Annotated in this window: 54 protein-coding genes (2 of these 54 cut by a window edge); 24 read left to right on the top strand and 30 right to left on the bottom strand. The window is 62.4% G+C overall.

The features are described from left to right. Together AC1D2N_RS17660 and AC1D2N_RS17655 are read right to left on the bottom strand one after the other, a co-directional pair. On the bottom strand, positions 1-611 hold the 5' portion of the coding sequence (locus tag AC1D2N_RS17660) for a lysophospholipid acyltransferase family protein (RefSeq protein WP_018246952.1). 10 nt of this gene lie to the left of the window's left edge; 611 of the gene's 621 nt are visible here — the first part of the coding sequence; its start codon is at positions 609-611; its stop codon lies off the left edge, out of view. Beyond that, positions 608-1,237 (bottom strand): CDP-alcohol phosphatidyltransferase family protein, encoded by a 630-nt coding sequence (locus AC1D2N_RS17655; protein ID WP_018448995.1) that lies wholly within the window; start codon positions 1,235-1,237, stop codon positions 608-610. Before AC1D2N_RS17655 ends, AC1D2N_RS17660 begins: the two co-directional genes overlap by 4 nt. Positions 1,238-1,445: 208 nt before the next feature. On the opposite strand from AC1D2N_RS17655, the gene AC1D2N_RS17650 reads away from it, so the two are divergent. The 6 genes from AC1D2N_RS17650 to AC1D2N_RS17625 are packed head-to-tail and all read left to right on the top strand — an operon-like array spanning position 1,446 to position 8,677. Further along, a complete protein-coding gene (locus AC1D2N_RS17650; protein WP_018448994.1) occupies positions 1,446-2,432 on the top strand; it encodes a BMP family protein in 987 nt (328 codons plus the stop codon). 8 nt (positions 2,433-2,440) lie between these two features. Next, complete coding sequence (locus AC1D2N_RS17645) at positions 2,441-3,853, top strand: amidase (protein ID WP_130654189.1); 1,413 nt, start codon at positions 2,441-2,443, stop codon at positions 3,851-3,853. Then, positions 3,850-5,382 carry an ABC transporter ATP-binding protein gene (locus tag AC1D2N_RS17640; protein WP_130654188.1) on the top strand — a complete coding sequence of 511 codons (1,533 nt, stop codon included), beginning with the start codon at positions 3,850-3,852 and terminating at the stop codon, positions 5,380-5,382. The genes AC1D2N_RS17645 and AC1D2N_RS17640 overlap by 4 nt, the downstream gene beginning before the upstream one ends. Then, the gene (locus AC1D2N_RS17635) at positions 5,372-6,421 is read left to right on the top strand and encodes an ABC transporter permease (RefSeq protein ID WP_130654187.1); all 1,050 of its coding nucleotides are present in this window, start codon (positions 5,372-5,374) and stop codon (positions 6,419-6,421) included. Before AC1D2N_RS17640 ends, AC1D2N_RS17635 begins: the two co-directional genes overlap by 11 nt. Continuing rightward, entirely contained in the window at positions 6,418-7,362 is a 945-nt protein-coding gene (locus AC1D2N_RS17630) for an ABC transporter permease (protein ID WP_028732446.1), read from the top strand. Before AC1D2N_RS17635 ends, AC1D2N_RS17630 begins: the two co-directional genes overlap by 4 nt. Before the next feature lie 25 nt (positions 7,363-7,387). Beyond that, on the top strand, positions 7,388-8,677 hold the full coding sequence (locus AC1D2N_RS17625; protein WP_130654186.1) for an amidohydrolase family protein: 1,290 nt from the start codon (positions 7,388-7,390) through the stop codon (positions 8,675-8,677). A gap of 63 nt (positions 8,678-8,740) precedes the next feature. Here the strand turns inward: AC1D2N_RS17625 and AC1D2N_RS17620 are convergent, their stop codons facing one another. Then, a complete protein-coding gene (locus AC1D2N_RS17620) occupies positions 8,741-9,439 on the bottom strand; it encodes a ribonuclease activity regulator RraA (protein WP_130654185.1) in 699 nt (232 codons plus the stop codon). A 27-nt stretch (positions 9,440-9,466) separates the two neighbouring features. Further along, complete coding sequence (locus tag AC1D2N_RS17615) at positions 9,467-10,252, bottom strand: SDR family oxidoreductase (protein ID WP_130654184.1); 786 nt, start codon at positions 10,250-10,252, stop codon at positions 9,467-9,469. Between the two features lie 93 nt (positions 10,253-10,345). Here AC1D2N_RS17615 and AC1D2N_RS17610 point away from each other — a divergent pair, with 93 nt between their 5' ends. After that, complete coding sequence (locus AC1D2N_RS17610) at positions 10,346-11,218, top strand: LysR family transcriptional regulator (RefSeq protein ID WP_130654183.1); 873 nt, start codon at positions 10,346-10,348, stop codon at positions 11,216-11,218. On the opposite strand, the gene msrA is transcribed toward AC1D2N_RS17610, so the two are convergent. After that, positions 11,219-11,734, bottom strand: coding sequence for a peptide-methionine (S)-S-oxide reductase MsrA (gene msrA / locus AC1D2N_RS17605; protein ID WP_477981686.1), 516 nt, complete (start codon positions 11,732-11,734; stop codon positions 11,219-11,221). 185 nt (positions 11,735-11,919) lie between these two features. On the opposite strand from msrA, the gene AC1D2N_RS17600 reads away from it, so the two are divergent. The 4 genes from AC1D2N_RS17600 to AC1D2N_RS17585 are packed head-to-tail and all read left to right on the top strand — an operon-like array spanning position 11,920 to position 15,893. After that, positions 11,920-13,065 carry an extracellular solute-binding protein gene (locus AC1D2N_RS17600; protein ID WP_130654182.1) on the top strand — a complete coding sequence of 382 codons (1,146 nt, stop codon included), beginning with the start codon at positions 11,920-11,922 and terminating at the stop codon, positions 13,063-13,065. After that, on the top strand, positions 13,065-13,955 hold the full coding sequence (locus tag AC1D2N_RS17595; protein ID WP_130654181.1) for an ABC transporter permease: 891 nt from the start codon (positions 13,065-13,067) through the stop codon (positions 13,953-13,955). The genes AC1D2N_RS17600 and AC1D2N_RS17595 overlap by 1 nt, the downstream gene beginning before the upstream one ends. Then, positions 13,952-14,779 carry an ABC transporter permease gene (locus AC1D2N_RS17590; protein WP_047622145.1) on the top strand — a complete coding sequence of 276 codons (828 nt, stop codon included), beginning with the start codon at positions 13,952-13,954 and terminating at the stop codon, positions 14,777-14,779. Before AC1D2N_RS17595 ends, AC1D2N_RS17590 begins: the two co-directional genes overlap by 4 nt. A 34-nt stretch (positions 14,780-14,813) precedes the next feature. Further along, positions 14,814-15,893 (top strand): ABC transporter ATP-binding protein, encoded by a 1,080-nt coding sequence (locus AC1D2N_RS17585; RefSeq protein WP_130654180.1) that lies wholly within the window; start codon positions 14,814-14,816, stop codon positions 15,891-15,893. 19 nt (positions 15,894-15,912) lie between these two features. Here the strand turns inward: AC1D2N_RS17585 and AC1D2N_RS17580 are convergent, their stop codons facing one another. The 16 genes from AC1D2N_RS17580 to AC1D2N_RS17505 all read right to left on the bottom strand — a co-directional run bounded on the left by AC1D2N_RS17580 (position 15,913) and on the right by AC1D2N_RS17505 (position 31,588). Beyond that, positions 15,913-16,746: an inositol monophosphatase family protein gene (locus AC1D2N_RS17580; RefSeq protein WP_018246967.1), complete on the bottom strand. Its 834-nt coding sequence runs from the start codon at positions 16,744-16,746 to the stop codon at positions 15,913-15,915. A 96-nt stretch (positions 16,747-16,842) separates the two neighbouring features. Continuing rightward, positions 16,843-17,736: a ribokinase gene (locus tag AC1D2N_RS17575; protein WP_130654179.1), complete on the bottom strand. Its 894-nt coding sequence runs from the start codon at positions 17,734-17,736 to the stop codon at positions 16,843-16,845. A 24-nt stretch (positions 17,737-17,760) separates the two neighbouring features. Further along, positions 17,761-18,408: a TenA family protein gene (locus AC1D2N_RS17570; protein WP_018246969.1), complete on the bottom strand. Its 648-nt coding sequence runs from the start codon at positions 18,406-18,408 to the stop codon at positions 17,761-17,763. A gap of 2 nt (positions 18,409-18,410) precedes the next feature. Then, positions 18,411-19,253: a BtpA/SgcQ family protein gene (locus AC1D2N_RS17565; protein ID WP_018448981.1), complete on the bottom strand. Its 843-nt coding sequence runs from the start codon at positions 19,251-19,253 to the stop codon at positions 18,411-18,413. A 35-nt stretch (positions 19,254-19,288) separates the two neighbouring features. Further along, positions 19,289-20,062, bottom strand: coding sequence for a glutamine amidotransferase (locus AC1D2N_RS17560; protein ID WP_018246971.1), 774 nt, complete (start codon positions 20,060-20,062; stop codon positions 19,289-19,291). 36 nt (positions 20,063-20,098) lie between these two features. Beyond that, complete coding sequence (locus AC1D2N_RS17555; protein ID WP_130654178.1) at positions 20,099-21,178, bottom strand: phosphotriesterase family protein; 1,080 nt, start codon at positions 21,176-21,178, stop codon at positions 20,099-20,101. Between the two features lie 4 nt (positions 21,179-21,182). Further along, positions 21,183-22,187, bottom strand: a complete 1,005-nt coding sequence (locus AC1D2N_RS17550) for an ABC transporter permease (RefSeq protein WP_130654177.1) — start codon at positions 22,185-22,187, stop codon at positions 21,183-21,185. After that, complete coding sequence (locus tag AC1D2N_RS17545) at positions 22,184-23,005, bottom strand: ATP-binding cassette domain-containing protein (RefSeq protein WP_018246974.1); 822 nt, start codon at positions 23,003-23,005, stop codon at positions 22,184-22,186. Before AC1D2N_RS17545 ends, AC1D2N_RS17550 begins: the two co-directional genes overlap by 4 nt. After that, the gene (locus AC1D2N_RS17540; protein WP_130654176.1) at positions 23,002-23,955 is read right to left on the bottom strand and encodes an ABC transporter substrate-binding protein; all 954 of its coding nucleotides are present in this window, start codon (positions 23,953-23,955) and stop codon (positions 23,002-23,004) included. The genes AC1D2N_RS17545 and AC1D2N_RS17540 overlap by 4 nt, the downstream gene beginning before the upstream one ends. A gap of 38 nt (positions 23,956-23,993) precedes the next feature. Beyond that, on the bottom strand, positions 23,994-25,016 hold the full coding sequence (locus tag AC1D2N_RS17535) for a LacI family DNA-binding transcriptional regulator (protein WP_130654175.1): 1,023 nt from the start codon (positions 25,014-25,016) through the stop codon (positions 23,994-23,996). A 255-nt stretch (positions 25,017-25,271) separates the two neighbouring features. Continuing rightward, a complete protein-coding gene (locus tag AC1D2N_RS17530; RefSeq protein WP_130654174.1) occupies positions 25,272-26,348 on the bottom strand; it encodes an ABC transporter ATP-binding protein in 1,077 nt (358 codons plus the stop codon). Positions 26,349-26,409: 61 nt separating this feature from the next. Beyond that, positions 26,410-27,297, bottom strand: a complete 888-nt coding sequence (locus AC1D2N_RS17525; protein WP_130654173.1) for a carbohydrate ABC transporter permease — start codon at positions 27,295-27,297, stop codon at positions 26,410-26,412. Positions 27,298-27,300: 3 nt separating this feature from the next. After that, the gene (locus AC1D2N_RS17520) at positions 27,301-28,209 is read right to left on the bottom strand and encodes a carbohydrate ABC transporter permease (RefSeq protein WP_130654172.1); all 909 of its coding nucleotides are present in this window, start codon (positions 28,207-28,209) and stop codon (positions 27,301-27,303) included. 66 nt (positions 28,210-28,275) lie between these two features. Beyond that, the gene (locus tag AC1D2N_RS17515) at positions 28,276-29,538 is read right to left on the bottom strand and encodes an ABC transporter substrate-binding protein (RefSeq protein ID WP_130654171.1); all 1,263 of its coding nucleotides are present in this window, start codon (positions 29,536-29,538) and stop codon (positions 28,276-28,278) included. Between the two features lie 104 nt (positions 29,539-29,642). Further along, the gene (locus AC1D2N_RS17510) at positions 29,643-30,542 is read right to left on the bottom strand and encodes a sugar phosphate isomerase/epimerase family protein (RefSeq protein WP_130654170.1); all 900 of its coding nucleotides are present in this window, start codon (positions 30,540-30,542) and stop codon (positions 29,643-29,645) included. An 11-nt stretch (positions 30,543-30,553) separates the two neighbouring features. Then, a complete protein-coding gene (locus AC1D2N_RS17505; protein ID WP_130654169.1) occupies positions 30,554-31,588 on the bottom strand; it encodes a Gfo/Idh/MocA family protein in 1,035 nt (344 codons plus the stop codon). Positions 31,589-31,722: 134 nt separating this feature from the next. Here AC1D2N_RS17505 and AC1D2N_RS17500 point away from each other — a divergent pair, with 134 nt between their 5' ends. Further along, a complete protein-coding gene (locus AC1D2N_RS17500; RefSeq protein ID WP_130654168.1) occupies positions 31,723-32,766 on the top strand; it encodes a substrate-binding domain-containing protein in 1,044 nt (347 codons plus the stop codon). A 41-nt stretch (positions 32,767-32,807) separates the two neighbouring features. Here the strand turns inward: AC1D2N_RS17500 and AC1D2N_RS17495 are convergent, their stop codons facing one another. Next, positions 32,808-34,145 carry an LLM class flavin-dependent oxidoreductase gene (locus AC1D2N_RS17495; protein ID WP_130654167.1) on the bottom strand — a complete coding sequence of 446 codons (1,338 nt, stop codon included), beginning with the start codon at positions 34,143-34,145 and terminating at the stop codon, positions 32,808-32,810. Between the two features lie 319 nt (positions 34,146-34,464). Between AC1D2N_RS17495 and AC1D2N_RS17490 the strand changes: the two genes are divergently transcribed. Then, a complete protein-coding gene (locus AC1D2N_RS17490; RefSeq protein ID WP_130654166.1) occupies positions 34,465-35,682 on the top strand; it encodes an SfnB family sulfur acquisition oxidoreductase in 1,218 nt (405 codons plus the stop codon). A gap of 77 nt (positions 35,683-35,759) precedes the next feature. Here the strand turns inward: AC1D2N_RS17490 and AC1D2N_RS17485 are convergent, their stop codons facing one another. Then, positions 35,760-36,968, bottom strand: a complete 1,209-nt coding sequence (locus AC1D2N_RS17485; protein WP_130654165.1) for an acyl-CoA dehydrogenase family protein — start codon at positions 36,966-36,968, stop codon at positions 35,760-35,762. A 78-nt stretch (positions 36,969-37,046) separates the two neighbouring features. After that, positions 37,047-38,093, bottom strand: coding sequence for a substrate-binding domain-containing protein (locus AC1D2N_RS17480; protein ID WP_130654164.1), 1,047 nt, complete (start codon positions 38,091-38,093; stop codon positions 37,047-37,049). Positions 38,094-38,328: 235 nt separating this feature from the next. Between AC1D2N_RS17480 and AC1D2N_RS17475 the strand changes: the two genes are divergently transcribed. The 11 genes from AC1D2N_RS17475 (at position 38,329) to AC1D2N_RS17425 (ending at position 51,393) form a co-directional block, all read left to right on the top strand. Beyond that, positions 38,329-39,813, top strand: a complete 1,485-nt coding sequence (locus AC1D2N_RS17475) for a sugar ABC transporter ATP-binding protein (protein ID WP_130654163.1) — start codon at positions 38,329-38,331, stop codon at positions 39,811-39,813. After that, positions 39,810-40,871 (top strand): ABC transporter permease, encoded by a 1,062-nt coding sequence (locus tag AC1D2N_RS17470; RefSeq protein ID WP_130654162.1) that lies wholly within the window; start codon positions 39,810-39,812, stop codon positions 40,869-40,871. Before AC1D2N_RS17475 ends, AC1D2N_RS17470 begins: the two co-directional genes overlap by 4 nt. Before the next feature lie 17 nt (positions 40,872-40,888). Beyond that, on the top strand, positions 40,889-42,286 hold the full coding sequence (locus AC1D2N_RS17465) for an LLM class flavin-dependent oxidoreductase (protein WP_130654161.1): 1,398 nt from the start codon (positions 40,889-40,891) through the stop codon (positions 42,284-42,286). Between the two features lie 238 nt (positions 42,287-42,524). Beyond that, complete coding sequence (locus AC1D2N_RS17460; RefSeq protein WP_130654160.1) at positions 42,525-44,135, top strand: ABC transporter substrate-binding protein; 1,611 nt, start codon at positions 42,525-42,527, stop codon at positions 44,133-44,135. Between the two features lie 40 nt (positions 44,136-44,175). Continuing rightward, positions 44,176-45,165, top strand: coding sequence for an ABC transporter permease (locus tag AC1D2N_RS17455; RefSeq protein ID WP_130654159.1), 990 nt, complete (start codon positions 44,176-44,178; stop codon positions 45,163-45,165). Continuing rightward, on the top strand, positions 45,162-45,995 hold the full coding sequence (locus tag AC1D2N_RS17450; RefSeq protein WP_130654158.1) for an ABC transporter permease: 834 nt from the start codon (positions 45,162-45,164) through the stop codon (positions 45,993-45,995). The genes AC1D2N_RS17455 and AC1D2N_RS17450 overlap by 4 nt, the downstream gene beginning before the upstream one ends. Then, entirely contained in the window at positions 45,992-46,786 is a 795-nt protein-coding gene (locus AC1D2N_RS17445; protein ID WP_130654157.1) for an ABC transporter ATP-binding protein, read from the top strand. The genes AC1D2N_RS17450 and AC1D2N_RS17445 overlap by 4 nt, the downstream gene beginning before the upstream one ends. Further along, positions 46,783-47,565, top strand: a complete 783-nt coding sequence (locus AC1D2N_RS17440) for an ABC transporter ATP-binding protein (RefSeq protein WP_130654156.1) — start codon at positions 46,783-46,785, stop codon at positions 47,563-47,565. The genes AC1D2N_RS17445 and AC1D2N_RS17440 overlap by 4 nt, the downstream gene beginning before the upstream one ends. Positions 47,566-47,576: 11 nt before the next feature. Then, a complete protein-coding gene (locus tag AC1D2N_RS17435) occupies positions 47,577-48,671 on the top strand; it encodes a pyridoxal-phosphate-dependent aminotransferase family protein (RefSeq protein WP_130654155.1) in 1,095 nt (364 codons plus the stop codon). Positions 48,672-48,742: 71 nt separating this feature from the next. Next, the gene (locus AC1D2N_RS17430) at positions 48,743-49,606 is read left to right on the top strand and encodes a glycerophosphodiester phosphodiesterase (RefSeq protein ID WP_197728294.1); all 864 of its coding nucleotides are present in this window, start codon (positions 48,743-48,745) and stop codon (positions 49,604-49,606) included. A gap of 128 nt (positions 49,607-49,734) precedes the next feature. Then, the gene (locus AC1D2N_RS17425; RefSeq protein ID WP_130654153.1) at positions 49,735-51,393 is read left to right on the top strand and encodes a tetratricopeptide repeat-containing diguanylate cyclase; all 1,659 of its coding nucleotides are present in this window, start codon (positions 49,735-49,737) and stop codon (positions 51,391-51,393) included. 75 nt (positions 51,394-51,468) lie between these two features. On the opposite strand, the gene AC1D2N_RS17420 is transcribed toward AC1D2N_RS17425, so the two are convergent. The 6 genes in view from AC1D2N_RS17420 to AC1D2N_RS17395 are tightly spaced (at most 2 nt apart) and all read right to left on the bottom strand, a layout consistent with a single transcriptional unit that may run on beyond the window. Continuing rightward, positions 51,469-52,278, bottom strand: coding sequence for an inositol monophosphatase family protein (locus AC1D2N_RS17420; protein WP_130654152.1), 810 nt, complete (start codon positions 52,276-52,278; stop codon positions 51,469-51,471). Further along, positions 52,278-53,282: a LacI family DNA-binding transcriptional regulator gene (locus AC1D2N_RS17415; protein WP_130654151.1), complete on the bottom strand. Its 1,005-nt coding sequence runs from the start codon at positions 53,280-53,282 to the stop codon at positions 52,278-52,280. The genes AC1D2N_RS17420 and AC1D2N_RS17415 overlap by 1 nt, the downstream gene beginning before the upstream one ends. Continuing rightward, entirely contained in the window at positions 53,266-54,045 is a 780-nt protein-coding gene (locus AC1D2N_RS17410; RefSeq protein ID WP_130654150.1) for a glycerophosphodiester phosphodiesterase, read from the bottom strand. Before AC1D2N_RS17410 ends, AC1D2N_RS17415 begins: the two co-directional genes overlap by 17 nt. Continuing rightward, the gene (locus tag AC1D2N_RS17405; RefSeq protein WP_130654149.1) at positions 54,045-55,100 is read right to left on the bottom strand and encodes an ABC transporter ATP-binding protein; all 1,056 of its coding nucleotides are present in this window, start codon (positions 55,098-55,100) and stop codon (positions 54,045-54,047) included. The genes AC1D2N_RS17410 and AC1D2N_RS17405 overlap by 1 nt, the downstream gene beginning before the upstream one ends. After that, positions 55,100-55,942, bottom strand: coding sequence for a carbohydrate ABC transporter permease (locus AC1D2N_RS17400; RefSeq protein ID WP_018448958.1), 843 nt, complete (start codon positions 55,940-55,942; stop codon positions 55,100-55,102). Before AC1D2N_RS17400 ends, AC1D2N_RS17405 begins: the two co-directional genes overlap by 1 nt. Before the next feature lie 2 nt (positions 55,943-55,944). Beyond that, positions 55,945-56,215, bottom strand: the end of a protein-coding gene (locus AC1D2N_RS17395) for a carbohydrate ABC transporter permease (protein WP_026231071.1). 1,031 nt of this gene lie beyond the right edge of the window; only the last 271 of its 1,302 coding nucleotides appear in the window; the start codon falls outside the window, past its right edge; it ends in the stop codon at positions 55,945-55,947.

Raw genomic sequence — 56,215 nt, 5'->3', positions numbered from 1 at the left:
CGCCCCCCGTCCGCGAGCTCAATGACCGCGGCACGGGCGCGGGCCAGGAATTCGGTCTTTTCCTCGCCCGGTTCGACGCGGAGCGGCTTGCCGAAGCGCGCCGTGCAGGTGATCGGGACGATCAGCATGCTTCCCTTCGGCAGGATGCGCTGAAGATTATCGAGATGGATCGGCACGAGATCGACATCCGGAAAACGGCAGGCGAGGCGATAGATGCCGCTGCGGAACGGGGCGACCTCATCGGTGGCGCTTCTCGTTCCCTCAGGAAAAATCAGGATCGAACGGCCTTCCTCGAGCAGGCGCTCGAGAGGTTCCAGCGGATTGCTGTCGGGCAGAGGTTTGCGGTCTATCAGGACGGCGCGCAGGCACTTCTCCGCTATGAACCGGCGAAAGGCATTGGTTCCCCAATAATCTCGTGCGGCGACCGGATGGGTCAGCCGGCGCACAGGCCACGGCAGGGCAGCCATGACGGCGACGGTATCGACATGGCTGTTGTGATTGGCGAAATAGATGCGGCGGCGGGGATCGGGCGTGCAGCCTCGCCATTCGCTTCGGGCGCCGACCAGAATACGGACGAACAGCACGAGAAGGCGACGGACGAGCGCGATCATGGTCTCTCCAGCGAACGGGCAAGCGTTATCGTGCGTGTGATGCAGGTGATGAGGCTTCCGGCCGCGATGATCGCCGACGCGAGGATCAGCGACCAATTGCTGGCGGATATCAGCGTCTCGATACTCTGGGCAACGAGGCCCGCGGTCAGTACCGCCATGCGGCGCTGTTTGGCCATGATGCCGCTGAAGTCTTGGGGAAGACCGACCGCTCCTCCGAAGACCCTGATATAGGCGGTGAGTGCAGCAAGCAGCGCAGCTAACCAGCCGAGCCAGGCAAAGCCGCAGGCATAGCCGGCCGCGACAAGAAGCAGACTGTCGGCGATCCGATCGGGAAATTCATTATAGAGCGGTCCGCTCTTGGTTTTCTTGCCGCCTTCGATCGCGACCATCCCGTCCAGCAGATTACAGACGAGCCGCAGTTGCACCGAGATCGCCGCACAGACCATCGCAATCGGATGTGATGTAAGCAGGATAAGCGCTGCGCCGATACCGGCAAATAGGGTCGACAGTAGCGAAATGCCGTTCGGCGTGACGCCGGTGCGCGCCAGCCATGCGCTGGTGCCGATCGCCCAGGACGACGATCGGCTCGCGATCGGTCGCCGCGAAGCGTCCTCATCTTCCCCCATTTTCATTTTCCCCAACCCCTATCCTCCTTGCATATCCTGCCAATGTCGTCGCGCCAAGCCGCGACGACACACAGGTTCGGAAAAATTGGCTGCAAAACACAAGGCGCAACAGATTGAACAGCCTGATTTTTAAGCCCATTCGCTGCTTGACACATTTTTAGGCGCTACTATGATTTTTGAACCAAATGGTAAAAAAGGGGAACAATCAATGACCAAAGATATCCTGATTTCACGCCGGGCAGTGATCGCGTCCGGCATTGCGCTTGGGGTCAGCGGCTTTGCCCCGCTGGCAAGAGCCGCCGCGCCGCTGAAGGTTGCCGGCATTCATGCGTCGCCGGTTGAAAATGCCTGGAACTCCTGTCTGCACAAGGCGCTGCAGGACGCGGCCAAGGAAGGCGTCATCGAATATGTCTTCTCCGAAGGCGTCTCCGGCACCGATTATCCCCGCGCCATGCGTGAATATGCAGAACAGGGCAACAAGCTGATTATCGGCGAGGCCTATGCGGTGGAGAAAGAGGCCCGGCAGGTCGCGGCCGACTACCCCGATACCGCTTTTGTCCTGGGTTCGAGCGGCGAGCAGGCCGGCGACAATTTCGGCGTCTTCGGTACCTGGAACCATGACGGCGCCTATCTTGCCGGCATGCTGGCGGGCAAGATGACCAAGTCGAATGTCGTCGGTTCGGTCGGCGCCATTCCGATCCCCGAGGTCAACATGCTGATCAATGCCTTCGCGGCCGGCGTCAAGGCGGTCAATCCGGACGCGAAGCACCTCGTCTCGTTCATCGGCACCTTCTTCGATCCGCCGAAGGCTCGCGAAGCCGGTCTTGCCCAGATCGACGCCGGCGCCGACATCCTGTTCGGCGAGCGCATCGGCACCGCCGATGCCGCCAAGGAGCGCGGCATCAAGTCGGTCGGCTCGCTGATCGACTATACGCCACGTTATCCGGATACGGTGTTTGCCAACGCCATGTGGTATTTCCGGCCGATCCTGGACGCTGCGATCGCCGATGTCGCTGCCGGAAAGCCGGTCGGCAGGAACTACACGTCCTATGGCCTGATGAAGGAAGGCGGCAGCGATATCGTCTTCGTCAAGGGCGTGGCACCCGCCGATGCGGAGGCTGCGATGGAAGCCAAGCGGGCTGAGATCAAGGCCGGCACCTTCGAAGTTCCGAAGATGATGGACGAGCCGAAGTAATTCGGCTCATGAAGGACGATGCGACGGATCTGGCGGCAGCGATCAGAAATGGCAATCTGAGCGCTGCAGAGGCGATGCAGGCTTCTCTTGCCGCAGCTCAGCGGCAGGAGCCGCTCGGCGCCATCGCCTATCTCGATGCCGCCATGGGTCTCGCCTGGGCCGACGGCCGCGACCGGGAAAATCGGAGCGAGCCCGAACGCTTTTCCAACAGGCCGTTTGCCGGCGTGCCGATCTTGGCGAAGGATCTTGGCGGCCCCTTCGCCGGGCTGCCGGTCACGGCCGGCTCCCGTCTCTTCGAAAGAAAAGGCGGCGAAGCGGACTCCGATCTGGCTGCCCGTTTCCGCGAGGCCGGCTTCTGCCTGTTCGGCCTGACGACCAGCCCGGAATTCGGCCTTTCGCTTGCCAGCGAACCGGCAATCGGGCCGATCTGCCGCAATCCACTTGATCCGGCCCGGACCGCGGGTGGTTCCTCCGGCGGTGCGGCGGCAGCGGTTGCCGCCGGGATCGTCGCGATTGCGCATGCCACCGATGCCGGCGGTTCGATCCGTGTGCCGGCTGCCTGCTGCGGCCTTGTTGGAATGAAGCCGACGCGCGGCGCCATCCCCGGCGGACCATCTTTCGGCAATCACCTCGCCGGCATTGCGAGCGAACTCGCGGTTTGCCGTTCGGTGCGAGATACGGCGCTGATTTTCGACGAACTGAGCGGCAATTCACGAGGCCCCTTTGCTGATCCCTCCCCTGTCGATATCGTTAATGGCCGTCTACGGATCGGCCTGTTGATCGATACCGGAGCGGCCTATCCGACCGAGGGTGATCGGCTCGCAGCCGTCGAGGATGCGGCTCGTGCCCTCGAGAGTGACGGGCACATTATCGTCCCGCTAAGCTGGGCCGAGTTCGAATCGAGCGTCGCCGCCAGCGGCCGCGCCTTCGCCGATATTGTCTCCGTCAACCTTGCGGCGCTCATGAAGGCTGCGGCGCTTGATGAAAGCCGGGCCGAGCCTCTGACGCAGGCTTTCGCGGCGCGCGGACGGGCGCTTTCGGTCACATCGCTCTGGAACACGCTGAACGAGGCCGTCCTGGTGAGCCATAAGCTCTGGGCGCTATTCGACAGGATCGATTGTATCCTCATGCCGATGCTTTCGTCTGCGCCTCTTGTGATCGGCTCCTTTCCGTCCGATCATGCCGATACGGATCTGCATCTCGAGCGGATGACGGCATTTGCGCCGCTTGCCTGCCTCGCCAATATTTCGGGTTTTCCTGCTTTGACTTTGCCTTTCGGACAGGATGAGCATGCCATGCCGCTGCCGGTGCAGATCATGGCGCCGATGGGTCACGAGCCGAGGCTCCTGTCGCTTGCCGCACGCCTGGAGGCCGAGGGGCGGTGGCAGCACCGTTTTCCCGTTGCAGGACTGACGTCATGACTGGGCCGGTGCTGGAGATTATCGGCGTCAGCAAGCGCTTCGGCGCCAATCTCGCCAATGACGATATTTCCATGACGCTTGCCGGGGGTGAGGTCGTCGCCCTGCTCGGCGAGAACGGCGCGGGCAAGACCACGCTGATGAGCATCCTTTTCGGTCATTACATGCCGGATGCCGGCCGAATCCTGATCGAGGGCACGGAGGTGCCGCCGGGCAAGCCGCGCGCAGCGATCCGTGCTGGCGTCGGCATGGTCCATCAGCATTTTTCGCTTGCGCCCAATCTGAGCGTTCTCGAAAATGTCATGACCGGCACGGAAAGACTCTGGTCCTGGCGCTCGGGGACGCCAGCGGCGCGGACAAAGCTACTGGCAATTTCCGAGCGCTTCGGCCTCAAGGTCGATCCGGATGCCCGCCTTGGCGACCTATCGGTCGGCGAGCAGCAGAGAGTCGAGATCCTCAAAGCGCTTTACAACGACGCCCGTATCCTGATCCTCGACGAGCCGACAGCAGTGCTGACCAACATCGAAGCCGAGCGGCTGTTCACAACGCTGAAGGAAATGGCCCGCCAGGGCCTGTCGCTGATCTTCATCTCGCACAAGCTCGACGAGGTCATGGCAGCGGCCGACCGCATCGTGGTCTTACGCGGCGGCAAGATGGTCGCCGAACGCAAGGCGTCGGAAACCAGCAAGGCGGAACTCGCCGAACTGATGGTCGGGCGCCGTGTGACGCGGCCCGTGCGCGAGCCGTCGACACCCGGCGCCGTTGCCCTCGAAGCGGTCGATGTGACGGTGCGCACCGGCGGCATCGATCGGCTGAAGTCGATCAGCTTCCGGCTGCACCAGGGCGAGATCCTCGGCATCATCGGCGTTTCGGGCAATGGCCAGGCGACATTGGCGCATCTTCTCTCCGGTATGCTGGCGCGCAGCGCTGGCGACCTGCTGCTGTTTGGCGAAGCCATCGGCAATCTTGGTGTTACAGATGTCGTCGACGCCGGCATCGGCCGCATTCCCGAGGACCGCAACGAGGAGGGCGTGATCGGCGAAATGGCGATCTGGGAAAACACCGTGCTTGAGCGCATCGCATCACCGGCCTTTTCTCGCCGTGGTTTCGTCAACCGCAAGGCGGGCATGGCCTTTGCCAGGGAGATTATCGACGGGTTCGATGTTCGAGGCGGCGGCCCGGCCATCCGCACCCGGCTGCTCTCGGGCGGCAATATGCAAAAGCTCATTCTCGGCCGCAACCTGCATCAGCGGCCGCGCATCCTGATTGCCGCGCAGCCGGCGCGCGGTCTCGATGAAGGGGCCGTGGCGGCTGTCCACGCGCGCCTGCTCGAAGCCCGCCGGCAAGGTACCGCCGTGCTGTTGATCTCGGAAGATCTCGACGAGGTGATCGCGCTTGCCGATCGCATACAGGCAATCGTCGGCGGCCGCCTGTCTCCGCCCGTCGAGGCCGAAAGCGCCGACGCCCGTAAGCTGGGGCTGATGATGGCCGGCGAATGGCAGGAAAGCCCAGAGGCCGGCCATGCGATTTGAGCGCCGCGAACATCGTCCGCTTTACCTGCTGATCGTCACCCCTGTGATCGCGGTCATCGCGGCACTGGCGCTGGCCGGCATCCTGATATCAATTGCCGGCGCGCCTGTTATCGATGCCTATTGGCGAATCCTGACCGGTGCCTTCGGCTCGCGGCTGTCGGCGACCGAAACGCTGACGCGGGCAACGCCGCTGATGCTGACGGGGCTTGCCGCCGCCGTCGCTTTCCGGGCGCGGCTCTGGAATATCGGTGCCGAGGGGCAATTCTATCTCGGCGCTGTCGCCGTTGCCGCGGCGAGCTCGAAGCTGCTCGGCAATCTTCCCGCACCCATCCTCATTCCGCTGCTGCTGCTGGTCGGCGCCATTGCCGGCATGGTGTTGATCCTGATCCCCCTCTGGCTCAGGTTGCGCTTCTCGGTCGATGAAGTCGTCACCAGCCTGCTCTTGAACTTCATCGCTGTGCTCTTCGTCTCGATGCTGATCGACGGCATCCTCAAGGACCCGCTCGCCTTCGGCTGGCCGCAATCGCAATCCGTCAGCGATCACGCCATGCTGCCGAAGCTGATCGCCCGCTCGCGCCTGCATATCGGCTTTGTGATCGCGATCGCCCTGGCGGTCGTCGTCCATTTCATCCAGTCGCGCACCGTGTTCGGCATGCAGTCGCGCGCCGCAGGTCTCAATCCCGGCGGCGCGGTCTTCGCCGGCGTCCCGCTCGGCAGAACGCTGGTGAAGGTCGCCTGTCTCTCCGGCGGGCTTGCAGGGTTGGCGGGAGCGATCGAGGTCATGGGCGTCAAGGGTTATGTGACGACCGATCTGTCGCCGGGTTTCGGCTATGCCGGTATTGTTGTCGCGATGCTCGCCAACCTCAATCCTCTCGGCGTCGTCTTCGCGGCCATTTTCACCGCCACCATGTTCGTGGGCGCGGATGGCATGAGCCGAGGCCTCGGCATACCCACATATATCGCCGATGTCACGGTGGCGCTGTCGCTGCTGACGATGCTGATTGCCTTGTTCTTCACCCAATACAGGATCCGGCGATGATGCAGCTGTTCGACATCATCGCTTCATCAGGGCTCTGGGCGGCAATCCTGCGGATCGCCACGCCGCTGATTTTCGGCACGCTCGGCGCACTGCTCTGCGAACGGGCGGGTGTGCTCAATCTCGGCATCGAAGGCATCATGACCTTCGGTGCGATGATCGGTTGGCTTTCTGTCTATCACGGCGCCGATCTCTGGACCGGCCTGCTGATTGCTGGCGTGGCCGGTGGGGTCTTCGGCCTGCTGCATGCCGGGCTGACGGTGACGCTCGGCCTCTCCCAGCATGTCTCCGGTCTCGGGGTGACGCTGTTTGCCTCGAGCTTCAGCTATTATGTCTTCCGGCTGATCGTGCCGCTTGCCAATACGCCGCCCACCATCGTGCCGTTCCAGCCGATCGCTATTCCCGGCTTGTCGACGCTGCCTTTCATCGGGCCGGCCTTCTTCACGCAGACGGCGCCGACCTATCTTGCGATCGTAATCGCCCTGCTGATGGCCTACATCATCTTCCGCACGCCCGTCGGCCTTGCGATCCGCATGACCGGCGAGAACCCGCATGCGGCGGAAGCTCAAGGCGTCAATCCGATGAAGGTGCGTTACGGCGCGGTGATTGCCGGAAGCGCGCTGATGGGAATGGGCGGGGCTTTCCTGACTTTGTCGGCGTTCAACAGCTTCTTTCCGACCATGGTTCAGGGGCGCGGCTGGATCTGCATCGCGCTCGTCGTCTTCGCCTCCTGGCGGCCCGGCCGAGCGCTGTTCGGCGCGCTGCTCTTTGCCTTCTTCGACGCCTTTCAGCTTCGGCTGCAAACCGCACTCAGCGGGCTCGTGCCCTATCAGCTCTTTCTGATGACGCCCTATATCCTTTCCATTGCCGCCCTTGCCGTCATGGCCCGCCGCGCCCGCGTTCCGCAGGCGCTGATGCAGCCCTATCGGCGCGGCGAACGCTGAATCACTTCTGTCCAATGAGGCTCCGATGTTCGATCTGATCGTCAGAAATGCAAATCTCCCCGATGGCCGAAAGGGGATCGATATCGGTATCCAGGGCGGCAAGATCATCGCTGTCGAGCCTAATCTCCAGGCGCAGGCAGGAGAAGAGATCGACGCGACCGGCCGGCTCGCCACCCCGCCCTTCGTCGATCCGCATTTCCATATGGACGCTACGCTGTCGCTCGGCCTGCCGCGTATGAACGTGTCCGGCACGCTGCTCGAGGGCATCGCGCTCTGGGGGGAATTGCGGCCGATCGTGACGAAGGAGGAACTGGTCGATCGCGCGCTGCGTTATTGCGATCTGGCGGTCACGCAGGGCCTGCTCTTCATCCGCAGCCATGTCGATACCAGTGATCCCAGACTGGTGACCGTCGAGGCGATGATCGAGGTTCGCGAGAAGGTCGCGCCCTATATCGATCTGCAGCTGGTCGCCTTCCCCCAGGATGGTTATTACCGCTCGCCGGGCGCGATCGACGCGCTCAACCGCGCTCTCGACATGGGCGTCGATATCGTCGGCGGCATTCCGCATTTCGAACGGACGATGGGTGAAGGTACGGCGTCGGTCGAGGCGCTCTGCCGCATCGCCGCCGATCGGGGCCTGCCGGTCGATATCCATTGCGACGAAACCGACGATCCGCTCTCGCGCCATATCGAGACGCTGGCTGCGGAAACCATCCGCTTCGGCCTGCAGGGGCGCGTCGCCGGCTCGCATCTGACCTCGATGCATTCGATGGACAATTATTACGTCTCCAAGCTCATTCCGCTGATGGCGGAGGCCGAGATCAACGTCATCCCCAATCCACTGATCAACATCATGCTGCAGGGCCGGCACGACACCTATCCGAAACGCCGCGGCATGACTCGCGTGCGGGAGCTGATGGATGCTGGGCTCAATGTTTCCTTCGGGCACGACTGCGTCATGGACCCCTGGTATTCGATGGGGTCGGGCGACATGCTGGAGGTCGGCCATATGGCAATCCATGTCGCTCAGATGGCCGGCATCGACGACAAGAAGAAGATCTTCGACGCGCTGACCGTCAATTCGGCGAAGACGATGGGGATTGCAGATTACGGCCTGGAAAAGGGATGCAACGCCGACCTTGTCATCCTTCAGGCCAGCGACACGCTGGAAGCGCTGCGGCTGAAGCCGAACCGGCTGGCGGTGATCCACCGTGGCAAGGTCATCGCCCGCTCGGCGCCACGCATCGGTGAGCTTTTTCTGGACGGGCGCCCGGCCCGGATCGACGGCGGCCTGGATTACGTACCTCGCTATTGAGATAGGGCGAAAGCAAAAAGGGCCGAGAAGCCGCGGCCCTCCTCAATCCGGCTGGCCTGGAGCCTATTTCTTCGAGGCCTCGTAGAGCGCCTTTGTTTCGGCGTTCATCGGGTAGAGGCCGGGCAGCGGTACTCCCTCATCGATCCTGGTCATGATCCAGGCTTCCATGCGCTCCTGTTCCAGCGCTTCATCAAGCACCGCCTCCAGCAGATCGGCCGGAATCAGCACAGCGCCGTCCTGGTCGACGACGATAATATCGTCAGGGAAGACAGCCACGCCGCCGCAGCCGATCGGTTGCTGCCAAGCGACGAAGGTGAGGCCGGCGACCGATGGGGGTGCTGCGACGCCGCGGCACCAGACCGGCAGGTTGGCATCGAGCACACCGGCAAGGTCGCGCACGACGCCGTCGGTGACGAGTGCGGCAACGCCTCGCTTCTGCATGCGGGCGCAGAGGATATCGCCGAAGATGCCGGCATCGGTGACGCCCATCGCATCGACGACGGCGACACAGCCCTCCGGCATCGCCTCGATCGCGGCGCGGGTCGAGATCGGCGAGGCCCAGGATGCCGGCGTCGCCAGATCTTCACGAGCCGGAACGAAGCGCAGGGTGAAGGCCGGGCCGACGATGCGCGGCTGGTCGGGCTTCAGCGGAACGGCGCCGCGGATCCAGACGTTGCGCAGGCCCTTCTTCAGAAGAACGGTCGTCAGGGTCGCCGTCGAGACGGTCTTGAGGGTTGCTATCGCTTCAGCGCTGAGGGCCATCGGGTATCGGTTCCAATTCGGTTTCTGTCAGATGCTCTGGATCATGCCGCCATCGACGCGGATCACCGATCCGGTAAGATAGGAGGCAGGCTCGCTCGCCAGGAAGGTGACGACATTGCCATATTCTTCCGGCCGGCCATAGCGGCCGAGCGGAATGCTGCCGGTGCTTTCTGCGACGACGTCATCGACGGAGCGGTTTTCGCGTTTGGCCTTCTGCTCGTCGAGGAAGGTGATGCGGCCGGTGGCGATCCGGCCCGGCAGGACGATGTTGACGGTAATGCCGTCGCGCCCGACCTCACGCGCCAGCGTTTTCGACCAGCCGACCAATGACAGGCGCAACGCATTCGAGATGCCGAGATTGGGGATCGGCGCGACCACGCCCGACGAGGTCGAGGTGACGATGCGACCCCATTTGCGCGCTCGCATCTCAGGCAGCACGCGATCGGTAATGGCGATGACGGAGAGCACCATGCTCTGGAAATACTGGTTCCAAAGCATCGGATCCTGGCCGGAGACGGTGGTCGGCGGTGGGCCGCCGGTATTGTTGACGAGGATATCGACCGGTCCGAACTGCTGTTCGATTGCAGCGACATGCGCATCGATCGAACCGAGATCGGAAAGGTCCCATTGCAGAGCCAGTGCCTTGCCGCCTTCGGATTCGATCGCCGCCGTGGTCTTCTCAGCGGCGGCGAGATCGATATCCGCCGCGGCAATTCTGGCGCCTTCGCGCGCAAGCTTGACGGCAATCGCGCTGCCCAATCCGCCGCCGGCACCAAGCACCAGGGCCGTCTTGTCCTTCAGGCCGAAATCCATTTCATCTCCTCATATGGTCGGGCCATCTTTCGGAGCAATGGATCGTAAATAAAATATGGCTTCTGCTTCGTTCAAGAGATAGAAAAACTATCGATGGACACACGTTTTCTCGAAACCTTCATTGTCGTTGCCGAGCGGCACTCGCTGGCGGAGGCCGCCCAGCGGCTGAACCTCACGCCTGCGGCCGTCGCCCAGCGCATCCGCGCATTGGAGGCCGAGCTCGGGGTGCGGCTGCTGGTGCGTTCCGGCCGCGTCATGCGGCCGACGGAGGCGGGTTTTGCCATTCTCGACCGTTGCAGGGATCTGGTGCGCGATACACGCGACCTGAAGGCGATGGCCGGTTCCGCGACGATTTCGGGCGAGATGCGGATCGGGGCGATCAATACGGCGCTGACCGGCCTCGTTCCCGACATTCTCCACCGTCTCGCCCAGGACTATCCGCTGATCGAGATCTTCCTCAAGCCGGGCGCGTCGATGGACCTCTATGCCGAGGTTTTGAACGGCGCGCTGGATGCGGCCTTCATCATCGAACCGCGATTTCCGATGCAGAAGACACTGACCTTCAACAAGCTGCGCCAGGAACCCCTGGTGCTGATCGCTCCGCGGGACTGTGAGGGGGCGGATCCGCTCGAACTGTTGAAGGCCCTGCCCTTCATTCGCTACGACCGCAACCAGTGGGGTGGTCACATCGCCGATGAATATCTGCGCGAGATCGGCATCCATCCGGTCGAGCGCTATGAGCTCGATGCGCTGGAGGCGATCGCGGTGATGGTAGACCGCGGTCTCGGAATCTCGATCGTGCCGGATTGGGCGCCGCCCTGGCCGGCTGGCCTTGATATTCTCAAGCTGCCCCTGCCCCGCTCGTCCGCCGTTCGCACCGTCGGCATCGTGGTGACGCGATCCTCGCCGAGGACAAATCTCGTCGCCGCGCTTCTAGAAACCAGCCGCGCGGCGATGGGAATCTGATCAATTTCGAGCGATCTTCTGGCGGACCGGCAGTTTCCAGCCGGGCCGAACGAAATGGCAGGTATAGCCGTTCGGAATCCGCTCCAGATAATCCTGGTGCTCGGGTTCTGCCTCCCAGAAATCGCTAACCGGCACGACTTCGGTGACGACCTTGCCGGGCCACAGGCCTGATGCGTCGACATCGGCGATCGTATCCTTGGCGACACGCTCCTGCTCAGGGGTGACGTAGAAGATCGCCGAGCGGTAGCTCAAGCCAACATCATTACCCTGGCGGTTGCGCGTGCTCGGGTCGTGGATCTGGAAGAAGAATTCGAGGATTTCCCGAAAGCTGATCCTTGTGGGGTCGAAGATGATCTCGATCGCCTCGGCATGGGTTCCGTGGTTGCGGTAGGTGGCATTCGGCACATCGCCGCCGGTATAGCCGACGCGGGTCGAAATCACGCCCTTGTATCGGCGGATGAGGTCCTGCATGCCCCAGAAGCAACCGCCGGCGAGGACTGCACGTTCTTCGGTCATTGGATATCTCCTTTTCCGCAACAGATAGTATCTCCTGTCGCCGATTTCCACACGGTGCAAAGAGCACAGCTGTGCAATTTCCCTCAGATACGCCCGATCTGTCATGTCGATGTTACGCGCCGGCGCTAGCAAGGCCTCGGACAATCCTGCGGAGGCCGAGCCTCGACACCTGATGGAGACGGGTTATGAATAGACGCGAATTTCTGATCACATCGTCAGCTACAGCCGGTCTGCTGGCTCTTCCGCGTTTCGCATCGGCCGCAGCCGGCACGATCGATCTCTACAGCGGTTCGGATGCCAATATCGTCGACCTCTGGAACAACGTCATCCGCCCGGCCTTCGAAAAGGCGCATCCCGGCGTTGCCCTGAAGGTGACCGATGCCGGCGACAATAACGGCTTGGGCGCCATCGCCGACCGTGCGCTTGCCGCGCTGAAGACGAAGACCGATCCGCAAGCCGACCTCTTCGAGCAATTCGATCCGCGTCTGCCATCCGGCGGCATCGATGCCGGCCTCTGGGTGAAGTTCTCCGCCGAGAACATCGAGGGCTACGACCATATCAACCCGCTTGCCTTCGATACCCCCTACTCCCTTCCCTATCGCGGTTCGCAGGTCCTTCTCGCCTATGACACGACCAAGCTCGATCCGAAGGATGCGCCGAAGAGCTGGGATCAGCTCACCGCCTGGATCAAGGCCAATCCGGGCCAGTTCATCTACAACCGTCCCGACAAGGGCGGTTCGGGCGGAAACTTCGTCCGCCGCGCCATCCATGAGGCCAATGGCCGCGATCCGAAGAAGTTCAAGGTCGACAATTTCACCGCCGACTTCGCCACTGAGACGCTGACACCGGCCTGGAAGATCCTCAACGACCTCGCCCCGGCGCTTTACGACAAGGGCGCCTATACGGCCGGCAACACCCAGTCGATCCAGTTGCTCGCCCAGGGCGTCGTCACCATGGTGCCGGTCTGGTCGGACCAGGTGCTGCAGGCGATCTCCCAGGGTGTGCTGCCTGATACGACCGGCCTCGTGCAGCTTACCGATCTCGCCCTCTGCGGCGGTTTCTCCAGCATCACCGTCTTCTCCAACGGCGCCAACAAGGATGCGGCGCTGAAGCTTGCCGCATTCATGCTGACGAAGGAAATGCAGGAAGCGATCATCACCGAGATCGGCGGCTTCCCCGCCATCTCGTGGGATCACATCTCCGACGATCTTCGCAAGAAATATGCCGACGTTATTCCCTCAACCATTCCGACCTTCCCGGGAGGCGATTGGGAAAAGGCGATCGCCGACGGCTGGTACCGCAACGTCGCTCCGGGCATCAGCCGCACCTGATGTCCACTGACACTGCGCCGGCGGTTCTGCGACGTCACCGGTCCATGAGAAGGGGGAGCTCTATCGGGCTCCTCCTCGTTGCTCTGCCGGTCTTCCTGGTTGCATGGCTGGTCGTCTTTCCGATCCTTTCGGCGGTCGTCGGCACAATCTTTGTTCGAGGCCCTAACGGAGCGACGGAATTCTCGCTTGCCTCCTACCGCTTCTTCTTCACCGACGGCTACAGCCTCGGCAATCTGTGGCTGACGCTCTGGACCACCGCCGTCTGCGGTATCCTGCTTCTGGCGATCGGCCTTCCGATCGCGCTTTACCTTCGGTTCTCGCAGGGGCGATTTGCCGCCTATGTGCAGGGCATGGCGATCTTTCCAATGTTCGTCCCATCGATCATCCTCGCTTATGCGCTGATCAGGACGATCGGCCCGAACGGCACCGTCGACCTGTTGCTGAATTCCGTCGGCCTACCCAAGCTGCGCACGCCCTATCTGACACCGTGGGGACCGGTCATCGGTCTCGTCTGGGACAATCTTCCGCTCACGGTGCTGATGCTGACATCAGGGCTTTCCTCCATTTCGAACAGTGCGATCGAAGCCGCGCGCGATGTCGGCGCAAGGCCGCTTCGGGTCTTCGTCTCGATCATCCTGCCGCGCATGGGTAACTCGCTGCTGGTGACTGCATCCTTTGCGGTGCTTGGCATCTTCTCCGCCTTCACCCTACCCTATGTGCTCGGCTCGGCATCACCGGAGATGATGGGGCCGTTCATGCAGCGCACTTTCGCCGATATGAACGACCCGCTGAACGCCATGACCCAGGCCGTCATCACATTCGGCTTCTGCCTGATCTTCGGCATCCTCTACATCAGGTCGATCGCCCGCAACCGCGAGGCCCAGCCATGAATGCCGGCGGATCGAGCTTCGGCCTGCGCTTCGACTGGATCGGCCTGCTCTTCGCGTGCCTGCTGACGCTGTTCATCGCGCTGCCGCTTATCGTCGTCGGCACATGGGCCTTCACCGAGATCTGGCGTTACCCCTCGGTGATCCCGCAGCAGTTCGGCCTGCGCTTCTGGGGCCAGACGCTGGCGCGCGGGGATGTCTGGGACGCACTCTTCCTCAGCCTACGGCTGACGACGACGGTCACCATTCTTTCCGCCGTCATCTGCCTTCCCGCCGCTTATGCTTTCGCGCGCATGCGCTTTCCCGGCAGAAACATCCTGTTCCTGTCGTTTCTGGCATCGCATGCCTTTCCGAAATTCGGCCTGCTCGTCGCCATTGCCGGCATCTTCCTGCAGCTCGGCCTGATCAGCACCTTCTGGGGCGTCGTGCTGATCCAGCTCGTCGGCACGCTGATGCTGATGATCTGGATTCCCGTCGCAGCCTTCCAGAATGTCGACCGGCGCATGGAAGAGGCAGCACGCGATGCCGGTGCAACGCCGCTGCGCGTCTTCTGGTCGATCACGCTGCCGCAGGCGGCGCCGACGATATCAGCCGCGCTGCTCTTGACCTTCGTCGGCACCTTCTACGAGACCGAAGGCGCCTGGCTGATCGGCGCGCCCGAGATTCGCACCATGCCGGTGCTGATGATCAGCTTCATCAACAACCAGATCGTCGTGCAATACGGCGCCGTGCTCTCCGTCATGCTGTGGGTGCCGTCCTTCATCGCGCTGATGTTTGCACGCCGCGTGATCGGCACCGGCGCCTTTGCGAGAGGCTTCGGCGCGTGAAGCTTTGCGTGTCAGTTCAGGGAAGGGTTTGAGAATGGCACATCTGGCGATCGAAGGCGTTTCGAAGCTGTTCGGGACCACTTTTGCTGTTCGCGACTTCTCGCTCGAAGTCGGCGACGGCGAGCTCGTTTGTCTGCTCGGCCCATCCGGTTCCGGCAAGTCGACGCTTCTCAGAATGATCGGCGGCTTCGAGCGACCGAGCGGCGGAACCATCCGCATCGACGCCAAGGATGTGACGACGATGCCGCCCGAGCGGCGCCCGACCGGCATGGTGTTCCAGAACCATGCGCTCTGGACGCACATGGACGTCTTCAACAATATCGCTTTTGGCCTGAAGCTCCGCCGGCTGCCGAAAGCGGAAATCCGTGAGCGTGTCGAGGCTGCACTGGCGCTTGTCGGTCTTGCCGATTACGGCCGCCGGATGACGACGCAACTGTCGGGCGGCCAGCAGCAGCGTGTCGCCCTTGCCCGCTCGCTCGTGCTCGAGCCGAAGATCCTTCTGCTCGACGAGCCCTTCGCCAGCCTCGACCAGCATCTGCGCGAGAGGCTGCGGGAGGAGGTGCGCGATATCCAGCAGCGCCTCGGCATCACCACGCTCTTCGTCACGCACGGTCAGGACGAGGCCTTAGCGCTGGCCGACCGCATCGTCGTCATGCGCGACGGACGCACCGAACAGATCGCGCCACCAAGCACCATCTACCGACAGCCGCAGACGGCCTTCGTCGCCGGTTTCATCGGCTCGATGAATTTTGTCCAGAGCCGCGTTAGAAACGGTGTCTGCGAGCATCCGCTCTTTCCGCTTGCCGTTCCCGTCGAGGACGGGCCGGTGACGCTGGCCGCCCGCCCGGAAGCGCTGACGATCCGTCCCTCGGATCGGGCGGATGCCGCGACAGTCCATCGCGCCGTCGATTTCGGCACCCACAAGATGGTCGATGTCGATCTTGCCGACGGCAGCCGTCTGAAGGCGATGGTGGCGCCCGACGATCGCGTCCGGGCCGGGATGAGGGTCGAGCCGAGCTTCGCCGGCTTTTTCGTCTTCCGCGACAACGAACTCGTCCATCAGTCGATGCCGGCAAAGGGCGATGTGGAGATCGAAGAGCTCCTGCGGGTTTAGACGCTCCGAATGCGCCGATTCACGCCTTGCTCTCGAAGCCTTCCAGCAGCCAGGGATGCAGCGCCTTGCTGGCGGCAAGGATATCGCCCCGCCCGTCGACTTCGGCCCCAGAAAACCGGGTGACGATGCCGCCCGCCTCTTCGACCAGCAGCGCCGAGGCGCCGAAATCATGGATCGCGAGCCCGTCCTCGAAGAATCCGTCCAGCCGGCCGCAGGCGACATAGGCGATCGACAGTGCCGCCGAGCCGAGCCGGCGCACACCCGCCGTATTGGCCATCAGCCGTCTGACGGCTTCGAAATATGTCTCTTCCGCAACCGCCTTGACCTGGCCGGGGATCGGCAGGCCGGCGCCGACAAGCACATTCTCGATGTCATCCACATCGGCGCAGCGGATGCGTTCGCCGTTGAGATAGGCGCCGCCGCCGATCTCGGCGCTGAACAGCTCATCCTGCATCGCGTCATAGACGACGCCCATGACGAGCCTGCCGCTTTCGACGATCGAGATGGTCATGCCGAAATGCGGAATGCCCCAGGCGTAATTGGTCGTGCCATCGATCGGGTCGATGTAGATAACAGGCGTTTCCGGCGCGGCCGTGCGGTTGCCGACGGCCTCCTCGCCCTGGATGGCATAGTCCGGGAAGGCCTTCGTCATCTCGTCGACGATGATCCGCTCGACGGCGACATCGATTTCGGTCTGATAATCGCGCGGCGCCTTGGCGAGCATTTCTGCCGACGTTCGTCGCCGCAGCGAGCCACGGGCGGTTTCGCCCGCCTTCAATACCGTTTCTGCAAGCACGACGAGGCGGGACGAGGCGGTCGGGGAAAGACGCGCGGAAATCGAGGGTGATGTCATGAGGAAAGTCCGGATGTAACGGAGGGAATCGCGAGAAGCCCATCCCTTCGCAGAGGCTGATGATGGTTTTATGAAACGCCCGTCACACCGAGCCGGTTATGTCAGGATCGCTTCAAGCTCGGAAATGGTCGGAAACGCCTTTCTGGTTCCATGTCTTGAGACGGTGATAGCCGCGGCCGCGACTGCGTGTTCGATGGCTAGCCGGTCCAGCCGCTGCCGGCGCAGCGCGCAGGATGCTAGTGCTGCGGCCATGAAGGTATCGCCTGCGCCCGTTGTATCCACAACATCGCAGACCTGGGCGGGCACTTCGATGCTGTCGTGCCGGTTCACGAGCGTCGCGCCATCGCCGCCCAGCGTCAGGACGACGTCTCGCAGGCCCCGGCTGAGCAGATATTCGGCAGTCTCCCTGCCCGTCGTTCCCGTCAGGGTCTGCGCCTCGCCCTTGTTGAGGAAGGCGATGTCGATCAACCCCCAAAGATCAGAGAAATAGGAGCGCACCGGCGAGGGATTGAAGGCGGTGACCATGCCGATCGCTCTTGCATGCTCCAGGATCTCGCGGGTCGTCTGGTCGGACAGATTGCCCTGCAGCATCATGAGATCGCCGGTGCCGGCCGTCGAGAGGATCCGCCTGACATCGGAGAGGGACAGGCTCTGCGCCGATTCCGTCGTCGTGACGATGGCATTTTCGCCGCCCGGCAGTCGGAAGATGATCGAGACATCGCTCGATGCATTTTCCATTTCGATCAGTTCGCTCCGAAGCGGTTCGTCCGCGAGGTAATGGCGAATGGTATCGGCCCTCGCATCCCTGCCGACAGGCGCTACCAGCGTTGTCGGAACGCCGCAGCGGGCCATGACGACCGCCTGGTTCGTGCCCTTGCCGCCGAGATCGCTGCCACCGGCATTGCCGAGGATGGAGGCGCCGATGACGGGAAGTTCGGAAACGGCGATGGTTTCGTCGATGGCGACGTTACCGACTATATAGGCGCGCATGCATCTGCTTTCGCAAGGCTGAAGCTAAAGGTAAGGCGCATCGTGAAAATCGATCTCGAGCTGCATCGCCCGGCCGAAGATCGCGCTGAGCCGCGCTTTTTCATCCTCTTCCAGCGTTTCTCCTGCCATGTCGAGTTCATTCTTCAGCCATTGCGCCTGGGCGGCGAAATTCGGATCGACATGCAGGTCGACCCATTCCTTCAACAGGGGATCGCTGATCGGGCGGTTAGCCGCTTCCTTCGACCAGGTCCAGTACATCCACTCGGCCGCAAACATCGCCGCAACCGTGTCGAGGAAGCCGCCCTGGCGGGCGATCTCCAACATACCGGCGCGAAAGGCCTCGACCTCGGCGATGCCGGTATCGAAGGACGAGGGATCGATGCGGCGGCTGGCGAAGGTGCGCTCGAAATAGGTGATCTGCTCGTTGGCAAGCGCGTCGAGAACCGCGATCAGCCAGCGCTTCTGCGTCATCGTCCTGGCGGTCGCCGCCGCATAGGCAAAGATCGAAATGGCGCTGTCGACGAAGGCGCCTTCATAGACGAGATAACGCTCGAAGGCCGCCTTGCTCAACGTGTCGTTTTTCACATCTTCGACGAAGCGGTGGTTCAGCATCGCGCCAAGGACAGCGTCGTTCTCGCGCAGGATGCGGGCCGAAAGGCTCTCTGCCGCCATACTCAGCCCTCCAGTCCCGGTTCGGCCGCCGCCCGGAAGGTGCGCACGCGCTCGACGTCGACCGGGTTCCACCAGACGCCGCCGTGCTTCAGCGAGGAAGCGACGATGACGCCATTGGTGCGGCTCAGAATATCGACGATATTGTCCTTGTTGACGCCGGAGCCGACGAGCAGCGGCAGGTGTGTCGCCGCGCCGATTTCCTCGATCTCCTCCATCGTTGCCGAATTGCCGGTCCGCTGGCCGGTGGCGATGACGCCATCGGCATCGAAGAAGGCGAGATCACGCGTCAGCTCCTGGATCGAGCGGTCGGCGACGATGGCGTGGCTGCCATGCTTGACGTGGCTGTCGGCGAAGACCTTGATGTGCTCGGCCCTGAGCAGCGAGCGGTAGCGCATGGCTTCGGCCGCCCTGCCCTCCATGAAGCCTTCATTGGCGACATAGGCATTGGCCCATTGATTGACGCGGATGAATTTGGCGCCACCGGCCGTGGCGATGGCGAAGGCCGGGATCGGCGCGTTGGCCAGCACGTTGACGCCGAGCGGAATGCCGGCCGCGCGCGCGATCCGGTCGGTGACAACAGACATGAAGCCAGTCGTCTCGGGGCCGATATCCTCGGGCTTCGAGAACGGTACATCGCCATGATTTTCGATGATCAGCCCATGCAGGCCGCCTTCCACGCAGGCTTCGGCGTCGCGCATGCACGCGTCGTAAATCGCATCCATCGCAGCACCCCGGTAGCGCGGCGCGCCCGGAAAGGCCGGGCAATGGATCATGCCGATCAGGACCTTGTCCCTGCCGAAGATGTCCCTGATGGCGTTGGACGGCCTGTCCGAAATTTCCTGCATGTCATTCCCTTTCCAATTCCCGCCGCGTGCTGACATCACGCCTGCTTTTCCGTGAGCCAGCCGAGGATGTTCTTCCAGAGCCGGCCATAACCTTCCCATTCGCAGAAAGCGGGCGACAGCCAGTGCGGGCCGATATCCGACGTCCAGGCCGCCGTCCGCCCAGTGCCATGCGTGCCGACGACGAGCAGCGGATGGCCGCCCTGATCCTCAGGCAGGCGCGCGACGATCTCGACATCGGCACGGTCTCGCACTTCGACCTCGTTGACGCCGAGAAGCACCGGCCAGGCGCCTTCAAGGCCCTGCATTGTCGGATGCTCCGGCTTCACCACTTCGGCAACAGTTCCCTCGGGAATTTCGACGCGGTCGTCATAGGGCAGGCACGTGACGGGCAGCGTGTCTTCGACGGGGGTGCGCCGCCAGCGGGCCTTGCCGTCGATGCCCTGGAAGGAGAAGTAGCCACCGACCATCAGCAGGCCGCCGCCCTTCTCCACCCACGCCTTCAGAAGCTTCAGCCGGTTCGGCACGGTGCGCGAATGCAGCCACACATCCGGGGGCAGCAGCAGCGAATTGGCGCCGATATCGGAGAGAATGATGGCGTCGTAGGCGTCGAGCCCGGTCATCTCAAAGGGGAATTTCTCCACCGCCTCGTGCGCCGGCATATAGGTGAGCTCGAAGGCGCTGCCGGCGAGCGCCTTCACCAACGGTTCGGCGCCAAGATGGAAGGTGACGCTGCCGAACTGGTCGAAGCCTTTGTAATGCGTGGCGGAGCTGACCCAGCTCTCGCCGACAAGGAGGATTTTTTTTGTCATGGTCTGCCGTACCTGTGATCGATTGAATGGATGGAGCTAGGCTCCGGCATGAAAGACGCGGCGCGGATTGCTGCGCATCATTTCGTCGAGAACCGTCTTGTCGAGGCCGTGCCGCTGAAGACGGGGAAGGAAGTGGCGAAGGATATAGGCGTAGCCATTGCCGCCGTAACGCGTCAGCATCATCTTCAGAAAGACATCGTGCGACAGGAGAATCCGGTCGAGATAGCCGGCCTCGACGAGACGCACGATCGCGCGCGCCGCCTCCTCGTCGCTCGGGCACTGCACCTGCTGGTCGGCATAGAAGAAATCCATGCCGATCATGTCGTATTCGATGAAGGCGCCGCGCGCGGCCAGCTCGCTTTGATAGGCGATGTCGTTATGCGACGGGTTCATGTGGCAAAGCACGGTGTGGCGGAGATCGGCCCCCTCCTCCGCCACCACGTCGAGCACGCGGTGACCGAGGCGGAACCAGCCCGGCAGATGCACCATCAGTGGAAGTCCGGTCAGCACCTGCGCGCGTGCGGCACCGCGCAGCGATTTCTCCTCCTCGGCGGTGAAATCCGAGGAGACACCGATCTCGCCGATCAGGCCGATCCTGACGCCGGTGCCGTCGACGCCTTCCTTCGCCTCGCGGACAATTTCCCGTGCGATGTCATCGACGCTCATTGCCGCGACGCCGTCCGGATGTGAGGAGCCGAGGTAATAACCCGCCCCCATCACGATGTTGAGACCGGATGCTTTCGAGATGCGCTGGAGCGCCAGGGGATTTCGGCCGATGCCCTTGCAGGTTGGCTCCACCACAGTGCGGCCGCCCGCCGTGGCGAAATCCTGGAGCTCGGCGACCGCCAGATGTTCGTCGTCGAGCGTGATATTGTGCTTGTTGACGAAGGGGTCCTGCCTGAGTTCGCCGAGGATCTCCATGCAGACGAAGCTTTCCGCGAGATATTGCCGTTCCGGCGTCTTCGGCGCATGCCACCAGCAGCGGCAGTCGTTGAGGATATGCTCGTGCATCAGCGTCACGCCGAGCGCATCCGCCGAAATCGGACCGGTGACGGTCATCACCTTACCGGATCGGATATGCGCTTCGGACAGGCTCTCTGCTGTCTGCTCGCTCATCGCTTCATCCTTTCCTGCCCAGCCGGAAATGGAAATTGGCCGTGAAGATGCGCGTGTTCAGCCAGATGGCAACGAGGATAATGGCACCGGTGACGATCTGGGTGAAGAAAGGCGATATGTGCATCAGGATCAGGCCGTTGCCGATGACGGCGATGGTCAGCGTGCCGAGCACGGTGCCGAGGATGGTGCCGCGTCCGCCCATCAGCGACGTTCCACCGAGCACCACGGCCGCAATCACCTGCAGCTCGAAACCGACGGCGGCATTGGACGAGCCGGAGCCGAGACGAGCGGCAATCAGCAGGCCGGCGACGGCGCAGGCGATGCCGGAGATGATATAGACCGATGCGATAATCCATTTGGCAGGCATGCCGACACGCCGTGCCGCCTCTGCATTGGAGCCGACCGCCACGACCTGCCGGCCATATTTGGTCGCGGTGATGACGACGTAACCGAGAATGGCGATGACGACGGCAATGACCGCAGGGATCGGGAAGCTGAGGATTTCGCCCCGACCAAGCGCGAAGAAGCCCGGCGCATCCTTGATCGGGATGGAATAGCCCTGGGTCAGATAGAGCGCCAGACCGCGCAGGATCGAGAGGCCGGCAAGCGAGACGATGAAGGCGGGAATGCCCTGATAGGCGATAAACCAGCCCTGAACCAGCCCCATGAAGCCGCCGAGCACAATCATGCCGATGACCACGGACGGCCAGGGAACACCCATCGCCATGACGATCGCCGCGACGGCATTGACGAGCGCGACCTGTGAGCCGACCGAGAGATCGATGCCGCCGGTGATGATGACGAAGGTCATGGCTATGGCAACGATCAGGATGGGAGCGGCCTGCCGGACGATGTTCAGGATATTGCCAAGCGTGAAGAAGGTTTCGCTGCCGATCGAGAAGAAGATCATGCAGGCCAGGAAGAAGATGGCGATCGACAGGACTTGCGCGTGTTCGCCGAGGAAATCGGCGATGCGCGAGCCATGGCCGCGTTCCGTATAAGCCGTCATTGCCTGGCTCCTTCACCGACGATCAAATGGACGAGATCCTCGAGGTTGGTGCTGCCGATCTGCCGTTCGGCCACTTTCGTGCCCTCGTACATCACCGCAATGCGGTCGCAGACCCGGAAGAGATCCTGCAGCCGGTGGGTAATGAGGATCACCGAGACCCCGTTCGCCTTGACGCGGTTGATCAGGGCCAGAACCGCCTCGACCTCGGCGACGGCAAGTGCTGACGTCGGCTCGTCCATGATCAGCACCTTCGGCTTGAAGGAAGCGGCGCGTGCAATGGCGATCGCCTGACGCTGCCCGCCGGAGAGCTGGGCGACCTTGCCGGTCAGTCTCGGGATGCGGATTTCAAGCGAATCCAGCATCTTGCGAGCTTCAGACAGCATCGTCCTGGTGTCGAGAAATGGCCCGCGGCTGAGTTCGCGACCGAGGAAGAGATTGCCGACGACATCGATATGGTCGCAGAGGCTGAGATCCTGGAACACCATTTCGATGTTTCTACCACGCGCATCCGCGGGGCCGGAGAAGCGAACCTCTTCGCCTTCCATGGTGATGGTGCCGGCATCGGGAATGTAGGTTCCCGAGATGATTTTCGTCAGCGTCGATTTGCCGGCGGCGTTATCGCCGACAAGGCCCAGGCATTCGCCGGGGAAGATGTCGAGATCGACGCCGCGCAGGGCCTGGTGCGAGCCGAACGACTTCCGGATACCGCGCAGCGAGATGCGCGGGTCGGATCGGGTGCCGCCGGATGTTCCGGTTCCGGAGGGTGCGACCCCTCCGGAACCGGCGGCAGCGATGTCACGCTGTCCGCTTTCGATCATTTGAAGACGGCCCGGTACGGCTCGACATTCTCCTTGGTGACGATGGTGATCGGCACCGAGATCGTCTTGGTGACGGCTTCGCCGGCCGAGGCCTTGACGAGCGCGTCGACGGCGGCACCGCCCATTGCAGCCGGATCCTGCTGGACGACGGCGACGACGAAGCCGGCATCGATGCCGGCAATGGCTTCGGCAGTCAGATCCCAGCCGAACACCTTGATCTTATCCTGCTTGCCTTGGCTCTGGACAGCGGCGATCGCCCCCATCAGGGCTGGCTCGCCGGTGGCGTAGATCGCGGTCAGATCAGGATTGGCGGTGATCAGGTTTTCAGCCGCCGCAAGAGCGTTGTCCTGGATGTTCTGGCCATCGACGACGCCGGCTATTTCAATGCCGTCGACGCCTTTCAGGGTCTTCTCGAAGCCCTCCTGGCGGATGTTCTGGATGAACGAATTCAGCGCGCCGACGACGCCAAGCTTGGCCTTGCCGCCCATGTTCGCCTTGACGTAGTCGAGGAAGTATTTGCCCATATCGGCGCCGGCCGCGGCATTGTCCACGCCGATCTGCGCCTTCTGTGGGCCATCAGGCAGGATGGCGTCGATGGCGACGACAGGAATGCCGGCATCGGCCGCCTGCTTGACCGCCGGCATGATGCCGTTGACGTCGATCGCCACGACGGCAAGACCGGAGACCTTTTCCTGGACGTAGGTTTCGATCGCGCTGTTCTGCGCGGTCGTCTCGTTGTTAGCGTTGAAGATCACCAGTTTGACGCCGGCGGCATCGGCCGCCTTCTGGGCGCCCTCATTCATCTGATTGAAGAAAAGCGCCTGCTGGTTGATCTGGACTAGCGCGACAGTCTTCTTTTCCTGCGCCGCGGCGCCGGACAGGCCGATGAAGGTCAATGCCGTAAAGCCGGCGGCGGCGATCATCGTTCGTCTTGTCAAATTCAGTGTCATGTTCTCATCCTCTTTTGGTTTTTTGACGTTGCTGATTATTATTTCGCAGGCGGCGCAACGGAGTTCCGCACCACGATTTCGACAGGCAGGAGTTCTTCCGAGGCGGATGGTTTCCACTCGTGCCAATTGGTTTCCAGAAGCAGCTCAAGCGACCGCCTTCCGATCTGACGCACCGGCTGGCGGATGGCCGTCAGCGGCGGTGCAAAAAGATGAAGCGGACCGACATCGTCGAAGCCGATAACCGAGATGTCATCGGGGATCGAGACGCCTCGGCTTCTGAAGACCTCGACCAGCCCGATGGCGATCTCGTCGGAGCTGGCGAAGATCGCCGTCGCCTTTCGGTCGCCGGAGAGATAGTCGAGCGCAGCCGCACGGCCGTATTCGATGGTATATTCGCCGGCATAACGATCGGCCCGGGCCTCGTCGCCATGTTGTTCCCTGAGCGCCTTCAGCAGGCCGTCATAGCGCCTGCGGGCGCTGATCATACGCTCGTCGCCGCCGATGAACAGGACATGCCGATGGCCCTGCTCGGCCAGGTGCCGGCCGGCGAGATAACCGCCCTGCTCGTTGTCGCAGAACAGCTTCGGCGCCTTCGAATCGGGAATGTCCTCGTCAACAATAATGACCTTGCCGCTGCCGTTGATCAGCGTGGCAAGCGCGCCGTCATCGGGGTGATTGGTGACGAAGATCAGGCCGTCTACGTGATTGCGCTCGATCAACTGCAGATATTCGATCTCGCGCCCCGGCCGGTTTAGGGTGGCGTGCAATGAGACCGCGAGCTTTTTTTCATCGGCCGCCTGCTCCACGGCGGCGACGAGGGTCGCGAAGAAGGGATTGGCGATATCGGGCACGACGAGGCCGATCGTGTCCGACCGCCCCCTGCTTAACCGTCGCGCATGCGGGTTCGGCCGGTAGTTCAGCGTCTTGATCGCATCCTCGATGCGCTTCTTGGTCTGAAAGGGAAGATCGAGACTGCCGTTGACGAAACGCGACACGGTGGCGACCGACACGCCAGCGGCCGCCGCAACATCCTTCAAGCTTGGTGTCGTTCCCTTGGCCATTGGCTGGACCTATTGTAAAGCGGTTTAGTAAAGCGCTTTACAAGACAATATCGATTGCTCGCCGTTGTCAACAGCGTTGATCGTGCGGGATTTGTTTTTCTTGTGATTCGATCAAAGCTCGACCGGACAGGCCCTCAGGCGATCGTCGGGTCGAGCTTGTCGCGCAGCCAGTCGCCGGTGATGCTTTCGAGATCTGGCTCGACGGCGTTACCCGGTTCGATTTTATGACAATTCCAAGCCGACAGGCTGCTGCCTTTATATGACGTGGTCCGTCGACGCGTCGAAGAGATGGATCTGGTCCGGATCGACCGAAAGTCCGATCATGTCTCCTGCCTTGACCCTGTCGCGGCGCGTCTCGACGATCGTCAGTTCCGGCTGGGTCTCCGCGACGATGAAGGTCGAGGAGCCGGTCGATTCGACGAAGGCGATCGGCACATCGAAGCTGCCATGTCCGGGCTCCACGACGCCGATATGTTCCGGCCGGATGCCGGCGATGAGCTTACGTCCGGGCTCGATGGCGCGTGATATCGCAAGCGTCTGCTTCACCGGGCCGAAGTCCAGGATCAGACTCTTGCCGCCTTCCGCGGCAATCGCGGGAATGAAATTCATCGCCGGCGAGCCAATGAAACCGGCGACGAACCGGTTCGCCGGCCGGTCGTAGAGGTCGAGCGGCGCCCCCTGCTGTTCGATGATGCCGTCGCGCATCACCACCACATGGTCGGCCATCGTCATCGCTTCGATCTGGTCATGGGTAACATATACCGAGGTGGCGCCCAGCCGGTCGTGCAGGGCGCGGATTTCCTTGCGCATCGAGACACGTAGCGCTGCATCAAGGTTGGAAAGCGGCTCGTCGAACAAGAAGGCCTGGGGGTTGCGGATAATGGCGCGGCCCATGGCTACACGCTGCCGTTGGCCTCCCGAAAGCTGGCGCGGATAACGGTCGAGCAGCCGGGAAAGACCGGTGATGACAGCGACTTCCTCGGCTTTCTGCTTTGCCTCAGCCTTGGGGACGCCGTGCATTTTCAGCGAATAGGTCAGGTTCTGTTCCACCGTCATATGCGGATATAGGGCGTAACTCTGAAAAACCATGGCGATATTGCGCGCCCGCGGCGGCACATCGTTCATCACCTCGCCGGCAATCTTCAGCGTGCCGCCGGTAATTTTTTCCAGCCCGGCAAGCGAGCGGAGCAACGTGGACTTGCCGCATCCGGACGGGCCGACCAGCGCGACGAACGTGCCCTTGGGAATTGAAAGGTTGACATTCTTAAGCGCGTGAAAGGCGCCGTAGTGCTTCTCGATGCCCAAGAGTTCAATCTGGATGTCCTGGCTCATACCGAAAACCTTGCTGGTCCCCAACCGGGACCGATGAGATGGCCAAGGGTGAAAAACGTCGTCATTTGACTGCCCCAGCGGCGATGCCGCGCGTTAGTGTGCGTTGGAAGATCAAGAAGAAGATCACGGTCGGTATTATACCCAGGAAAGCCGCCGAGGCCTGCAGCACCGGGTCCGACATATTCTGACCGCGGGTGAGGCCCATGGCGACCGAGACCGTCTGGTTGTTGTTGGACACCAGCATGACGAGCGGGATCAAGAATTCGTTCCAAGTCCAAATGAAAAAGAAGGTTCCCAGGACCATGAGTGTCGGCCGCAGTACTGGGACAACGACGAACCACAGCGTTTTCCAGTGGGTCGAACCATCCATCTCGGCCGCTTCGAGGATTTCCTTGGGAAAGGTACTCAGCACGGTCGAGAGCAGGTAAGTCCCGAAAGCGCTTTGCAGGACCGCGAAAATGATGATCACGGAAAGCTGCGTATCGTAGAGACCGCTCGCTTTCGCCATGTAGTATAGTGGGTAAATGATTGACTCCTGCGGCACCATAATGCCCAGAAGAAAGACCACCAAAATCACGCGCGAACCCGGCACCTTGCCGACCCCAATCGCATAGGCGTTGAACAGGCTTATCAGTACCCCCAACACCGACACAGCGAGACTGATCACCACGCTGTTGAGCAGCTTGCGGCTGAAATCAGACACCGTCCAAAATTTCTCGATCGCCGTGAGATCGATCGACCGGGGAATCGATAGCGGTCCGCCGATCGCGTATTCGGCGCTCGCCTTGACGGCGTTGAGCAGAGCAAGGAAAAAGGGAAAGAGCGTAAAGGCGAGGAGTAGAATAAGGATAGCCAGCACCACCCACCGCATCGGATCGCGTCGCGCGCGATCGGCTGCCGCCGTCGCCTTTGCCTTGGTCGTACCATCGCTGAGAACTGAGTAAGCCATGATCTACTCCTTCGACTCCTGCTGGCTCTGGAAGCGTAGGAAAATGACCGCCAAAGCGATCGTCAGAGTCGTTTGCACGACCGCGATGGCTGCGGCATAGCCGACGCGCTGTGTGGTGAAGAAGTGGTAGTAAGTCAGATAGGATGGTACGAGCGTGGCATTGTCGGGGCCGCCGGCGGTGATGACAAAGATTGGCGCAAAGACTTTAAGCGCCGCGATCAGCGTGGTCAGCACAACGACGAAAATCTCCGGCGCCAGGAGTGGAATGGTGATCGTCACCAGCCGGCTCCACCAGTTTGCCCCATCGAGCTCGGCAGCCTCGTAGAGAGAAGGGTCGATGCGCGAAAGACCGGCCATGAAAACCACCAGACAGTAGCCGACCTGTATCCAGACAATGACGAGCGAGACGGCAGCAAGCGCGTATGTCGCATCACCGATCCAGTTCTGTGCGAGATTTTCAAGGCCGATGGCCTTTAGCGTGGTGTTGATGACACCTACGGGATTGAGAATCCAGCCCCAGAGGACGCCCGCGACCGTTACGGGAAGAATCTGCGGTAAGTAAAAACCGGCCCTGAAAAAGCTCGAGACCCATTCCCCGAATTCGTCCCTGACATAGTCGAACAGCAGAGCGGCCAGCACTAGGCCGATGCACACCGGTATCACGGTCATCGAAACGATGAACAGCAGCGTGTGATACATCGATCCCCAGAATTGATCATCCGTCAGCAGGCGATGATAGTTCTGCAGGCCGACCGGTCGTGGCGTGCCGACGCCTTTCCATGCCGTGAAGCTCAGCCCGAGATTAGCAAGCTGCGGAATGAGTACGATTAGAATGAAGCCGATCGTCCCCGGAATGAGATAGAGGCTATAGCCTCGTGAACTGTCGCTCGATCGCTGGCTGGATATGGCCATATCATTCTTCCTTCAGCCTCCCATGATGGGCTGCGCCTTCGGCGCAGCCCATCGTTCAAGGTCGCGCTACTGATTTTCCTGCGTGTCGTCGTAAACCTGCTTGATCTGTTCGACGAACTGCTCCGCAGTCAGACTGCCCTGGAAAAGACCGGTGTCTTTCTGGTTGAGCACGTCGTAGTAGCCGGGAACCGGCCAGTCAGGATAGAAACCGAGGCCGCTTTTGTCAGAGATCTGCTTGAAAACCGCTGCGGCGTTCTTACCAATGGGGTTGGTGATGACGGAAAGATCAGCGGCGATCGGCACGCCGCCGGCATTGCCGAGTTCAGCTTGGTATTTCGGCGACAAGGTCAGGCTGATCCACTCGGCGGCGAGATCGGGATTCTTGCTACCCTTGGGAACGACCCAGAGATTGCCTGTCGAGCCGACCGAATATTTCGGCGTCGGAATGACGAACTGACCCCACTTGAAGTCCTTGATGGTCGAGGCGAAGGTACCGAGATTCCAAGTGCCCGAGACGTACATCGGCGCCTTGCCGGAGGTGAAGAGCAGAGCCGCATCCGGGTCCTTCATGCCCGTGGAGTCCTTGTTGATATAGCCCTTTGTGACCCAGTCGAGCAATGTCTGCGCCGCATAGAGGTAGGGCGCGCCGTCGAGGGGAGCCTTCAAACCCTGATAATTCTGGACCCAGGCGTCATCGGCCTTGGTATAGGCGAGAGAGGCTAGCAAGTGCTGGCCACTGGTGTCGATGGCGCCGAGCGCGAGGGGCGTGAGACCCTTCTGCTTGAATGCTTCCATGTCAGCGACCCACTCTTCGAGCGTCGTCGGCGGCTTGAGGCCTGCCTTTTCGAACATGTCAATATTGTAGAAGCACGAAACATATTCGCCGAAGACCGATACGCCCCAAACAGGGCCGGAGCCATAGATGCCCTTTTCGTCATAACGGCTAAGGACAAAATCGCCTTCGTTAAGGATCTTGTCCCAACCTTCCTTCTTCACATAGTCATCCAGATTGGTCAGTAATCCCTGGCTTGCAACCAAGCCAGCGGTCGCATTGCCCTTGTTGTACTCGAGCACGTCGGGGGCCTGGTCGGAATTGAGGATCATGCCGCCTGAGGCCTGCAACTGCTGAAAGGTCTTCTGCTCGAAGCTGACGTTGATGTCCGGATGTTTCGCCTTGAACTCCTCGAGCGCTTTCTTCCAGACAATGCCCTGAGCCGTGGTCGGCTCCTCGAACCACCAGATCTTGAAGGTCTTCTGTTCGGCATGGCCGACCGATGTCATCAGCATCGCCGTACCGAGTGCTAGCGCAAGTCTTGCAATTCTTTTCATGCTTTCCTCCCAAAAAAGCGGCTGCGCCGCGAAAAGACCAAGTTAGTCAGTCATGGCGCCCCCTCGGGCCTCCCAGCCCGGCGGCGCCCACCTTAGGCGGTTGATCAGGGATCAACAATGAAATCTCCGCCCCGGCATTTCCTTAGATAGTTGAGCCCGTGGACCTGGCCAGTCATTTCGAGTTCGTCGCGATAGACGGGGTCGTGCCAGCCTTCGATGTCGATCGAGCCGGACCAGCCGGCAAGGCGCAGCTCGGAAATGATGTCGGTCCAGTTGCTGTCGCCGAAGCCCGGCGTGCGCATGAAGACGAACTTCTCCTTGCCGAAGATGCCGTGTTCCTTGATGACCTCCCAGCGAATGGTCGCGTCCTTGCCGTGGACATGGAAGAACTTGTGCGCCCATTTGCGGATCTGCGGCAAAGGGTCGATCAGATAGACCATCTGATGGCACGGTTCCCACTCCAGCCCGATATTGTCATCCGGCGTCTCGTTGAAGATCAGTTCCCAGGCATCCGGATTATGTGCGATGTTCCAGTCGCCGGTCGCCCAGTTGCCGTCCATGGCGCAATTCTCGAAAGCGATCTTGACGCCCTTGTCGGCTGCGCGCTTGGCAAGCTCGCTCCAGATCTGCTTGTAGCGAGGCAGGCTGTCGGTCAGCGGCTTGCCGCGGATGCGGCCGGTGAAACCGGCAACGCAGGTGGCGCCGAAGTGATGGGCATTGTCGATGCAGTGCTTCCAGCCCTGCAATGTCTCGAGGTCGATTGCGGTCTCTTCCAGCGGATTGCCGAACATGCCGAGCGTCGAGATGGTGATGTCGCGATCGCCGATCGCATCGAGGCAGCGCTTGCCGAGTTCGGCAAGATCCTGGCCTTTGGTCGTCTGCCAGAAGAAGGGCTCGAAGCTTTCGAAGCCCATGTCGGCGATCTCGCCGATGCGGGTTGCGGCATCGCCCTTGTTGCCGCTGACCATGGTGCCGATACGAATGGATTTTGCAGGGTTGCTCACGTCACTTCATCCTATGCTGAAATTTCGACGCGCCTGCCCGTCTTGGCGCTTTCGATTGCGCCGAAGACCATGGCAAGGCTTCTGATATTGTCGGAATTGACCGTCTCGGGCTGTGTGCCGGTGCCGATCGCCGCGATGAAGTCGGCGATGACGCTGGCGTGGCCATGGGTTTCCTCGTCATGTTCCGGACCGGGAACGTTTACGGCAGCGAAGCCGCGTAGAAGGCCGGGCTCTTCGCCGGCGATGGTCGCCTTGAAACTCTCTTCGCCATCCCAGGTGAGCATTCCCTTCGAGCCGACGAGGCGCCACTGGGTTTCCCAGCTGGTGCGCTCGCCCTCGGCGCACCAGGAGCCGCGGTAGGTGAAGACGATGTCGTCGGAAAATTCGAAGATGGCGTTGGCTGAGGCGCCATGCCGGTACCATGAGCCCTTTGGATTGCGCTCGACGCAATAGACGGCGAGCGGCTTCCTGTCGGCGACGTAGCGCGCCGCATCGAAGGTGTGGATCGCCATGTCGAGAAGCAGGACGTTGTCCATCTCTTCGCGGAAGCCGCCGAAATGCGGCGCCAGGAAGAAGTCGCAATGGATGCCGGTGAGTTCGCCGATCGCGCCGCTGTCGACGAAGCGACGCAGGCGCCTGACGCCTGATATGAAGCGACGGTTCTGGATGACCGCGTGGATGCGGCCGGTCTCGGCGGCAAGATTGACCAGCGCAGCGCCCTCGGCAAGCGAGGCCGCCATCGGCTTTTCGCTGAGCACATGGCAGCCGGCCTTGAGTGCGGTCGAAACGACGTCGTAGCGCGCAGCCGGAATGACGATGTCGAAGACCAGGTCGGCCTTCGTGGCCGTGATGACGTCGGACAGATCCGAACCGATGACGGCGCCATCGAGGCCGAACTCCGCGGCAAGCTTTTCCGCCGTCTCCCGGTTCAGGTCGACAAGGCCGACGATGGTGATGGAGTCGGCCAGCAGAGGGTTGGAAGCGATGGCTCGCAACCAACCTTTGGACATAGCTCCGCACCCGCACAGAATGGCACTGAATTTCACGATTTCCTCCGAGGGAATGGCGCCAACTCCTCGTGACACGCACTCCGTAAACGTTTACGACTGTATGCGGAAACATTTTACCGTGTCAATAGAGGCGGAATGCGAAATTGCAGACTGAAGGAAAATCGCAGTCGATGAAGGGGATTCGCCAGCTTGCCGAATACCTGGACATCTCGATCGGCACGGTGTCCCGCGCGCTGAACGGCAAGCCCGACGTCAATGAGGAAACCCGCCGGCGGGTGCTGGCCGCGGCCGACGAACTCGGCTACGTCGCCAACCAGTCTGGGCGGAGCCTGAGGCAGGGGGAGACGAAGGTCATCGGGCTGATGATCGAATCCAGCAAGGAAACGGTCGAGAACGCCGACAACTTCTTCCTCGGCGTCACCAGCGGCCTGCAGAGCGTCTTTGCCCGCCACAAGCTCGACCTCATCATGCTGCCCTGCCCGAGCGACGAGGACCCGCACGAATATCTGAAGCGGATGGTGGCGCGGCGCATCGTCGATGCGATGTTCATCTCGAACACCCAGCGCGTCGATCGGCGCATCGACTTTCTGTCGCGGGCGAAGATCCCCTTCGTCGCGCTCGGCCGCAGCCTTTCGGCCAGCAATTTTCCCTGGATCGATCTCGATTTCGAGGGCGTGGCCGACCATGCCGTCGAACGGTTGATCGCGCAGGGACATCGCCGGATCGCGATCACCGCGCCGTCGAGCGAGGCCAACCTCGGCTATCTCTTTATCGAAAGCTATCGCCGCGCGCTTGAGCGGCACGATATTCCCTTCGACCCCTCGCTCGTCATCCGCGTCAAGTCGAGTGAACAGGGCGGCTATCAGGCGGCTCACGAGTTGCTGCTGCTCGAAGAACGGCCGACGGCGGTGATCCTGATCTACGAGCTGATGGCGATCGGCCTTTATCGCTGCCTGATGGAATCGGGCGTCATGCCCGGCCGCGACCTTGCGGTGATCGGCTTCCGCGACGCTCCGCGCGCACGGTTCCTGCAGCCCTCGCTCAGCTGCTTTCGCATGTCGCTCTACGATCTCGGCGTCGAACTCGGCCGGATGCTTCTCGCCAACATGCCGGTCTATCGAGAGTTTTATCCAGGTGGCGGGCGGAATATTATCTGGCCGCTCGAACTGATGGCGGGCGAAAGCGACGCGTTTCGGGTTGAGGTCATAGCCTGAGCGCTATCGGCTTGCTTCCGGAAAGCAGAAGCGAGGCCCCTTCATGTACCTGATGCAAAGAACCGGTTCTCCGGCCGCGGCAATCCGAGATGCTCGCGCAGCGTCGTGCCTTCGTATTCGCTGCGGAACAGGCCGCGGCGCTGAAGCTCGGGAACCAACCGTTCGGTGACGTCGAGGAGACCCTGCGGCAAATAGGGAAAGACGACGTTGAAACCATCCGAACCCTCTTCGTCCAGCCAGCGCTCCATGTCGTCGGCGATACTTGCCGGCGTGCCGACGAAGGCAAGGCCGGCATAGCCACCATAACGTTGCGCCAACTGACGCACCGTCAGATTTTCCTCCGCCGCAAGCTTCAGCACCTGGGCGCGGCCGGTCTTGCTGGCATTGGTATCGGGAATATCGGCCGGCAACGGTGCGTCGGGATCGAAGCCCGAAGCGTCATGGCCGAGCGCGATCGAAAGCGAGGCGATGGCGCTGTCGTAATGCACCAAGCTGTCGAGCGTGGCGCGTTTGGCGCGGGCCTCCTCGATGCTGTCGCCGACGAGGACGAAGGCGGCGGGCAGAATCTTCAGATGGTCGCGTTTGCGGCCGATGACTTCCATGCGACCTTTGATATCGGCATAAAGCGCCTTGCCGGCGGCCAGATCGCGCGGCGAACAGAAGACCATCTCGGCGGTCTCAGCGGCAAGCTGGCGGCCAGGGTCCGACTGGCCGGCCTGGACGATGACGGGCCAACCCTGCGGCGGTCGGGCGATATTGAGCGGCCCACGCACGGTGAGTTCGTCACCCTTGTGGTTCAGCACATGCATCTTTGCCGGATCGAAGAACAGGCCACTTTCCCGGTCACGGATGAAGGCATCGTCGGCGAAGCTGTCCCAGAGCCCGGTTACCACGTCGTAGAATTCCCGGGCGCGATGATACCGCTCGCCATGCTCCACATGTTCGTCGAGGCCGAAATTGAGCGCGGCATCAGGGTTCGACGTCGTGACGATGTTCCAGCCGGCGCGGCCGCCGCTGATATGGTCGAGCGAGGCGAAACGCCGGGCGATGTGATAGGGCTCGTCGAAGGTGGTGGAAGCGGTGGCGACAAGGCCGATGCGCTCCGTCACCGCTGCCAGCGCTGATAGCAATGTGAAGGGCTCGAAAGAGGTCACGGTGTGGCTGCGCCTCAGCGCCTCGACCGGCATGTTGAGCACGGCGAGGTGATCGGCCATGAAGAAGGCGTCGAATTTTGCCCGCTCCAGCGCCTGCGCGAAGGATTTCAGATGGGCGAAATTGAAATTGGCGTCGGGATAAGAACCGGGATAGCGCCAGGCGCCGGTATGCAGGCTGACAGGACGCATGAAGGCGCCGAGGCGCAACTGCCGTGAACGGGTCATGAATTTCCTCATGGATCGGGCAAGGCGTCGCCCTGCCCCGCATTGGGCGTTCTTTCTGACCGGCGCGGTGACGCACCTGACATCGGTTACGTAGGAGGTCGCCGTCGTCAAATCGAGACCGAAAGCGCCAGTTCTGGGCAGGATTTTTATCGCTTCCCAGGCAACCGCGTCGCACGAGTGCCGGACCGCAACACTAATCGCGGCGGTCTAAGCCTGATAAGCAAACACTTTTCATTTTCCATCGCATCTATAGAATTTGTGCTCTTATCTCGACGCTTAATTTCTTTCACCGATAGGCTCGTCAGAATTGGAGACATCGATGAACACCGTGCTGAGGCAAGCAGATCAGATCCGGCCCGTGGCCGACCGTATCGGCAGCGATGATGAGGCGATCGCCACCGCCCGCAGACTGGCGGCGCAATTTGCCGCACGCGCAGCCGAGCGCGACGCCGACCGGATCCTGCCGTTTACCGAACTGGATCTTCTCGCCCAGTCCGGTCTTCTGGCGATCACCGTGCCAGCGCAATATGGCGGGCTCGACGTCTCCAACGCCGTGCTTGCCGAGATCACCGCGATCCTGTCCGAGGCGGATGGTTCGATCGGCCAGATCCCGCAGAACCATTTCTATATTCTCGAGGCGCTCAGAACCGACGGTGGCGAGGAGCAGCAGCGTTATTTCTTCGGCCGGGTGCTGGCCGGCGATCGTTTCGGCAATGCGCTTTCCGAGCGCGGCACGAAGACGGTCGGCCACTACAATACGCGCATCACCCGCGACGGGCCGGGTTACCGGATCAATGGCCGCAAATTCTATTCGACTGGCGTCCTCTTCGCCGACTGGATCACCATCTTTGCGCTCGATCCGGAGGATCGGCTGACCATGGCCTTCGTGCCGAAGGGCACCGAAGGCGTCGAGATCGTCGACGACTGGGACGGCTTCGGCCAGCGCACCACCGGCAGCGGTACGACGATCCTCGACAATGTCTATGTCAGCGCCGATTCCGTGGTCTTCCATCACAAGGGTTTCGAGCGGCCGACGACGATCGGCTCGGTCGGCCAGATCATCCATGCCGGTGTCGATCTCGGCATCGCGCGGGCGGCCTTTGCCGAAACGCTTGATTTCATCAGGACGAAATCGCGCCCCTGGATGGATAGCGGCCTTGACCGTGCCTCAGACGATCCACTGACGATCGCCAAGGTCGGCCAGATCGCCATCCGGCTGGAAGCCGCAACGGCTCTCGTGGAGCGCGCCGGCCACAAGGTCGATGCCGCGCAGGTCGAGACGACGGAGGAAAAGGTGGTCGCGGCGACGCTTGCGGTTGCCGCCGCCAAGGTGCTGACCACCGAAGTGGCGATCGAGGCCTCAAACACGCTCTTCGAGCTTGCCGGGACCTCGTCGGTGCAGGCCGGCCTCAACCTCGACCGCCACTGGCGCAATGCCCGCACCCATACGCTGCACGATCCGGTGCGCTGGAAATACCACGTCGTCGGCAACTACCATCTGAACGGTGTGACGCCGCCGAAGAACGGCGCGCTCTGAGATCTCCCTCTCTTCCAAACGAAAACCCCACCGCCGGCGCCGGCGGTGGGGTTTTGCTTTTGTGAATGTCGGTCGCCTCAGCTGTAGAGGCTGACCTCCGGTATCCTGTCGTTCAGCACGAATTCGCCAACTTCCTTCGCCTTGTAGAAAACCGGATCGTGCAGCGTGTGCGTACGGACATTGCGCCAGAAGCGGTCGAAGCGGTATTTGTCGGCCGTCGAGCGTGCACCCGTCAGTTCGAAGACGCGCGAGGTAATGTCGAGCGAGACATGGGTGGCGTGGACCTTGGCGGCATAGGCTTCCGCCGCCGCCTCGCCGCGCTCGCGCGCCGTCACGTCGCGGCCGCGGGCAAGGCCCGCCTGCACGGCTGATGCCGCGCTGTCGGCAAGGGCCGCCGAGGCCTTCAGCGCGGCGGTGAATTCGCCGACGCGTTCGAGGATATATGGATCATCCGCCGCCCGCTCGACACCGGAGGTGATCCACGGCCGGGTGGTGGTTCTGACGTAATCGACGGCCGCCTGCAGAGCGCCTTCGGCGGTACCGAGATAGAAATTGACGAAGACCAGCTGGATGAACGGCGTGTTGAAGGTCGACAGCACCGGCGGCGCCACATCAGGTGCGGCCGGCGCGCCGACGAAATCCTCCTCGTAGACGGGGAAGTCGCGGAACTCGACGCTGCCGCTGTCGGAGAGGCGCTGGCCGATATTGTCCCAGTCGTCATTGGCGACATAGCCGGGGCGATTGGTCGGCACGGCGAAGCCGGCGATCTTGTCGTCGAGCGTCGCATTGGCATTGATATAGTCGGAGACCCGCGCCGCCGTGGAGAAGGACTTGCGTCCGTTCAATACATAACCGTTGCCGCGACGGGTGAGCACCAGCCCGGGGTCGCGCGGATTGACGGCTGCACCCCAATAGAGGTTCCTGGCGACCGTATCGCTGCCCAGCGCATGGGCGCGTGCGGCATCGAGGGCCCAATAGATGTACTGGCTGTTGACATAGTGGTAGCCGAGCAGCTGGCCGATCGAGCTCTCGCCACGGGCGAGGATGCGCACCAGCCTCAGCCCGTCGACCCAATCGAGGCCACCGCCGCCGATTTGCGTGGGATGCAGCGCATTGAGCAGCCCGGCATTTTTCAACTTGATGATTTCGGCAAGCGGCGGGCGGCCTTCGCGTTCGAGGTCTGCGGCGCGCCTGGAAAGGTCAGCCGAGATTTCCTCCGCACGGGCAAAGAGGTCTTCTCGCGTTGGGTTGCGGCTGGCCGCGAAAACGACATTGGACTGGCTCATGAGCGAAACTCCAATTCTCCAAAAAGGGGCTCCGGCGGGAGCTTGACGCTCCCGCCGGAAGGATCGAGGGTGACCTCCTCAGAAAAGCTTGTCCGGAATCCAGCTCGCGGTCGCCGCGTCGCTCGTGCTGAAGGCCGGGATCTTCGCAGCCAGTTCCTCGATCGTCTTAACACCGGCCGCGCGCAAGCTCTCCTGCGTCAGAAGCGTCGGCTTCACGGTAATCTGATGGGGAACCGTCTGGCCGGCGATTTCAAGGGCGGCGGCGCGGATGGAAACGGCGCCGACGACGGCAGGATTGGTTGCGACGGTCGCGACCCAGGGGCTGCCTTCCTCGGTAATTTCCTGGATATCGGCCGTCGAGACGTCGGCCGAATAGATCTTCAGCTTCTTTGCTATGCCGAGGTCGTTGGCGGCGAGCTTCACACCGCGGGCGAATTCGTCATAGGGGGCAAAAACAACCGATATATCGGGATTGGCGGTGAGCGCGGCCTTCGCCTGGTCGGCGGTCGAGGTCGCCGTCGTGTCGCTGACATTGCCGAAACGGGCCTTTTCGACCACGCCCTTATTCTCCGACTTGAACTTGTCCCAGACCTCGTTGCGGCGGTCGAGCGGCGCAAAGCCCGCGACATAGACATAACCGGCGTTGAAGTCTTTGCCGTTGTCCTTCACCACCTGTTCGAGCGCAAGCGAGGCGAGCTCGTGATCGCTCTGCTCCACCTGTGGGATTTTGGGATTGTTGAGGTTGACGTCGAAGGCCACGACCTTAATGCCCTTGTCGAGCGCCTGCTGCACGACGTCGCCGAGCGATTCCGGCAGGCCGTGGTCGATGACGATGCCGGAGACGCCGAGATTGATCGCCTGCAGGATCTGCTCGCGCTGCTCGGCGGCGTCCTGCCGTCCGGGGAAGACGCGCAGGTCGATATCCAGCGCCTTGGCCTGGGCTTCCGCACCGGCCTGGTAGGCCTGGAAGAAATCGCCGGCCGAGATGTAGCTGATCAGAGCCACCTTGACGCCGCCCTTATCGAAGGGGGCCGGAGCGCCGGACAGGCCGTCGGCTTTTGCGGCTTGAATGAAAATGAACGGAATGACGGCGGCAGACCGTGCGAGCCGTGCGAGGGATTTCATCGTCGCGTTCCTTCTAGCAAACGAAAGCGTCGTCTGACAGGTCTGACAGCCCTCGCGACGCGTCGGATTATTTAGATATAATCTCTATGTTTTTAGTAGAGTAAATGATCCGATTTTACGGGCTGCGGGAGATTCTTTGTTTCCCGAGAGCAGTTCGCAAGGGAAAGGCGTGCCTGGAGTTCAACCGCCCGGACAGGGCACACTCCGGCTTCGAATGCAGCCCCGGACACTATTGATGCCGCTTCTTCACATTGAAAACATCACCCGCAGTTTCGGGTCGACGCGGGCGCTTGCCGGCGCTGATCTTTCGATGGAGCGCGGTGAGATCGTGGCGCTGATGGGTGCAAACGGTGCGGGCAAATCGACGCTGGTGAAGATCCTTTCCGGCGTGCTTCCGGCCGATGGCGGGACGGTCAGCCTTGGTGGCCGCCCCTTTGCGCCGCGCAGCCCGGCCGAAGCGGCGAAGGCTGGCGTCGTGACGGTGCATCAGTCGACAGACCTGGTCGGCGCCGCCGGCCTGACGGTTGCCGATGCGCTGCTGCTCAACCGGTTCGCCGATCGCAGCACGCCCTTCTTCGTCTCGCGTGCCGGCATCCGCCGTGCCGCGCAGTCCATGCTCGATGCCGCCGGCTTCAGTCTGCCGCTGGACCGTGATTTCGGTGAACTCACCAGCGCCGATCGGCAGCTGGTGGCGATCGCCCGGGCGCTTGCCAACCGCGCCGATCTTCTCATTCTCGACGAGCCGACGGCAAGCCTTTCCGGAGAGGAAAGCCGGCGCCTCTTCGATATTCTGCTTAGGCTTCGCAAGCGCGGACTGGCGATCCTCTATATCTCGCATCGTACCGCCGATCTCGAAGCCATCGCCGACCGCGCGCTCGTCATGCGCGGCGGCCGCGTCGTCGGCACTTTCTCGCGGCCGATCGATTTTTCGAGCGCCATCGAGACGATGATCGGCCGCAGACTGGAGGCGGCTCGGCCGGATGCGCGGCCTGCGACCGGTCCGGCGATTTTCGAGATGCGCGATATCAGACTGCTCTCTGGGGCCACCTCCTTCAATCTGTCATTGCATGAGGGTGAGGTGGTGGCGGTGACCGGTGTGCTCGGCGCCGGCAAGAGCCGGCTGCTCCAGGCGATCTTCGGCGTGACGGCGCTTGCCGGCGGCACAATGTTCCTCGATGGCCGGCCGTACCGGCCGAAAAGCCCGGCTGATGCAATCGCGGCGGGTGTCGCCATGGCCGCCGAAGACCGTCATCGCTCCTCGCTGATGCCGCCGGCATGGCCGGGCCATTCGCTGTCGGCGACGATCAGCCTGCCGCATCTTGGCAAATGGTATCCGAGCGGCTTCCTCGTCGGCGGCCGTGAACGACGCGAGGCCGAACAGGCAATCGCCCGTCTCGGCATCAAGGCCGCGGGTCCGCTCGCCTCGGTCTGGTCGCTGTCCGGCGGCAACCAGCAGAAGGCGGTGATTGCCCGCTGGGAGGCGGAACCGAGCCGGCTGCTGCTGCTCGACGAACCCTTCCAAGGTGTCGACGTCGGCGCCCGGCATGACATCATCCGGGCAATCCGCGCCCGCACCGACCGGGCGACGCTGATCGCGACCTCCGACCCGGAGGAGGCCTATGAGGTGGCCGACCGCATCCTCGTCATCGACCGCCACGTGTTGAGGCCTGCGGCAGACGGGGCCGCTCTTTCCTCTGCCATCCAGGGAATATCCGCATGACGACGATCGAAGACGACACTCTTCCACAGGCAAGCGCCGGGCCGAAGGCATCGCCGCGGGCCCATAGCAGCGGTCTTGCGTCTCTCGGGGCATTTCTCCGGGCGGGCGCGGTGTTCATCCTGCTGGCGCTGCTCATCGTCGGCTTCACCATTGCCCAACCCGCCTTCATCAATATCGCCAATCTGATGAGCATCTTGCAGGCGGTGTCCGTCGTCGCCATTCTCGGCGCCGGCGTCACCGTCACGCTGGCCGTCGGCGGTTTCGATCTGTCGATCGGCGCGGTCGCCGCATCCAGCGTGATGGCGGCCAGCTATGCGATGATCGTCTGGGGCCTTGATGCCTATGCGACGGTGCCGCTGGTGCTCGCCTTTGGCGCTCTGGTCGGCCTCGTCAACGCCTTCCTCATCGTCCGCCTGAAGGTGCCGGATCTCTTGGCGACGCTGGCGATGATGTTTCTGCTTTCCGGCCTGCAGTTGATCCCGACCGCCGGCCGGTCGATTTCGGCCGGCCTCACTCTACCCGACGGGTCGAAGGCGACCGGCGCCTACGATCCGGCCTTCCTGCTGATCGGCCGCTACAGCATCCTCGGCACCCTGCCCGTTTCGGTGGTGCTGATGGCGGTGGTCGCCATCGCACTCTTCATCCTCACCGAACGCACCCGCATCGGCCGGCTGTTGTTTGCGACCGGCGGCAACGAGGTCGCGACCCGGCTTGCCGGCGCCTCGACGGTGCGGCTGAAGACGCTCGCCTATGTCCTATCGGGCACGCTGGCATCGCTCGGTGGCATTGTCATCGCCGCCCGCGTCGGGCGTGGTGATATCTCGTCCGGCGGCTCGCTGCTGATGGATTCGGTCGCCGCCGCACTGATCGGCTTTGCCGTCTTCAACCTGCGCCGCCCAAACGTGCTTGGCACCATTGCCGGCGCGGTCTTCGTCGGCGTGCTGCTGAACGGCCTCACCATGCTGAACGCCCCTTATTACACCCAGGATTTCGTCAAGGGCGCCGTGCTCGTCGGCGCGTTGGCGCTGACCTACGGCCTCGGCCGCAGCAATCCCTAATTCCAAGGAAGAAAGACATGACCCGCGAAATCAGGCTGAACGCCTTCGACATGAATTGCGTCGGACACCAGTCGCCGGGGCTCTGGCGCCATCCGCGTGACAAGTCCTGGACCTACAAGGATCTCGACTACTGGGTGCATCTGGCAAAGACGCTGGAGCGCGGCAAGTTCGATGGGCTGTTTATCGCCGACGTGCTCGGCGTCTACGATGTGCTGAACGGCAATGTCGATGCTGCCCTTCGCCATTCGGCGCAGGTGCCGGTCAACGATCCGCTGCAACTGATCCCCACCATGGCCTACGAAACCGAGCACCTCGGCTTCGGCCTGACTGCGTCGCTCTCCTTCGAGCACCCCTACACCTTCGCCCGCCGCATATCGACGCTCGACCATCTGACCAAGGGCCGTGTCGGCTGGAATATCGTCACCTCTTACCTCAACAGCGGCGCGCTCAATATCGGCCAGCCGGCGCAGACGAAGCATGATGACCGCTACGATCTTGCCGAGGAATATCTCGAGGTCTGCTACAAGCTCTGGGAGGGAAGCTGGGAGGACGGCGCCGTCGTCCGCGACCGGGAAAGCGGTATCTTCACCCATCCTGACAAGGTCCACCCGATCCGCCATTCCGGCAAGCATTTCAACGTGCCCGGCATTCACTTGAGCGAACCCTCGCCGCAGCGCACGCCAGTGCTCTACCAGGCCGGCGCCTCCAGCCGCGGCAAGGATTTCGCCGGCGCCCATGCCGAATGCATTTTTGTCGCCTCCCCGTCGAAGGCAGTGCTGAAGCGTTACGTCGCCAATGTCCGCGAGGCGGCCGAACGCGTCGGCCGCAACCCGCGCGAAATCCTTGCCTTCAACCTGCAGACCGTGATCCTCGGCGAAACGGATGCGGAAGCGCAGCGGAAGTTCAACGAATACCGCAAATACGCCTCCTTCGAGGGTGCGCTGACACTGATCTCCGGCTGGACCGGCATCGATTTCGGCCAGTTCGGGCCGGACGAAGTGCTGCGGCACCGCCATACCAATGCGGTGCAATCGGCCGTCGAAACCTTCACCACCATCGATCCCACCAAGGAATGGACGGTGCGCGAAATGGCCGATTGGGTCGGCATCGGCGGTTTCGGCCCTGTTTTCGTCGGCTCGCCGCAAACGGTCGCCGATCTGATGCAGGAATGGATCGAGGATACCGATGTCGACGGCTTCAACCTTGCCTATGCCGTGACGCCCGAGAGCTTCGAGGATGCCGTCGATTTGCTGGTCCCGGAACTGCAAAAGCGCGGCGTCTACAAGACCGACTACGCCAAGGGAACGTTGCGGGAAAAGCTCGGGGGAGCGGGGCCGCGGCTCGTCGCGCCGCATCCGGGGGCGGCCTATCGCAACCTCGCCGGAGAACCGGTCAGGCTTGCCGCCGGCGGGTGACCGGCGCGGCTTGCTTACAGCGCCGCGCGTCCTCTCAGATGCACAAAGGATGCTGTAACACTTTGAATTGCTGCATAATTCTGTAAATCGATGTCGATTAAGGAATTATGCAGCGCGCGAATGCGCGCAGGATGGAAAAATATCTCGCCCGGCTTGCGCATTTGAATTTAATATCCGTCGCAATGATCTTTTCGCTTCGAATATAGTCTGGCGAATTGTTCACCGATCAGGAGGGGTCATGACCGTATCATCTATCTCGCGGCGCACGCTGATGAAGGGCACCGCCCTGCTCCTTGCCTCGACGGCGCTCGCCCGGCAGGCGCTCGCGCAGACCGCGCCCGCCGGCGGCCGGCTGATCGTTGCAGCCGATTCCGAGCCGAAGAACCTCAATCCTGCCATCGTCGCCTCGAACGGCGTATTTTTCGTCGCAAGCAAGGTGATCGAGCCGCTCGCCGAAGCGTCGTTCGACGGCAAGGATGGGCTTTCGCCGCGCCTCGCCACCTCCTGGGAAGGCTCGGCCGATGGCCTCTCCGTCACCTTCAAGCTCCGCGACGGCGTCACCTGGCACGATGGCAAGCCGTTTACCTCGGTCGATGTAGCCTTCTCGGCGCTCAACGTCTGGAAGCCGCTGCAGAATCTCGGCCGCCTGGTCTTTGCCAATCTTCAAGCCGTCGATACGCCCGACGATTACACCGCCATCTTCCGCTTCTCCAAGCCGACGCCGTTCCAGCTGATCCGCAACGCGCTCCCTGTCGTCACCAGCGTCGTCGCCAAGCACATTTTCGACGGCACCGACATCGTGACCAACCCTGCCAATAACACGCTGATCGGCACCGGTCCGTTCAAGTTCGCCGAACACAAGCCCGGCGAATATTACCGGCTGACGCGCAACGAAAATTACTGGGACAAGGAGCAGCCGAAACTCGACGAGATCATCTTCCGCGTGCTGCCCGATCGCGAAGCGGCGGGTGCAGCACTCGAAGCCGAGGAAATCCAGCTTGCCGCCTTCTCGGCGGTGCCGCTCGCCGATCTCGACCGTATCTCGAAGGTCGCCGGGATCAAGGTGATTTCGAAGGGCTACGAGGCATTGACCTACCAGCTCGTCGTCGAGATCAATCACCGCCGCAAGGAGCTTTCCGACCTCAGGGTCCGTCAGGCAATCGCCCAGGCGATCGACAAGAAATTCGTGGTCGACACCATCTTCCTCGGTTATGCGGCCGCCTCGACCGGCCCGGTGCCGAAGAATGCGCCGGAGTTCTATACACCCGATGTCGCGGCCTATTCGTTCGACCCTGCGGCCGCCAACGACATTCTTGACAAGGCAGGATACAAGCAAGGACCGGATGGCAACCGCTTTACGCTGAAACTGCGCCCGGCGCCCTATTTCAACGAGACCCGGCAGTTCGGCGATTACCTTCGCCAGGCGCTCGCCGTGATCGGCATCAATGCGGAGATCGTCAATGCCGATGCGGCTGCGCACCAGAAGGCTGTTTATACCGACCACGACTTCGACCTTGCCGTCGGTCCGCCGGTCTTCCGCGGTGATCCGGCGATCTCCACCACCATTCTCGTCCAGTCCGGGACGCCAGCCGGCGTGCCCTTCTCCAATCAGGGCGGCTACGTCAATCCGGAGCTCGACAAGATCATCAAGCAGGCCTCGGAGACTGTCGACACGACGGCGCGCACCGATCTCTACCGCAAGTTCCAGCAGCTCGTCGTTGCCGATCTGCCACTGATCAACGTCGCGGAATGGGGTTTCATCACCGTCGCGCGCGACAGCGTGCTCAACGTCTCGGACAATCCGCGCTGGGCCGTCTCGAACTGGGGCGATACGGCGCTGCAATCGTGATAGGATCGGCGGCAATTCTCTTCCAGAGGCCCTGTCCGGCGTGAGACGTGCAATCATCCTCCTGAGGCGCAGGGCGATCAGCAGCATTCCAGTGCTGCTGATCGTGGTGATCTTCACCTTTTTCCTGCTTGAATCCGCCTCGGGCGATGCTGTCGACGCCTATCTCGGCTCGATCGGCGGCGGCGATGCCGCACTTAGGCAGTCGCTGCGCGAGAGCTACGGCCTCGACCAATCGATGTTCGCGCGCCTCTGGCTCTATCTTTCCTCGCTCGCACGCTTCGATCTCGGCTGGTCGGTCGCCTTCGGCCGGCCGGTCGGTGCCCTCATTACCGAACGCCTGCCCAATACGCTGCTGCTGATGGGCAGCGCCACCGCACTCTCCTTCGGCCTCGGCTCAGCGCTCGGCATCCTTGCCGGAGCGCGGCCGGGCGGTCTGCGTGACCGGCTGCTGTCGATCGGCTCACTGATCGTCTATGCCATTCCGAGCTTCTGGCTCGGCCTGGTGCTGAGCATCGCCTTTTCGGTGAAGCTGCGCTGGTTTCCGATCGCCGGCGTCGAGACGATCGCTTCCGGCAAGACAGGTTTTTCGCGCGCGCTCGATATCGCCGATCATCTGGTTCTGCCGGTCGGCGCGCTCGCCCTGATCTATCTCGCCTTGTTCCTGCGGGTGATGCGCAGCGGCATGGCCGAGGCCTGGAAGCTTGATTTCGTGCTCTTCGCCCGGGCCAAGGGTCTGTCGCGCAGCCGGATCGTGCTGCGCCATGTCGCGCGCAACGCGCTGCTGCCGCTCGTCACCATGCTCGGGCTGCAATCGGCGGCCATGCTCGGCGGCAGCGTGGTGATCGAGAGCATCTTTGCGATCCCGGGTTTCGGGCGGCTGGCGCAGGAGGCGGTCAACGGCCGCGACGCGCCGCTGTTGATGGGCATCGTCGTCACCAGCGCCGTCCTGGTCATCTCGGTCAATTTTCTCGTCGATCTCGTCTATGCCGCGCTCGACCCGCGCATCGGCGCTTCGGAGGGCGGCGTATGAGCTGGCTGTGGCGACTGCTGCGCACGCCGGAAGGTGCGGCAGGGTTTGCGATCCTTCTCGTCCTGCTTTTGGCCGGGCTGCTCGCTCCCGTCATTTCACCGGGCGATCCGCTGAAAATTGCCGGCCGCGCGCTGCTGGCGCCGTTCGCCGATCCGGCTTTTCCGCTCGGCACCGACCGTCTTGGCCGCGACGTCCTGGCGGGGCTGCTCTACGGCGCACGAACCTCACTTGCCGTCGGCCTGGCGGCGGCGTTTTCGGCCATGGTGCTGGGACTTTGCGTCGGCCTGGCGGCCGGTTTTGCCGGCGGACTCATTGACGAGGCGCTGATGCGGGTGGTCGACGCCTTCCAGATCGTACCGGCTTTCTTGCTCGCCCTTGCTTTCGTCAGCACCATCGGAGTGTCGACGCCCATTGTCGTCCTTGCCATCGCACTCGGCACCTGGGCCGATCCGGCGCGGCTGACGCGAGCGCAGGTGCTTGCAATCCGCGAGCAGGATTACGTCGCCTCGGCAAGGGTAGTCGGCATGCATCCGGCCGAGATCGCCTTCCGGGAAATCCTGCCAAACGCGTTGCCGCCGGTGCTGGCGCTCTCCGCCACCATCGTCGCCGGTGCGATCCTCACCGAGGCGGCGCTGTCCTTCCTTGGCCTTGGCAATCCCAATATCGCCACTTGGGGTTCGATGATCGCCGAAGGTCGCAGCGTGCTGCGTTCGGCATCCTATCTCTCAGTCATACCGGGCGCTGCGCTCGCCACGACCGTGCTCGGCGTCCATCTCTTCAACGAGGGGCTCGGCAAGGTGCTTGGCGATGACGGTGTGAGGGCGACATGAGCGGCATTTTCTGCAGCCTGCGACAGCTTTCGGTCACCTATGGGCGCGACAGGAATAGCGCGGCCGCGCTCGATGGCGTCGATCTCGATATCGTCGCCGGCGAAAGGCTGGCGATCATCGGCGAAAGCGGCTCCGGCAAGAGCACGCTTGCCCGCGCGCTTGCCGGCCTGCTGCCGGAAGGAGCGAAGGTCGGCGGCGAGATGCTCTGGCCCGGACTTGGTCATCCGCCGCGCGCGGGGCGCGATTTTGGCTTGGTTTTCCAGGATCCAGGCTCCAGCCTCAATCCCGTCCTGACGGTCGGCGAGCAGGTTGCCGAAGGCGCCAGGCGCCATCTCGGCCTCAGCTGGAAGCAGGCCTATGTCAGGGCCTGGGAATTGCTCGGCCGGGTGCGGATACCGCAGCCTGACAAGGCGATGCGTGCCTTTCCACATCAGCTTTCCGGCGGCCAGCGCCAGCGTGTGTCGATCGCGGCTGCCATCGCTGCGAAACCTGCTCTGCTGATCGCCGACGAGGCGACCAGTGCGCTCGACGTCGTCGTTCAAGCCGAGATCGTCCGCCTGCTCGACGGGCTGGTACGCGAGGATGGGATGACGTTGCTCTTCATCACCCACGACATCGCGCTTGCCTCCGGATTCGTCGATCGCATCGCCGTTTTCCGCAATGCCAAGCTGGTCGAGGCGGGCCCCGTCCGTTCAGTGCTTTCTGCGCCGAAAAGCGACTATACCGCCGCCCTCATCGCCAGCCATCGCGACCTCGCGACGCCACCGCTGATCGCGGAGGTGTTGCCATGAACGATGTGCTGCTTTCCGTCGAAAACCTATCGAAGGGCTTTTCTTCTGCGGGCCGCCAGGTTGCCGCTCTCGACAATGTGTCGCTGACGATCGCGCCTGGGGAAACGCTCGGTCTCGTCGGCGCCTCCGGCAGCGGGAAATCGACGCTGTCGCGCATTCTGCTGCGGCTTCTCAGCGCCGATGCCGGCTCGATCCGCTTCGAGGGAGAGGATTGGTTCGCTCTGAACGGCGCGTCTTTGCGCCGCCGGCGGGCGCGCATGCAGATGGTGTTTCAGGATCCGCTTGCGGCCTTCAATCCGTTGGCGACCGTCGGCACGGTGCTCGACGATCCGCTTCGCATCCACGGCATCGCGGCGAAAGACCGACGCCCGGGCGAGATCGTCATGCTTCTCGAACGTGTCGGCCTGCCTGTCGATTATGCCGACAGGCCGGTTCGCGCACTCTCCGGTGGCCAGCGGCAGCGTGTGGCGATCGCGAGGGCGATTGCGACAAAGCCATCGCTGCTCGTGCTCGACGAGGCGGTGTCCGCCCTCGATGTCACCGTGCGCGGCAGAATTCTGGAGCTTCTGGTCGACCTGCAGAAAGAACAGGGCATTGCCTGTCTCTTCATCTCGCACGACCTTGCCGTGGTCCGTGCCGTCTCCCACCGCATCGCCGTCATGGATGGTGGGCGGATCGTCGAGACCGGTCCGGCAGCGGCGGTCGTTGCGGCGCCGCAATCCGAGGCTGCCCGTGCGCTCGTTGCCGCCGTCCCCCGTCTCGTGACCGATCCCTGCTGAAGGAAGTATCCATGTCCGATCTTGGTTGGAATCCCCTGCATGGCGTGCCCTCCTATCCCGCGGAGCGCTACGCCGTCCTTGCCGACAGAATCGGCGACATCTTGCGCAGCCGCAACGATATATTGCTGGTGCAGGCCGAGGCGGTGGTGGCGCTGGAGGCGGCTGCCGTCAGCCTTGCGCGCCCCGGCCTCACAGCACTCAACATCGTCACCAGCCTCTATGGCGGCTGGTTCGGGCAATGGCTGCGGCGGGGCGGTGCGACGGTCGCCGATATCGTCGCCGAACCGGGCCTGCCGATCGAGATCGAAGCAGTCGCCAAAGCGCTCGACGCCGGTCCTCGCATCGATGTGCTCGCTCTCGTTCACGCGGAATCTGCAAGCGGCATCCTCAACCCCCTGCCCGAAATACTGGCGCTTGCCCGGGCCCGCGGCATCGTCACCATCGTCGATGCAGTGGCCTCGGTCGGCGGTCATAGTTTCGAAGTCGACGATCTCGGCATCGACATTGCGGTTGTCGGCCCGCAAAAGGCGCTCGGCGGGCCTGCCGGCGTGTCCGCACTCTCGGTCAGCCACCGCGCCTGGGATCTGATCCTGACGGATGGCGCACCGTGCGATTCGATCTTGTCGTTGGCCGATCTGAAGACCTGGGTCGACAGCGGCCGACGCGGCCTGCCGGGAACGCCGGCGCCGCTGGAATTCTTCGCACTGGAAACGGCGCTCGACCGCGTCGAGGCCGAAGGCCTGGAGAATATCGTCGCCCGCCATGCGCTGGCGGCATCGGCGACACGGGCGGGCATTGCCGCGCTCGGCGCCCCGGCCTGGGTACCGGCAACAAAGGCTTCGAACCTGGTGACGGCGGTGCCGGTGCCGGAGGCACTGGCGCCTGCCGCGCTGATCGCAGCCGCCGGGCAGTTGGGAGTCGAGCTGACCGAAGGCGTCGGAACTGGGCCGGCCCGTCTCTTGCGGCTGAACCACACTGGTCCGCGCGCCGCATTCCAGACGGTGCTCTCGAACGTCGTGGCGTATGGCGCGGCCCTCAGGCAGACCGGCCATCCCTCGGATATATCAGCCGCTGCGGAGGCAATATCCGCAGCCTACAGCCGATGAAAGCCGTATTCGGCCCTTGATAATCATGGCTCATCAAGGCAGGAGAGTGGTATCGCGGAGACTTGGTGCAGATGACGAAATTGCTGGATGCGCAGGGCCTGGAGATTTCACATGAGGGGCATCGCACCCGCCTGAAATGGCACCGATTGCGCAAGCGGTTTGCCGATCCGTTGTTCTCAGCCGAAGTGATGGCGGAGGGATTTGCGTCAGGCGCCTCGATGGAGCTCGATCTGCGCGTGCGCGCCGATGGCGGTTTCGTCGTGCTGCACGACGAGGACCTCGAAGGTGAAACGACCGGGCATGGACCGATCACCGAAAAGAGCATCGGTGACCTCGGCGATATCAGAATGCAGGAGGGCGACCGGCCGCTGATCCTCAGTGAGGATCTCGCCGCCATGATGCAATCGACGAATCCGGCCGCGCTGCTGCAATTCGATATGAAGGACGACTACGAGGCGATCGGCGCCAGGGGCATTGAGCATCTTGCCGAGCATTTCCGCGATATCGCGGCCTCGGTGATCGTCAGCGGCGACAGTCTCGATCTCATCGTCGCGGTCAAGGAGAAGCTCCCGCATCTGCTGCGTGGGATCGACCCCACCGACAAGCTCTACGATATCAGCAAGGCTCGCGGCTGGAAGGCGGTCGAGGCGGAATTGCGCGCCGACCTGCGCGGCCCGACGGAACCGGACACGATCTATCTCAATTGGCGGCTGATCCTTAATGCCGCCAATGAAGGTCTCGACATGATCGCGCTCTGCCAGGAGCAAGGCAAACGCGTCGATGCCTGGACCTTCACCCTGAAGGATCCGGAGGCCGGCTTCAGCGAAGAGGAATGGCGAAACTTCCAGGCGCTGATGGCCCTGAAGCCGGATCAGATCACCACCGACGAGGCACCGGCGACCGAACGCGCCTGGGAACGCCGCATAGCGGATTAACCGGCGGGCGTCGGCGCATGGTGTCGAAAGATATGAGAGATTTTCGATAGCCTATTTCCGGGCTTGTCGCGTACTTTTTGCAATTTGCATCATTTTAAACTTCTGATGCTATCCATATCAGCAGACAAATGTTGGTGTTCGAGATGCAAGTTGTTGATACTGAAGCAGTTACTCAGCAGGCAAATCCCAACTTACAAGAAGCGTGGCATCTTGGATGTACAGGCCATTCGCTTGAGGCACTCGCACTGGCCGGCGAAATCCTTGCTGATGCCAAGGCGCGGGGCGACGATCGGCTCGCCGCGCAATGCGACACCGACATTGCCTGGTACTGTTTTCAAATCGGCAAGGCCGAACTTGGGCTGACGCATATCCGGCGGGCGGTAGACTTCTGGAAATTGAACGGGGAGCGCAAACAGGAAGCCTGCGCCCGGGCGTATTTCGGATGGCTGCTCTTGGAATTGGGCTTGCCGGAGGAAGCGATCGAAGAAGCGACCCGCGCCTTGGATCTGGCCGACAAGACAGCAGACCCGAAAGCGCAAAGCCTGGCGACCAACGTCGTTGGAATCATCTTCTGGTACAACAAGCAGCCCGACCGGGCCATCTTGATGAGCGAGAGGTCCGTCGAACTCGCCAGGTTGATTGGCGACAGAACCTATGAATGCTGGTGGCTGATCAATCTCGGCGGCGCTCATTCGGAAGGCGGATATATCGAGGAGGCGCTCGGCCGCCCGGAGGAAGGACACCAGATGCTGGTCAGAGCACTGGAACTGACCGAACAGGCGCTCGACATCGCAACCGAGATCGGCGACAGCTGGGCTGCTCGTATCTGCCTCGGCAACAAGGCCGAGTTCCACAGCCATCTGGGCGAGCATGACAAGGCGCTCCAATGCATGGAGCGCTACCGGCTGTTTCAAGAGAACAGCTATGTCCGGGACAGGCAGCAATATCTCTACACCCTGGGCCAGATCTACAACAATTCCGGAAAATTCACGGAAGCCCTATCGCCGCTGCTCGAGGCGCTGGAGCTGATCGACGCCGGCGGCAGTTTCGATTCCTATGTTCAGATCTATCTTTATCTGTCGCAGGCCTATGAGGGGCTGGGGCAGTTCGATCAGGCGCTGGAGGCACATAAGAAATACCACCAGGCCTATTTGCGCAATAGCGCCGAGAGTACCCAGCGGCGCGCACGTCTCGCCGAAATCTACTATGAAACCAAACGGTTCAAGGAAGTTGCCGAAACGGAATCGAAGCGCGCAGAAACGCTGGAGGCCTCCTATCAGAAATTGCAGGAGCAAACCGATATCCTTGCCAATGCCGTCTATCTGGACGCACTGACCGGGCTCTATAATCGCAAATATCTCGACAGCCGGTTTAAAGCGCTGACATCTGAGAAACGTCCATATTCGATCGCGATGCTGGATGTCGATCACTTCAAGTCGATCAACGATAACTTCTCTCACATGATCGGCGACCGGGTCCTGAGTGCCATTGGAACTATACTGCGCGGCCAGCTGCGCATTACCGATCAGGCAATTCGCTTTGGCGGCGAGGAATTCGTCGTCTTGCTCGCCGGCACTCCCCGAGGCGCTACCGATATCTGCGAGAAGTTGCGTTCGGCCATTGAGCGGTGGGACTGGTCCGAGGTCTGCAACGGGCTGCATGTGACGATCAGCATCGGTGTCGCCGGTAGTACTCTATCCACCAATTCTCCGAACGAGATTTTGGCGATCGCAGATCAGAATCTCTATGCGGCGAAAAAGAGCGGCCGCAATCGCGTTGTTGCGTAACGGGCGTTCCGTAACTTTCGGGCGAAGTTCGCAGTCTCACAAATCGGGCGGATCGCGTCTGTGGGAGAGGTGTATCTATAGCCCCTCGATGTCGAGAATGAACGCGAATTCGCCGGCAAGCCCCGGCGAGTAGGCGATGACGGGTCCGCCCTGTACAAGCAGCCTATCGACCGGCGGCATCGCCACCACAGCGCCGGCCTCTTCGGCGATCAGCGCGCCGGCGAGCATGTCCCAGGCATTGAGGTGGCGTTCGTAATAGAGATCGGCAGCACCCTCGGCGACACGAACGAGGTCGATCGCGGCCGCGCCCATGCGGCGATAATCCATGCCGCGTTCGTGGAGCCGCCGCGAGAGCGCGAGATGGTCGTCGAAGCTCGTCTTGCGGGAATGGCCGAGAATGACAAGCGCATTGGCTGGATCGGCGGTCGCCGCCGCATGGACCGGAATCCCGTCCTTGAAGGCGCCACCGCCGCGGACGGCGTGAAAGACTTTGTCTCCGGCGGCGTCGTAGACCACGCCGACCTCCACCTTTCCGCCGACGACAAAGGCGATCGAGACACCCCAGTGCCGGAAGCCCCTGATATAGTTGGTCGTGCCGTCGATCGGATCGACGACCCAGGTGCCGCCCTTACCCGATCGTCCGCCGCTCTCTTCGCCCATGAAACTATCATCCGGAAAGCGCGAGAGCAGCCCGTCGTGGATCGCCTGCTCGGCCCTCCTGTCGGCGATGGTGACGAAATCCTGCAATCCCTTGTTCTCGACGGTGAGGGTTCCGGGGTCAGAGTCGCGCCGAAACCGGGCCGTCTCCCGTCCGACCTCGAGGGCAACGGTGATGGCGACCTCCGCCCGTGCGCGGATGGCAGCGGCGTCGAATGCGGAATTCATCAGGCAGTCCTTCTTCTGATCAGTGTCACCGGCGTGAATTCGACACGCGCCGTCAGGTCCGGCTCGGCCATCCGGCTCATCAGCAGGTCGACCGTCTTTTCGGCCTGGACGTCGCAGGGTTGGCGGATGGTCGTCAGATCGTAGGCGGTCCAGCTCGCCTGAGGAATGTCGTCATGGCCGATGATGCGCAGCGGCGGCGCATCATCACGGCCGCGGCCCTGCAAGACGCGGTCGATCACGCCGCAGGCCATGTAATCGTTGGCGCAGAACAGCCCGTCGATGCCGGATGCGGCAAGTTCGGCTGCCGCATCATAGCCGCTCCGGTAATCATTGATCCTGATCTGCAGGAACTGCGCCTCGACGCCGAGCTGCTTGCAGCGTGCGATGAAGGCCTCGCTGCGCCGCCGCGCCGTATAGGATATAGCGGGGGCGGCCATTACAGCGGGCTTTCGCACGCCGCTGTCGATCAGGTGGGTGGCGGCGAGATGGCCGGCCATGCGGTCGTCCGAGATGATGCGGTCGACGAAGGGGATGTCGTTGCCCTTGTTGATCAGCACGATCGGCACGCCTTCGGCCGCGCATTGCTCGCAGATCTCGGTCGGCGGGGCGTCCGAGGTGACGATGACGCCCGACACGGCGTAATGGAGCAGCTGGCCGATGACGGTCGAGGTGTCCGCCTCTTGCGAGGTCGGCAGCAGGATGGGACGGAAATTGCGGGCGATCAGCACTCTCGCCAGATTCTCGATCTGCAACGTGCGAAACGGATTGTCGAGGCCGGCGGCGACGACGCCGACGAGATCGGAGCGTTTGTTGGTCAGGCTTCGGGCAAGATAGTTGACCCGGTAGCCAAGTTCCTTGGCGGCCTGATAGACCTTCTCGCGCGTCTTCGGCGAGACGCTGGCATCCGGCGTGAAGGCGCGCGACACGGCAGCGCGCGAGACGCCGGCCACACGCGCCACGTCGAAGGAGGTTACCTTGCGCGGTCCCTTATCCCTGTCTGCCAACTGCTTTTTCCTTAACCGCAGGCGGCCGCATCAGATCGGGCAGATCCGTGCAGATGCCGAGAACCGGAAGCTTCATGATGTCATCCAGAATGGCCGGCCGCTCCTCGTGCCAGAGCACGATCTCGCGGCCCGCCTCGAAGGCGCGGCGCATCAGCGCGTCGGTCACCAGATCCTGCGGACGCTCGCCTGCCCTCTCCCAGCAGAGGTGCAGGATATCGGCGCCGGCCTCGTCGCCGAGCGCATGCGGATCGTGGCCGACACGGATCAGCACCGAGAGCGGAAAATCGCAGGCGGCGTCGCTGAGCTCGCGCACCTGCGCCGTGTCGAAGGAGCCGAGGCAGGCGAAACGCTGGTTCATCTCGGCAAGGTGCCGCCAGCAGCGCATGCCGGTTCCAGGAGCCTTCAGCTCGACATAGAGACCGGTCCCGGTCTCGCGGCCGAGTGCGGCGACCTGCGAAAAACTCGGCACGTCGACGCCGTCAAGTGCGCTAAGCTCCGCCGCCGTCATTTCGGAAATGCGGCGGTCGATGCCGAAGACACGCTCGAGATGGTCGTCATGCGAGACGACGACCACGCCGTCCTTGGTCAGTTGCGTGTCGAGCTCCCACATCTCAGCGCCGAGTTCGGCAGCGCGGCGGAAGGCGGCAATGGTGTTCTCGCGTTCATGGCCGCTTGCGCCACGATGGCCGATGCAAAAGGGAAGTCGACCCTTGCCTGACGGCCAGCCGTAACGCTGGAAAAATGCCGAGAAATCGCGGGTCATCAGAGCCTCCTGCCATTTTCGTCGAAGACGAATATGCCGCGGCTGTCGATCGCCCACCTGACGTCGTCGCCGACGTGAACATCGCTGCGCACCGGCTGGATGGAGCGCAGCAGCGGTCCGCCGGCAAGAGCCACGTCGTAGAGGTTCTCGCGACCTTGCGTTTCGGCGAAGGTGATCTTGCCGGGCACGGTGATGTCGCCTGCCGGCGTAAAATGCTCCGGCCTGACGCCGAGCATCAGCTTCGTGCCCTCGGCGGCGGTGACGTTATCAGGCAGCGGCACGCGGATTTCGCTTTGCCGGATTGTGAAGGCGCCGTTGTCCACAACGCCGCGCAGGAAGGTGATCGGCGGATTACCAAGGAAGCCGGCAACGAAGGCGGTCTTCGGATCATTGTACATCTCGGCCGGCGTAGCGATCTGGACGATCTCGCCTTCCTTCATGATGGCGATGCGGTCGCACATGCTCATCGCCTCCACCTGGTCATGGGTGACGAGAATGGCGGTGATGCCGGTCTCGCGCTGCAGGCGGCGGATTTCCGAGCGCATTTCGAGGCGCAGCTTGGCGTCGAGATTGGCGAGCGGTTCATCGAGCAGCAGCACATCTGGCTTGCGGATCAGCGCGCGCGCCAGCGCCACGCGCTGCTGCTGGCCGCCGGAAAGCTCGGCCGGCCTGCGGCCCATCAGGTTGCCGATCTGCACGAGGGCGGCGATACGGTCGACCTCCTTGCGGATCTCGGCGGCGGGCATGCCCTTCACCTTCAGCGGAAAACCGATGTTCTCGGTAACCGTCATGTGCGGATAGAGCGCATAGGACTGGAAAACGACGCCGACATTGCGAGCCTGGCTCGGTAGGTCGGTGACGTCGCGGTCGCCGAAGAGGATGCGTCCACCGCTCGGCCGGTGGATGCCGCAGACGGAAAAGAGCGTCGTCGATTTGCCGCAGCCGGAAGGGCCGAGCAGCGCCAGCATCTCGCCGCTGCCGACTTCGAGCCGCATGTTCTCGATGACCTTGGTGGAGCCGAAGCTCTTCGAAAAATTGTCGAGGAGGATGCGCATCAGCCTTTGCTCCCGCCGCCGTAGATGTTCATAAGATATTTGTTGAAGAGCGCATAAACGATCAGCACCGGAACGAGGTAGAAGACGCCGACCGCTTTGAACATGTTGAAATCATAGTTGTTGTCGTCGGCAAGGAAGGCCGCGAGATAGACCGACAGCACCTGCACCTGATTACCAGGCGCCAGCACCTGCGGCAGGATGAACTCGCCCCAGCCGGAGAGGAAAGAGAATAGGCCGAGCGCCATGATGCCGGGCTTGACCTGCGGCAGCACGAGGCTGCGCCAGACCCGGAAGCGCGAGGCGCCGTCGACGACGCCGGCCATTTCGATTTCCCACGGCACGGTGTCGTAGAAGCCCTTCATCAGCCAGATGCCGAGCGGCAGGTCAATCGCCGCCTTCACCAGGATGACGCCGATCAGCGAATTGTAGAGACCGATCATCTGCAGCACGATGAAGATGGCGATGATCAACGTCACCGACGGGAAGGCATGCAGCACCATGACGCCGGCAAGGAAGAAGCCGCGCGCCGGGACGTTCAGCCGCGATAGCACATAGCCCGCCATCGATGAGACGATGAGCACCAGGCTGGTGGTGCAGGCCGAAAAGAGCAATGTATTCAGCGTCACCTGCCAGATGTTTGCCTTGCCCTCCGTCGTCTGCCAGAGGAATCGCCAGTGACTAAGCGTCAAGCCGGAGGGCAGCAGAGCGTCCGCCTGCTTCACGGTCACGGTGTCGAGGAAGAGATAGACATACATCAGGAGCAGCGGCAGGCTGACGATGGTCAGCGCCGATATGACAGGCCAGCTGCGATAATTTGCCGAGGGCTGCGATCGTTCGGCCATGGTCAATCCTCGATCAAAGGCTTGGCGACAAGCGTGCCGTAGTTGAAGACGCGCAGATAGAGGAGCGACAGCATCACGCCGATGACGACGAGCACCAGCGCCATGGCGGCACCCAACCCGTATTCGAGATTGCCGGCATAGTTTCTGAGCGCAGTGTGATAGGCGGAGAGCGCCCAGACCTCGGTCGCGTTGCCCGGTCCGCCATTGGTGGCAAGCAGGATTTCATTGAAGGAGGCAAGCAGCGACAAGGTCTGGTAGCAGGTAACGAAGAGG

Source organism: Rhizobium sp. P1_B8, from assembly GCF_056406515.1.
This window is presented reverse-complemented; position numbering and strand designations above follow the sequence as displayed.

Coding starts and splice junctions, on each gene's coding strand:
- AC1D2N_RS17445 (WP_130654157.1), top strand. CDS start 45,992: ATGAGCGGCATTTTCTGCAGCCTGCGACAGCTTTCGGTCACCTATGGG.
- AC1D2N_RS17465 (WP_130654161.1), top strand. CDS start 40,889: ATGACCCGCGAAATCAGGCTGAACGCCTTCGACATGAATTGCGTCGGA.
- AC1D2N_RS17450 (WP_130654158.1), top strand. CDS start 45,162: ATGAGCTGGCTGTGGCGACTGCTGCGCACGCCGGAAGGTGCGGCAGGG.
- AC1D2N_RS17430 (WP_197728294.1), top strand. CDS start 48,743: ATGACGAAATTGCTGGATGCGCAGGGCCTGGAGATTTCACATGAGGGG.
- AC1D2N_RS17555 (WP_130654178.1), bottom strand. CDS start 21,178: ATGAGCGAGCAGACAGCAGAGAGCCTGTCCGAAGCGCATATCCGATCC.
- AC1D2N_RS17560 (WP_018246971.1), bottom strand. CDS start 20,062: ATGACAAAAAAAATCCTCCTTGTCGGCGAGAGCTGGGTCAGCTCCGCC.
- AC1D2N_RS17485 (WP_130654165.1), bottom strand. CDS start 36,968: ATGAGCCAGTCCAATGTCGTTTTCGCGGCCAGCCGCAACCCAACGCGA.
- AC1D2N_RS17400 (WP_018448958.1), bottom strand. CDS start 55,942: ATGGCCGAACGATCGCAGCCCTCGGCAAATTATCGCAGCTGGCCTGTC.
- msrA (WP_477981686.1), bottom strand. CDS start 11,734: ATGACCGAAGAACGTGCAGTCCTCGCCGGCGGTTGCTTCTGGGGCATG.
- AC1D2N_RS17420 (WP_130654152.1), bottom strand. CDS start 52,278: ATGAATTCCGCATTCGACGCCGCTGCCATCCGCGCACGGGCGGAGGTC.
- AC1D2N_RS17565 (WP_018448981.1), bottom strand. CDS start 19,253: ATGCAGGAAATTTCGGACAGGCCGTCCAACGCCATCAGGGACATCTTC.
- AC1D2N_RS17440 (WP_130654156.1), top strand. CDS start 46,783: ATGAACGATGTGCTGCTTTCCGTCGAAAACCTATCGAAGGGCTTTTCT.
- AC1D2N_RS17460 (WP_130654160.1), top strand. CDS start 42,525: ATGACCGTATCATCTATCTCGCGGCGCACGCTGATGAAGGGCACCGCC.
- AC1D2N_RS17515 (WP_130654171.1), bottom strand. CDS start 29,538: ATGAAAAGAATTGCAAGACTTGCGCTAGCACTCGGTACGGCGATGCTG.
- AC1D2N_RS17625 (WP_130654186.1), top strand. CDS start 7,388: ATGTTCGATCTGATCGTCAGAAATGCAAATCTCCCCGATGGCCGAAAG.
- AC1D2N_RS17540 (WP_130654176.1), bottom strand. CDS start 23,955: ATGACACTGAATTTGACAAGACGAACGATGATCGCCGCCGCCGGCTTT.
- AC1D2N_RS17490 (WP_130654166.1), top strand. CDS start 34,465: ATGAACACCGTGCTGAGGCAAGCAGATCAGATCCGGCCCGTGGCCGAC.
- AC1D2N_RS17520 (WP_130654172.1), bottom strand. CDS start 28,209: ATGGCCATATCCAGCCAGCGATCGAGCGACAGTTCACGAGGCTATAGC.
- AC1D2N_RS17635 (WP_130654187.1), top strand. CDS start 5,372: ATGCGATTTGAGCGCCGCGAACATCGTCCGCTTTACCTGCTGATCGTC.
- AC1D2N_RS17570 (WP_018246969.1), bottom strand. CDS start 18,408: ATGGCGGCAGAGAGCCTTTCGGCCCGCATCCTGCGCGAGAACGACGCT.
- AC1D2N_RS17470 (WP_130654162.1), top strand. CDS start 39,810: ATGACGACGATCGAAGACGACACTCTTCCACAGGCAAGCGCCGGGCCG.
- AC1D2N_RS17410 (WP_130654150.1), bottom strand. CDS start 54,045: ATGACCCGCGATTTCTCGGCATTTTTCCAGCGTTACGGCTGGCCGTCA.
- AC1D2N_RS17645 (WP_130654189.1), top strand. CDS start 2,441: ATGAAGGACGATGCGACGGATCTGGCGGCAGCGATCAGAAATGGCAAT.
- AC1D2N_RS17530 (WP_130654174.1), bottom strand. CDS start 26,348: ATGAGCCAGGACATCCAGATTGAACTCTTGGGCATCGAGAAGCACTAC.
- AC1D2N_RS17495 (WP_130654167.1), bottom strand. CDS start 34,145: ATGACCCGTTCACGGCAGTTGCGCCTCGGCGCCTTCATGCGTCCTGTC.
- AC1D2N_RS17610 (WP_130654183.1), top strand. CDS start 10,346: ATGGACACACGTTTTCTCGAAACCTTCATTGTCGTTGCCGAGCGGCAC.
- AC1D2N_RS17580 (WP_018246967.1), bottom strand. CDS start 16,746: ATGACATCACCCTCGATTTCCGCGCGTCTTTCCCCGACCGCCTCGTCC.
- AC1D2N_RS17435 (WP_130654155.1), top strand. CDS start 47,577: ATGTCCGATCTTGGTTGGAATCCCCTGCATGGCGTGCCCTCCTATCCC.
- AC1D2N_RS17575 (WP_130654179.1), bottom strand. CDS start 17,736: ATGCGCGCCTATATAGTCGGTAACGTCGCCATCGACGAAACCATCGCC.
- AC1D2N_RS17500 (WP_130654168.1), top strand. CDS start 31,723: ATGAAGGGGATTCGCCAGCTTGCCGAATACCTGGACATCTCGATCGGC.
- AC1D2N_RS17620 (WP_130654185.1), bottom strand. CDS start 9,439: ATGGCCCTCAGCGCTGAAGCGATAGCAACCCTCAAGACCGTCTCGACG.
- AC1D2N_RS17655 (WP_018448995.1), bottom strand. CDS start 1,237: ATGGGGGAAGATGAGGACGCTTCGCGGCGACCGATCGCGAGCCGATCG.
- AC1D2N_RS17590 (WP_047622145.1), top strand. CDS start 13,952: ATGAATGCCGGCGGATCGAGCTTCGGCCTGCGCTTCGACTGGATCGGC.
- AC1D2N_RS17545 (WP_018246974.1), bottom strand. CDS start 23,005: ATGATCGAAAGCGGACAGCGTGACATCGCTGCCGCCGGTTCCGGAGGG.
- AC1D2N_RS17425 (WP_130654153.1), top strand. CDS start 49,735: ATGTTGGTGTTCGAGATGCAAGTTGTTGATACTGAAGCAGTTACTCAG.
- AC1D2N_RS17475 (WP_130654163.1), top strand. CDS start 38,329: ATGCCGCTTCTTCACATTGAAAACATCACCCGCAGTTTCGGGTCGACG.
- AC1D2N_RS17615 (WP_130654184.1), bottom strand. CDS start 10,252: ATGGATTTCGGCCTGAAGGACAAGACGGCCCTGGTGCTTGGTGCCGGC.
- AC1D2N_RS17600 (WP_130654182.1), top strand. CDS start 11,920: ATGAATAGACGCGAATTTCTGATCACATCGTCAGCTACAGCCGGTCTG.
- AC1D2N_RS17480 (WP_130654164.1), bottom strand. CDS start 38,093: ATGAAATCCCTCGCACGGCTCGCACGGTCTGCCGCCGTCATTCCGTTC.
- AC1D2N_RS17585 (WP_130654180.1), top strand. CDS start 14,814: ATGGCACATCTGGCGATCGAAGGCGTTTCGAAGCTGTTCGGGACCACT.
- AC1D2N_RS17630 (WP_028732446.1), top strand. CDS start 6,418: ATGATGCAGCTGTTCGACATCATCGCTTCATCAGGGCTCTGGGCGGCA.
- AC1D2N_RS17640 (WP_130654188.1), top strand. CDS start 3,850: ATGACTGGGCCGGTGCTGGAGATTATCGGCGTCAGCAAGCGCTTCGGC.
- AC1D2N_RS17525 (WP_130654173.1), bottom strand. CDS start 27,297: ATGGCTTACTCAGTTCTCAGCGATGGTACGACCAAGGCAAAGGCGACG.
- AC1D2N_RS17650 (WP_018448994.1), top strand. CDS start 1,446: ATGACCAAAGATATCCTGATTTCACGCCGGGCAGTGATCGCGTCCGGC.
- AC1D2N_RS17405 (WP_130654149.1), bottom strand. CDS start 55,100: ATGCGCATCCTCCTCGACAATTTTTCGAAGAGCTTCGGCTCCACCAAG.
- AC1D2N_RS17535 (WP_130654175.1), bottom strand. CDS start 25,016: ATGGCCAAGGGAACGACACCAAGCTTGAAGGATGTTGCGGCGGCCGCT.
- AC1D2N_RS17595 (WP_130654181.1), top strand. CDS start 13,065: ATGTCCACTGACACTGCGCCGGCGGTTCTGCGACGTCACCGGTCCATG.
- AC1D2N_RS17550 (WP_130654177.1), bottom strand. CDS start 22,187: ATGACGGCTTATACGGAACGCGGCCATGGCTCGCGCATCGCCGATTTC.